This window comes from Azospirillum sp. RU38E, assembly GCF_900188385.1.
Lineage (GTDB): Bacteria > Pseudomonadota > Alphaproteobacteria > Azospirillales > Azospirillaceae > Niveispirillum.
Window position 1 is genome coordinate 336,935 of record NZ_FZOI01000003.1, and the last position, 56,247, is coordinate 393,181.

The 56,247-nt window shown below is 64.9% G+C and carries 53 protein-coding genes (1 of these 53 running past the window's edge); 26 read left to right on the forward strand and 27 right to left on the reverse strand.

Annotated features, from left to right (window positions below):
• A protein-coding gene (locus CHB97_RS08990; protein WP_200819870.1) for a protein-disulfide reductase DsbD crosses the window boundary here: on the reverse strand, window positions 1-787 show its beginning. 1,346 nt of this gene lie to the left of the window's left edge; 787 of the gene's 2,133 nt are visible here — the first part of the coding sequence; the start codon lies at window positions 785-787; its stop codon lies beyond the left edge, outside the window.
• Window positions 788-997: 210 nt separating this feature from the next.
• On the opposite strand from CHB97_RS08990, the gene trxB reads away from it, so the two are divergent.
• The 3 genes from trxB (at window position 998) to CHB97_RS09005 (ending at window position 3,729) form a co-directional block, all read left to right on the forward strand.
• Window positions 998-1,951 carry a thioredoxin-disulfide reductase gene (trxB, locus tag CHB97_RS08995; protein WP_089287623.1) on the forward strand — a complete coding sequence of 318 codons (954 nt, stop codon included), beginning with the start codon at window positions 998-1,000 and terminating at the stop codon, window positions 1,949-1,951.
• Window positions 1,952-2,242: 291 nt separating this feature from the next.
• Window positions 2,243-3,154 carry a LysR family transcriptional regulator gene (locus tag CHB97_RS09000; protein WP_089287624.1) on the forward strand — a complete coding sequence of 304 codons (912 nt, stop codon included), beginning with the start codon at window positions 2,243-2,245 and terminating at the stop codon, window positions 3,152-3,154.
• Between the two features lie 323 nt (window positions 3,155-3,477).
• Entirely contained in the window at window positions 3,478-3,729 is a 252-nt protein-coding gene (locus CHB97_RS09005) for a hypothetical protein (RefSeq protein WP_089287625.1), read from the forward strand.
• Between the two features lie 109 nt (window positions 3,730-3,838).
• Here CHB97_RS09005 and CHB97_RS09010 read toward each other — a convergent pair whose 3' ends face one another.
• Window positions 3,839-4,405 (reverse strand): LapA family protein, encoded by a 567-nt coding sequence (locus tag CHB97_RS09010; protein ID WP_089287626.1) that lies wholly within the window; start codon window positions 4,403-4,405, stop codon window positions 3,839-3,841.
• Window positions 4,402-5,028: a hypothetical protein gene (locus CHB97_RS09015; RefSeq protein WP_089287627.1), complete on the reverse strand. Its 627-nt coding sequence runs from the start codon at window positions 5,026-5,028 to the stop codon at window positions 4,402-4,404. The genes CHB97_RS09010 and CHB97_RS09015 overlap by 4 nt, the downstream gene beginning before the upstream one ends.
• Window positions 5,029-5,362: 334 nt before the next feature.
• Between CHB97_RS09015 and CHB97_RS09020 the strand changes: the two genes are divergently transcribed.
• The 7 genes from CHB97_RS09020 (at window position 5,363) to CHB97_RS09050 (ending at window position 12,532) form a co-directional block, all read left to right on the forward strand.
• Window positions 5,363-5,899 (forward strand): Dps family protein, encoded by a 537-nt coding sequence (locus CHB97_RS09020; protein ID WP_089287628.1) that lies wholly within the window; start codon window positions 5,363-5,365, stop codon window positions 5,897-5,899.
• 133 nt (window positions 5,900-6,032) lie between these two features.
• The gene (locus CHB97_RS09025; RefSeq protein WP_089287629.1) at window positions 6,033-6,455 is read left to right on the forward strand and encodes a VOC family protein; all 423 of its coding nucleotides are present in this window, start codon (window positions 6,033-6,035) and stop codon (window positions 6,453-6,455) included.
• A gap of 6 nt (window positions 6,456-6,461) precedes the next feature.
• Window positions 6,462-7,178, forward strand: coding sequence for a ligase-associated DNA damage response endonuclease PdeM (gene pdeM / locus CHB97_RS09030; RefSeq protein WP_089287630.1), 717 nt, complete (start codon window positions 6,462-6,464; stop codon window positions 7,176-7,178).
• 451 nt (window positions 7,179-7,629) lie between these two features.
• Window positions 7,630-9,114, forward strand: a complete 1,485-nt coding sequence (locus CHB97_RS09035) for a deoxyribodipyrimidine photo-lyase (RefSeq protein ID WP_089287631.1) — start codon at window positions 7,630-7,632, stop codon at window positions 9,112-9,114.
• 15 nt (window positions 9,115-9,129) lie between these two features.
• On the forward strand, window positions 9,130-10,467 hold the full coding sequence (locus tag CHB97_RS09040; RefSeq protein ID WP_089287632.1) for an NAD(P)/FAD-dependent oxidoreductase: 1,338 nt from the start codon (window positions 9,130-9,132) through the stop codon (window positions 10,465-10,467).
• Window positions 10,468-10,472: 5 nt separating this feature from the next.
• On the forward strand, window positions 10,473-11,261 hold the full coding sequence (locus CHB97_RS09045) for a DUF1365 domain-containing protein (RefSeq protein WP_089287757.1): 789 nt from the start codon (window positions 10,473-10,475) through the stop codon (window positions 11,259-11,261).
• Window positions 11,262-11,296: 35 nt separating this feature from the next.
• Window positions 11,297-12,532, forward strand: a complete 1,236-nt coding sequence (locus tag CHB97_RS09050; RefSeq protein ID WP_089287633.1) for a cyclopropane-fatty-acyl-phospholipid synthase family protein — start codon at window positions 11,297-11,299, stop codon at window positions 12,530-12,532.
• Between the two features lie 56 nt (window positions 12,533-12,588).
• Here CHB97_RS09050 and CHB97_RS09055 read toward each other — a convergent pair whose 3' ends face one another.
• The 3 genes from CHB97_RS09055 to CHB97_RS09065 form a co-directional block, all read right to left on the reverse strand.
• Entirely contained in the window at window positions 12,589-13,149 is a 561-nt protein-coding gene (locus CHB97_RS09055; protein ID WP_089287634.1) for a hypothetical protein, read from the reverse strand.
• A gap of 65 nt (window positions 13,150-13,214) precedes the next feature.
• Entirely contained in the window at window positions 13,215-13,655 is a 441-nt protein-coding gene (locus tag CHB97_RS09060) for a DUF29 domain-containing protein (RefSeq protein WP_089287635.1), read from the reverse strand.
• A 78-nt stretch (window positions 13,656-13,733) separates the two neighbouring features.
• Window positions 13,734-14,840, reverse strand: coding sequence for a cysteine desulfurase family protein (locus tag CHB97_RS09065; protein ID WP_089287636.1), 1,107 nt, complete (start codon window positions 14,838-14,840; stop codon window positions 13,734-13,736).
• A 319-nt stretch (window positions 14,841-15,159) separates the two neighbouring features.
• Between CHB97_RS09065 and CHB97_RS09070 the strand changes: the two genes are divergently transcribed.
• Window positions 15,160-15,822, forward strand: a complete 663-nt coding sequence (locus tag CHB97_RS09070) for an alpha/beta hydrolase (protein WP_089287637.1) — start codon at window positions 15,160-15,162, stop codon at window positions 15,820-15,822.
• A gap of 299 nt (window positions 15,823-16,121) precedes the next feature.
• On the opposite strand, the gene CHB97_RS09075 is transcribed toward CHB97_RS09070, so the two are convergent.
• From CHB97_RS09075 to CHB97_RS09085, 3 genes are all read right to left on the reverse strand, one after another.
• Window positions 16,122-17,921 carry a M3 family oligoendopeptidase gene (locus tag CHB97_RS09075; RefSeq protein ID WP_089287638.1) on the reverse strand — a complete coding sequence of 600 codons (1,800 nt, stop codon included), beginning with the start codon at window positions 17,919-17,921 and terminating at the stop codon, window positions 16,122-16,124.
• Window positions 17,922-17,993: 72 nt separating this feature from the next.
• Window positions 17,994-18,503, reverse strand: coding sequence for a L,D-transpeptidase (locus CHB97_RS09080; RefSeq protein ID WP_089287639.1), 510 nt, complete (start codon window positions 18,501-18,503; stop codon window positions 17,994-17,996).
• A 12-nt stretch (window positions 18,504-18,515) separates the two neighbouring features.
• Entirely contained in the window at window positions 18,516-19,865 is a 1,350-nt protein-coding gene (locus tag CHB97_RS09085; RefSeq protein WP_244559467.1) for a penicillin-binding protein activator, read from the reverse strand.
• A 31-nt stretch (window positions 19,866-19,896) separates the two neighbouring features.
• Here CHB97_RS09085 and rsmI point away from each other — a divergent pair, with 31 nt between their 5' ends.
• Both rsmI and CHB97_RS09095 read left to right on the forward strand, forming a co-directional pair.
• The gene (gene rsmI / locus CHB97_RS09090) at window positions 19,897-20,853 is read left to right on the forward strand and encodes a 16S rRNA (cytidine(1402)-2'-O)-methyltransferase (protein ID WP_089287640.1); all 957 of its coding nucleotides are present in this window, start codon (window positions 19,897-19,899) and stop codon (window positions 20,851-20,853) included.
• Window positions 20,837-21,217 carry a YraN family protein gene (locus CHB97_RS09095; RefSeq protein ID WP_089287641.1) on the forward strand — a complete coding sequence of 127 codons (381 nt, stop codon included), beginning with the start codon at window positions 20,837-20,839 and terminating at the stop codon, window positions 21,215-21,217. The genes rsmI and CHB97_RS09095 overlap by 17 nt, the downstream gene beginning before the upstream one ends.
• A 3-nt stretch (window positions 21,218-21,220) precedes the next feature.
• Here CHB97_RS09095 and CHB97_RS09100 read toward each other — a convergent pair whose 3' ends face one another.
• The 4 genes from CHB97_RS09100 to CHB97_RS09115 form a co-directional block, all read right to left on the reverse strand.
• Window positions 21,221-22,735, reverse strand: a complete 1,515-nt coding sequence (locus tag CHB97_RS09100; protein ID WP_089287642.1) for a sensor histidine kinase — start codon at window positions 22,733-22,735, stop codon at window positions 21,221-21,223.
• Window positions 22,736-22,877: 142 nt separating this feature from the next.
• The gene (locus CHB97_RS09105; protein ID WP_244559468.1) at window positions 22,878-24,392 is read right to left on the reverse strand and encodes a sensor histidine kinase; all 1,515 of its coding nucleotides are present in this window, start codon (window positions 24,390-24,392) and stop codon (window positions 22,878-22,880) included.
• A 109-nt stretch (window positions 24,393-24,501) separates the two neighbouring features.
• A complete protein-coding gene (locus CHB97_RS09110) occupies window positions 24,502-25,869 on the reverse strand; it encodes a glutamate--cysteine ligase (RefSeq protein WP_089287643.1) in 1,368 nt (455 codons plus the stop codon).
• Between the two features lie 78 nt (window positions 25,870-25,947).
• Window positions 25,948-26,808, reverse strand: a complete 861-nt coding sequence (locus CHB97_RS09115; RefSeq protein WP_371332995.1) for a 16S rRNA (uracil(1498)-N(3))-methyltransferase — start codon at window positions 26,806-26,808, stop codon at window positions 25,948-25,950.
• Between the two features lie 85 nt (window positions 26,809-26,893).
• Here CHB97_RS09115 and ubiA point away from each other — a divergent pair, with 85 nt between their 5' ends.
• From ubiA to CHB97_RS09130, 3 genes are all read left to right on the forward strand, one after another.
• The gene (gene ubiA / locus CHB97_RS09120) at window positions 26,894-27,943 is read left to right on the forward strand and encodes a 4-hydroxybenzoate octaprenyltransferase (RefSeq protein WP_200819872.1); all 1,050 of its coding nucleotides are present in this window, start codon (window positions 26,894-26,896) and stop codon (window positions 27,941-27,943) included.
• Window positions 27,930-28,586: a 50S ribosomal protein L11 methyltransferase gene (locus tag CHB97_RS09125; protein WP_089287761.1), complete on the forward strand. Its 657-nt coding sequence runs from the start codon at window positions 27,930-27,932 to the stop codon at window positions 28,584-28,586. The genes ubiA and CHB97_RS09125 overlap by 14 nt, the downstream gene beginning before the upstream one ends.
• 71 nt (window positions 28,587-28,657) lie before the next feature.
• Window positions 28,658-29,521, forward strand: a complete 864-nt coding sequence (locus tag CHB97_RS09130) for a phytanoyl-CoA dioxygenase family protein (RefSeq protein WP_089287645.1) — start codon at window positions 28,658-28,660, stop codon at window positions 29,519-29,521.
• Here CHB97_RS09130 and CHB97_RS09135 read toward each other — a convergent pair.
• From CHB97_RS09135 to CHB97_RS09150, 4 genes are all read right to left on the reverse strand, one after another.
• Complete coding sequence (locus CHB97_RS09135; RefSeq protein ID WP_244559470.1) at window positions 29,518-30,021, reverse strand: GNAT family N-acetyltransferase; 504 nt, start codon at window positions 30,019-30,021, stop codon at window positions 29,518-29,520. The genes CHB97_RS09130 and CHB97_RS09135 overlap by 4 nt on opposite strands.
• An 87-nt stretch (window positions 30,022-30,108) precedes the next feature.
• Window positions 30,109-32,412: an ATP-dependent Clp protease ATP-binding subunit ClpA gene (gene clpA / locus CHB97_RS09140; protein WP_089287646.1), complete on the reverse strand. Its 2,304-nt coding sequence runs from the start codon at window positions 32,410-32,412 to the stop codon at window positions 30,109-30,111.
• Window positions 32,413-32,418: 6 nt separating this feature from the next.
• Window positions 32,419-32,745 carry an ATP-dependent Clp protease adapter ClpS gene (gene clpS / locus CHB97_RS09145; protein ID WP_089287647.1) on the reverse strand — a complete coding sequence of 109 codons (327 nt, stop codon included), beginning with the start codon at window positions 32,743-32,745 and terminating at the stop codon, window positions 32,419-32,421.
• Between the two features lie 421 nt (window positions 32,746-33,166).
• Entirely contained in the window at window positions 33,167-34,696 is a 1,530-nt protein-coding gene (locus CHB97_RS09150; protein ID WP_244559471.1) for a DegQ family serine endoprotease, read from the reverse strand.
• Between the two features lie 246 nt (window positions 34,697-34,942).
• Here CHB97_RS09150 and modA point away from each other — a divergent pair, with 246 nt between their 5' ends.
• The 3 genes from modA (at window position 34,943) to CHB97_RS09165 (ending at window position 37,201) form a co-directional block, all read left to right on the forward strand.
• Window positions 34,943-35,716 carry a molybdate ABC transporter substrate-binding protein gene (gene modA, locus CHB97_RS09155; RefSeq protein ID WP_089287649.1) on the forward strand — a complete coding sequence of 258 codons (774 nt, stop codon included), beginning with the start codon at window positions 34,943-34,945 and terminating at the stop codon, window positions 35,714-35,716.
• A gap of 155 nt (window positions 35,717-35,871) precedes the next feature.
• Window positions 35,872-36,573, forward strand: coding sequence for a molybdate ABC transporter permease subunit (modB, locus tag CHB97_RS09160; protein WP_089287650.1), 702 nt, complete (start codon window positions 35,872-35,874; stop codon window positions 36,571-36,573).
• Window positions 36,566-37,201 (forward strand): molybdenum ABC transporter ATP-binding protein, encoded by a 636-nt coding sequence (locus tag CHB97_RS09165; protein ID WP_089287651.1) that lies wholly within the window; start codon window positions 36,566-36,568, stop codon window positions 37,199-37,201. Before modB ends, CHB97_RS09165 begins: the two co-directional genes overlap by 8 nt.
• Here the strand turns inward: CHB97_RS09165 and deoC are convergent.
• Complete coding sequence (deoC, locus tag CHB97_RS09170; RefSeq protein ID WP_089287652.1) at window positions 37,195-37,980, reverse strand: deoxyribose-phosphate aldolase; 786 nt, start codon at window positions 37,978-37,980, stop codon at window positions 37,195-37,197. The genes CHB97_RS09165 and deoC overlap by 7 nt on opposite strands.
• Before the next feature lie 4 nt (window positions 37,981-37,984).
• Entirely contained in the window at window positions 37,985-38,407 is a 423-nt protein-coding gene (gene cdd, locus CHB97_RS09175) for a cytidine deaminase (RefSeq protein WP_200819881.1), read from the reverse strand.
• 155 nt (window positions 38,408-38,562) lie between these two features.
• Between cdd and CHB97_RS09180 the strand changes: the two genes are divergently transcribed.
• Window positions 38,563-39,723, forward strand: coding sequence for an iron-containing alcohol dehydrogenase (locus tag CHB97_RS09180; RefSeq protein ID WP_089287653.1), 1,161 nt, complete (start codon window positions 38,563-38,565; stop codon window positions 39,721-39,723).
• Window positions 39,724-39,892: 169 nt separating this feature from the next.
• Here CHB97_RS09180 and CHB97_RS09185 read toward each other — a convergent pair whose 3' ends face one another.
• The 3 genes from CHB97_RS09185 to CHB97_RS09195 all read right to left on the reverse strand — a co-directional run bounded on the left by CHB97_RS09185 (window position 39,893) and on the right by CHB97_RS09195 (window position 43,474).
• Window positions 39,893-40,687 carry a MerR family transcriptional regulator gene (locus tag CHB97_RS09185; RefSeq protein ID WP_160105712.1) on the reverse strand — a complete coding sequence of 265 codons (795 nt, stop codon included), beginning with the start codon at window positions 40,685-40,687 and terminating at the stop codon, window positions 39,893-39,895.
• 134 nt (window positions 40,688-40,821) lie between these two features.
• A complete protein-coding gene (gene aspS / locus CHB97_RS09190; protein ID WP_089287655.1) occupies window positions 40,822-42,633 on the reverse strand; it encodes an aspartate--tRNA ligase in 1,812 nt (603 codons plus the stop codon).
• 124 nt (window positions 42,634-42,757) lie between these two features.
• A complete protein-coding gene (locus CHB97_RS09195; RefSeq protein WP_160105714.1) occupies window positions 42,758-43,474 on the reverse strand; it encodes an ABC transporter substrate-binding protein in 717 nt (238 codons plus the stop codon).
• Window positions 43,475-43,685: 211 nt separating this feature from the next.
• On the opposite strand from CHB97_RS09195, the gene rnd reads away from it, so the two are divergent.
• Window positions 43,686-44,840, forward strand: a complete 1,155-nt coding sequence (gene rnd / locus CHB97_RS09200; protein WP_089287657.1) for a ribonuclease D — start codon at window positions 43,686-43,688, stop codon at window positions 44,838-44,840.
• 80 nt (window positions 44,841-44,920) lie between these two features.
• Here rnd and CHB97_RS09205 read toward each other — a convergent pair whose 3' ends face one another.
• Together CHB97_RS09205 and CHB97_RS09210 are read right to left on the reverse strand one after the other, a co-directional pair.
• Complete coding sequence (locus tag CHB97_RS09205) at window positions 44,921-45,364, reverse strand: type II toxin-antitoxin system VapC family toxin (protein ID WP_089287658.1); 444 nt, start codon at window positions 45,362-45,364, stop codon at window positions 44,921-44,923.
• The gene (locus CHB97_RS09210; RefSeq protein ID WP_089287659.1) at window positions 45,351-45,596 is read right to left on the reverse strand and encodes a hypothetical protein; all 246 of its coding nucleotides are present in this window, start codon (window positions 45,594-45,596) and stop codon (window positions 45,351-45,353) included. Before CHB97_RS09210 ends, CHB97_RS09205 begins: the two co-directional genes overlap by 14 nt.
• Before the next feature lie 493 nt (window positions 45,597-46,089).
• Here CHB97_RS09210 and CHB97_RS09215 point away from each other — a divergent pair, with 493 nt between their 5' ends.
• The 4 genes from CHB97_RS09215 (at window position 46,090) to CHB97_RS09230 (ending at window position 51,494) form a co-directional block, all read left to right on the forward strand.
• Window positions 46,090-47,064 (forward strand): DMT family transporter, encoded by a 975-nt coding sequence (locus tag CHB97_RS09215; RefSeq protein ID WP_089287660.1) that lies wholly within the window; start codon window positions 46,090-46,092, stop codon window positions 47,062-47,064.
• Between the two features lie 2 nt (window positions 47,065-47,066).
• Entirely contained in the window at window positions 47,067-47,969 is a 903-nt protein-coding gene (locus CHB97_RS09220; protein WP_089287661.1) for a DMT family transporter, read from the forward strand.
• A 302-nt stretch (window positions 47,970-48,271) separates the two neighbouring features.
• Entirely contained in the window at window positions 48,272-50,479 is a 2,208-nt protein-coding gene (glgX, locus tag CHB97_RS09225) for a glycogen debranching protein GlgX (RefSeq protein ID WP_089287662.1), read from the forward strand.
• Window positions 50,472-51,494 (forward strand): two-component system response regulator, encoded by a 1,023-nt coding sequence (locus CHB97_RS09230; protein WP_089287663.1) that lies wholly within the window; start codon window positions 50,472-50,474, stop codon window positions 51,492-51,494. Before glgX ends, CHB97_RS09230 begins: the two co-directional genes overlap by 8 nt.
• Window positions 51,495-51,524: 30 nt before the next feature.
• On the opposite strand, the gene CHB97_RS09235 is transcribed toward CHB97_RS09230, so the two are convergent.
• Window positions 51,525-52,817, reverse strand: a complete 1,293-nt coding sequence (locus tag CHB97_RS09235; protein ID WP_089287664.1) for a hemolysin family protein — start codon at window positions 52,815-52,817, stop codon at window positions 51,525-51,527.
• Window positions 52,818-53,028: 211 nt separating this feature from the next.
• On the opposite strand from CHB97_RS09235, the gene CHB97_RS09240 reads away from it, so the two are divergent.
• A complete protein-coding gene (locus CHB97_RS09240; RefSeq protein WP_160105716.1) occupies window positions 53,029-53,865 on the forward strand; it encodes a hypothetical protein in 837 nt (278 codons plus the stop codon).
• A gap of 87 nt (window positions 53,866-53,952) precedes the next feature.
• Here the strand turns inward: CHB97_RS09240 and CHB97_RS09245 are convergent, their stop codons facing one another.
• Together CHB97_RS09245 and rho are read right to left on the reverse strand one after the other, a co-directional pair.
• Window positions 53,953-54,246 (reverse strand): hypothetical protein, encoded by a 294-nt coding sequence (locus CHB97_RS09245; RefSeq protein WP_089287666.1) that lies wholly within the window; start codon window positions 54,244-54,246, stop codon window positions 53,953-53,955.
• 439 nt (window positions 54,247-54,685) lie between these two features.
• Window positions 54,686-55,954: a transcription termination factor Rho gene (gene rho / locus CHB97_RS09250; RefSeq protein WP_089287667.1), complete on the reverse strand. Its 1,269-nt coding sequence runs from the start codon at window positions 55,952-55,954 to the stop codon at window positions 54,686-54,688.
• Between the last annotated feature and the right edge of the window lie 293 nt (window positions 55,955-56,247).

A 56,247-nucleotide genomic window follows, 5' to 3' on the forward strand; every position in this document is an offset into this window, starting at 1 on the left:
AGGTCAGCACGCCTTTGGCCGGACCGGCGGGCAAGGCCCCGCCGGGGGTCAGCGCCAGGGTCAGCCCCTGCCCGTCCAGCTGCATCGGCTGGGCGGCATTCGACGCGGCGGTCTTGAAATCGTCGGGGAAGAAGAAGGCGTCGCGGATCTTGCCCTGCGCCAGCTCCGGTGCCTGGATCACCAGCTTATGCTGCTTCTCCCCCGGCACCAGCCGCACCGGATAGGGGCTGGGCACCGGCAGGCTGGCCCGGGCTTCTGTAAACAAGGCCGCCGCCTCCGCCGCCGGCTTCGCAGCACCGTGCAGAACCGGCACATCCAGGGTCAGCGTGGCCGACTCGGGAATACAAATGTCCTCACAGACCAGCCAATCGACTGCCGCCGTCAGGGTGACGGGGGCGCCGGGCTTGGCATCGGCCGGCAGCGTCAGCGGCACCAGCAGATGCACCGTATCCTTGTAACCAAAATTGACCAGCGGCCCGATGGGGAAGCGTTCCGGCGCCGGCCAGTTGATATCCCCCGCCTGCCAGCCGGCCGGCAGGGTCCAGCCGATGGAGGTGGCAATGCCACTATCGCCGGGATTGAGCCAGTAGGTATGCCAGTGCGGCCGGATTTTCTGGGTCAGGGCTACCCAGACCTGCTGGCCGGGGGCGGCCCCCTCGGTCTCCAGCGTCAGGCGGCTTTCGACATTCTCCGTGGCCACGGCCGGACCGGCAACCAGGGCCGCCGGGGCGGCACTGCTGGCAAGAACAGTCAGGGCCAGGGCGGCCGGCAGGAACAGCTTGGACATGGGCGGGTGATCTCCTTCGCACCCTAGATTTAATGCTGTCCGGGGCAAACGACCACCCCCTATGCAAAGGGCAGCGGCAAGGCGCCCCTGCACAGCGGTTGAACCAAGGCAGCAAGGCGGATAGGGTCGCTTGCCCGATGGCAGCCGGATGACCATCTGCGGCAAACCATACTATCGGCTTAAAGCCTTCGCGCTCAAGGAAACGCCCCCATGACCACGCATCGTTCCAAGGTTTTGATCATTGGCGCCGGCCCGGCCGGCTATACGGCGGCGATCTATGCCGCGCGCGCCAGCCTGGAACCGGTGCTGGTCCAGGGGATGACGCCGGGCGGCCAGCTCACCATTACCAAGGATGTGGAAAACTACCCCGGCTTTGCCGACCCGGTGGAAGGCCCGCACCTGATGGAACAGATGCGGGCCCAGGCGGAACGCTATGGCACCAAGATGTTCTTCGACATCATCACCGATGTCGATTTCACCCAGCGCCCCTTCATCTGCAAGGCCGATAGCGGGGATGAGTTTGTTGCCGACGCGGTGATCATCGCCACCGGCGCCCAGGCCCGCTGGCTGGGCATTCCGGGCGAACAGCATTTCCAGGGTGCTGGTGTGTCGGCCTGCGCCACCTGCGACGGTTTCTTCTTCCGGGGCAAGGAAGTGGCCGTGGTCGGCGGTGGCAATACTGCGCTGGAAGAAGCACTCTACCTCACCCACCACGCGTCCAAGGTGACGCTGATCCACCGCCGCGACAGCTTCCGCGGCGAACGCATCCTGCAGGAGCGCGTGGCCGCCCACCCGAAGATCGAGGTGGTGTGGGACAGCGTGGTGGAGGAAATCCTGGGTGTGGGCGGCGACAGCTTCACCGACCCCAAGCGCGTCACTGGCGTACGCCTGCGCAATGTGAAGACCGATGCCGTATCGGACCGCAGCCTGGACGGCGTGTTCGTCGCCATCGGCCACGACCCAGCGACCAAGCTGTTCAAGGGCAAGCTGCGCATGGATGATGAGGGCTATCTGATCACCGCCCCCGACAGCACCCGCACGGACATTGATGGCGTCTATGCCGCCGGCGATGTGAAGGACAAGGTGTTCCGTCAGGCGGTCACCGCCGCCGGCATGGGCTGCATGGCAGCCCTGGAAGTGGAAAGGTTCCTGGCCGGCCATTGATTCGGCGGCAGATGGTTCACTGACCGAATCAGGCCGGTGCGGACGGGTATTTTCGCCGGAGGATGGCCGGTGCGACCCGTCCGCACACCCAAGTGTGACCTGAAGGTTACGTCCATCAGGTCATAAACTGTTGCAAGGACAATACGATACCTTGCGGTAATGACGGTTTTTAGCGACAAGCCCTAGCAATGGCGGAAAGCCCCGTATATCATCCATGCGTCGGCTGCATTCCCGCTGCCGATCAACAGACGGGGTGTCCACCGCAGGGCGCCACTTTCTAGGGACGGGTCCATGGATTGGGACAAGCTTCGCGTCTTTCACGCAGTGGCGGAGGCGGGCAGCTTCACACATGCGGGGGAAACCCTGAATCTCAGCCAGTCTGCCGTAAGCCGGCAGATCAGCGCGCTGGAGGAAAGCCTCCACGTGCCGCTGTTCCACCGCCATGCGCGTGGACTGATTCTGACTGAGCAGGGCGAACTACTGTATCGCACCGCACGTGAGGTCTTTGCCAAGCTCTCGATGACGGAGGCTATGCTCTCCGAGTCGAAGGAGCACCCGAAGGGCCCGCTGAAGGTCACCACCACCATCGCGTTGGGGTCCACCTGGCTGACCCCGCGGGTGAAGGATTTCCTCACACTCTACCCGGATGTGCAGCTGACGCTGCTGCTGGACGATAATGAGCTGGACCTGTCGATGCGGGAGGCGGATATCGCCATCCGTCTGTCGGCCCCGCGTCAGCCCGATCTGATCCAGCGCCATCTGATGACGGTGCGTGTGCATCTCTATGCCCACAAATCCTACATCGAAAAGCGCGGGATGCCGCAATCGGTGGCAGAGCTGGACCAGCACGACCTGATCGCCTATCCGAACGAGGCGCGGGCCCCGGTCAGCAACATCAACTGGGCGCTGCATGTCGGCGATCCGCCGGGCGGCGAACGCCACACGGCGCTGCGCGTCAACAGCCTCTACGCCATGTTCCGCGCCGCGCAGAGCGGCCTGGGCATCGCCTCGCTGCCCGATTATGTGGTGGATGGCCAGTCGGACATGGTCCGGGTGCTGCCGGAAATCAGCGGGCCGCGCATCGACGCCTATTTCGTCTATGCGGAGGAGCTGCGCCATTCCAAGCGCATCGCCGTGTTCCGCGATTTCCTGGTCAAGAAGGTTGCCGAAACCTTCCCCGCGACCCATGCACAAAACGCATAACTCACGCTTCGCATCACCCCTGGTGAAATGCGCGGGAATGCTTAAATCTTAGGCCACCTGCTGCTGCAATGCAGCGCGGGTGTTTCGCCCCGATTTACCCGGTCGGGGTTGGGTCCTTGACCCAGCGTCTCCCAGACGTGAAGCCTCCCTGTTCAACTCGGCCGGAAACCCTTGGGTTTTCCGGCCGTTTTTTTATCCAGGGCCTGAATTGACGGCTGCCCAAGGGGCGGGCAATGGCTGCCGCCTGATAAGGCAGAATCGCAACCTTCCCCCCTGCTTTCGCGCTATTGCGGATCGATAGGCATCGGCCCATGATTCGGCCCATGTCCATCAACGGCGTCACCGGCAGCTATACCGCCCCCAGCCCGCCCCCGCCGGAACCCGCACCGGGCCGGCGATCGGCGGATCCTGCGCCGGCCCCGCCCCCACCCAATCCGGCCCCGGCCGCCCGCCTGCCGGATCGCAGCCTGCCCCCGGTGCCACCGGTCCCCATCGGGCCAGTGCAGCTGACGCCGATGCCCCCACCCATGCCACCGGCCCCCATGCCGGGCAGCCTGGTCAATATCGTGGTTTAGAGCCGGGTGCGTTTAAACGGAAACGCACCCGGCTCTAAGTCCTTGTTCAGCGAGCGGATTCACGCTCCAAAGCGATCCCGCTTTTCCGCGATCCGCTCTAAAGCCGCCCTCAGGCACTTTGCCGCTTTTCCAGATTAAGGGCGGGGGGATCGGCAAGGTCGCCCTGATGCGGCTTCACCTCGACAATCATATAGCCCGCCTCCTCGGGGAAGCGAACCAGGGCCTTGCGCTTGGCCCGGGCCGCGTCGGCTGCGAAATAGAAGACGTAGCGGCCATCATCCCAGAGGGTGGTCACATTGTCTGGTTCCAGCGGCGATGCCGCGTCGCGTCGGCGGCGGACACAGATGATCCAGCCCGTCTCCGACAGGCCGCGCCGTTCATCCAGCACCAGCACGCGCCGATCCTCCGCCTCCAGTTCCATCAGGCGGCGCTGCAGCTCCCCCAGCTTGTCGCTCAGCGCCGTTGCCTCAACGTCATCCTGCCCCGCCGTCAGCCGCTGCCCCAGGCTTTCGCGTGCCAGGGAACGGACCTTCTGGCTCAAGGCATACTGGCGGCGGCGCAGTTCGCGGATGGCGCGCTTCGTTTCCCGGATCGTCTTGCGCGCCCGCCGCACGGTGGGGCGGAGGGAGAGGATCACCAGCATTGCCCCGATCAGAAAAAGGGTGGTCGGGCTCATGCCGGCTCCATCGCGGCGGGCTCCTCGGTCGCCACATCCATCTCGGCTGGTGCTGCATCGCTGCTGGGTGCGGCCACCCCGGTCAGCAACTGGGCGAAAACCGCCTTGAAGCCGGAGGCGCGGGGATAGACCCGCTCGAACTCCGCCTTGGCCTCCTCCGGCCCTGGCGCCCAGACATGCACCGGGCAGGGCTGGGCCCAGCTGCTGTCATAAAAGGCGTGCCGCTCCCCCCGCTTCACCTGATGGGCGACGGATGTATTCACCACCAGGAATTCATAAGGCTTGTTGGGGAACTGCTCCGCCCCCAGCGTGCGCACGAAGCGATAGGGAGAGTTTTCCAATTCCCGGATGCGGGTCCGCAGGGCCTTCTCATTGCGCTGGGCGCCGAACAGCTGGCTGGCGGCCCCGGCGGCGCGGGCCTTGCGATCCTCCACCCGCGCGGCCAAGCCATTGGCCAGCCGCGCATAGCGGGCCAGCCGCGCCCGCAACTGCGCCTCCCGGGCCTGGCCGCGCAGCAGCCGGGCATAGAGATGGGACATGGTGGCGACGAGCAAATTCACCCCGACGCCTGCCAGGAAGGTTACCACCGCGAACTGAACGAAGCCGATCAGATGGGTCAGCACCAGGACGCCCCAGATTACTGTGTTTCGTTATATTGCAACAAAATACCAGAAGGTGAAAGGTCAAATGATCCATGTGAAACATGGGCTTGGGTGGGGGATACCCAAGGGATGGCAAAGTTGTGCTACATACAACCAGCCGAATTACAATAGTTTGTGTCAGATGCGGCCTGGGTGTCATAAATATTCGATGGCGCTCGCATGACGCCCGGCCGGGTCCATGCGGATAGGGTCATCCGGAACCCCGACTTTTCCGGGCACAAATCCGCCCTGGGGGCGTTTCAGACAGGCAAAGCCGGCGCCTGCCGGTTCCTGCCACCCAGCGGAGCACCCGATCATGGCCAATAGCAAGCCCACCATCGTCGCCTCTGACACCGACCACACGCCCCCTTCCACCGAATTACTGCCGGTGCAGACGGGGATCGACCGCGACCAGCGCCAGGCCCTGGCGGAGGGATTGGCCGGGGTGCTGGCCGACAGCTATACGCTGTTGGGCAAGACCCATGGCTTCCATTGGAACGTCACCGGCGACCGTTTCCATTCCCTGCACGCCATGTTCCAGACCCAATATGAGGATCTGACCGAGGCGGTGGATGAGCTGGCCGAACGCATCCGGGCGCTGGGCCATTTCGCCCCCGGCAGCCTGTCGCAGTTCCTGAAACTGACCGGGATCGAGGATGAACATGGCGTGCCCGACGACCGGGCCATGCTGGAACAACTGGTGCGCGACAATGAACAGGTGACGCGCGCTTGCCGCGCCGTGGTGGAACTGGCCGATCAGGCCGGTGATACCGTGACTGAAGACCTGATGAATCAGCGCATGGCCTATCATGAAAAGGCCGCCTGGATGCTGCGCGCCTCCATCGGGAAATAATAAGCTCTCCCGTAAGGATCAGGAACGGGCCGCGCCGCCGGGTGCGGCCCTTTGCTGTCATCCCTGCGCTTGCAGATTTGTTCGCGGGATGTTCCAATGGCGAACCTTCTCGCCGCGAAAGATCCCCCCTGCGATGGAACAGCGCGTCACCCTGATCACCCTGCACGTCGCCGATCTGGCGCGGGCCCGTGCCTTTTATGAAGGGCTGGGCTGGGGCGTGACCGCAGAGGGCGCCGGGGAGGCCTGTTTTTTCCAGCTCGGCCCGTTGGGCCTGTGCCTGCTGGGGCGGGCGGCTTACCTGCGGGAAATGGCCGGGGATGCCGACCATGTGCCGCCGGGCCCGTCCATGCTGGCCCATAATGTCTTCCACAAGGCCGATGTCGACACGCTGCTATCTTTCGCCCTGACCCAGGGCGGGCGGCTGGTGCGCCCGGCGGCGGAACAGTTCTGGGGCGGCTATAGCGGCATGTTCGCCGACCCGGACGGGCATTATTGGGAAATCGCCTATAATCCTTATTGGCCGCTGGCCGATGATGGCCGCGTCACCATCGCCTGATCCGGCATGAGCGACGCGCGTATTCCCCTGAACGGCACCCTGCTGCTGCCGGATATCAGCGGGGCCCTGTTCTGGCCGGAACAGGGCTGGCTGCTGGTGGCCGATCTGCACCTGGAAAAGGGTTCCGCCTATGCCCGGTTCGGCCAGTTGCTGCCCCCCTATGACACGGCGGCCACGCTGGCCCGGCTGGAACAGGCCTGCCAACGCTGGCAGCCCCGGCGGGTGATCTGCCTGGGCGACAGCTTCCATGATGCCGACGCCGCCAGCCGCATCAGCGGCGGCGATGGGCGGCGAATCGCGGCGCTGACCAGCAGCCATGATTGGGTCTGGATCAGCGGCAACCATGATCCCGCCCCACCGCCCGGCTGGGGCGGTCTGGTGACGGACAGCATCCGCCACGGCCCCCTGCTGCTGCGCCACGCGGCAGAGGGGGTGAACCCGGCGGGGGAGATTTCTGGCCATTACCATCCCAAGGCGGTGACACAAGTGCGCGGCCGCCGCCTGTCCGCCCGCTGTTTCGTCAGCGACGGGCAACGGCTGATCCTGCCAGCCTTCGGTGCCTATACAGGCGGGCTGAACGTGCTGGACCCGGCCATCCGCACGCTGTTCGGCAGAGACATGTTGACCTGGGCGCTGGGGACGGAGCGGCTGCACCTGCTGCCCGCCGCACGGCTGACCGCCGATGCCGCCACGCGGCAGGCGTTGCGACAGGTGGGCGGATAAAAGGGGGATGCCCGATTAAATACCAATCCGCCGAGGGTTTGGCCCTTGGCGGATTGGAGGCCGGCGACTGCCGGCCCGCGGGCACATGCCCGCGTAAGCCAAGCTGCCGGAGGCAGCGCCCGGCGCGTGAGGGAACTCGAAATCTCCCTTGATCGGTCCCGATCAAGGGAGATTTAAATAATGACGGCCCGGAGCGGGGGATGCATCCGGGCCGTCGGGTGCCCGGCGGCGGAACGGGGGGGAAGTCCAGGCCGGGGGAGGGCCAGTATCCGCCATTGGTGCCGGGCACATTCAATAGATAGGGCTCGATTCCGCCGAATCAACAATCAGCGCCCATGACTTTGGTATTAATCAACGATAGACCTTAGGTCGAAACAAGCCGCTGATCCAATGTCGCACCGGCACCGTATAAGCCGTTGATGGAAAAGATTACCGGAGCCCCTGGCCGTTGATGACGACACACCCGAGCGCCCCGATCATTGTCTGGTTCCGCCAGGATTTGCGTCTGGCCGACAACCCGGCGCTGCACCATGCCGCCCAGACCGGGCGGCCGGTGCTGCCGGTCTATGTGCTGGATGATGTGACGCCCGGCCCCTGGCGGGCCGGCGGTGCCAGCCGCTGGTGGCTGCATCACAGCCTGACCGCCCTGGCCGCCGATCTGGCGACACGCGGCAGCCGCCTGTTGCTGCTACGCGGGCCGGGTGATGCGGTGATCCGCGATCTGGCCCGGCAGACGGGTGCCGCAGAGGTGGTGTGGAACCGCTGCTATGAGCCGTTCGCCGTGGAACGCGACAGCCGGCTGAAGGCGGCCCTGTCCGATGATGGCATCACCGCCCGCAGCTTCAACGGTTCCCTGCTGAAGGAACCGTGGGAGGTGATGACGGGGGCCGGCACGGCTTTCAAGGTCTTCACCCCCTATTGGCGGGCCTGTCTGGCGGCCATGAACCCGGCCCCGGCCCTGCCCGCGCCGGCGCGGCTGCCCCCGCTGGCCGCCGCACCCGCCGGCGATGCATTGGCCGATTGGGCGCTGCTGCCGACCAAGCCTGACTGGGCCGGTGGGATGCGCGCCTTCTGGCGGGCGGACGGCATCGGGGAAGCGGCGGCCATGGCCCGGCTGGAAAACTTCCTGTCCGGGCCGGCGGCGCAGTATAAGCAGGACCGCGACATGCCGGGGCTGGAGGGCACCTCGCGCCTGTCCCCGCACCTGCATTTCGGCGAAATCTCCCCCCGGCAGATCTGGCACCGGGCCAAGGCGCGCGCGGCCACGGTGCCAGAGGCGGCAGCCGCACAGATTGACGGATTCCTGCGGGAAATCGGCTGGCGGGAATTCTGCTACTCTCTGCTGTACAATTTCCCCACCCTGCCGGAACGGCCGCTGAATCCGGCCTTTGACGCTTTCCCCTGGGCCGACGATCCCGCCCTGCTGGCCGCGTGGCAGCGGGGGCGCACCGGTTATCCCATTGTCGATGCCGGGCTGCGCCAGCTCTGGACCACCGGCTGGATGCATAACCGGGTGCGGATGATCGTCGGTTCCCTGCTGGTCAAGCATCTGCTGCTGCCCTGGCAGGCGGGGCAGGATTGGTTCTGGGATACGCTGGTCGATGCCGATCTGGCCAATAATGCCGCCGGCTGGCAATGGATCGGGGGTTGCGGGGCCGATGCCGCACCCTATTTCCGCGTGTTCAACCCGGTGCTTCAGGGCCAGAAATTCGATGCCGAGGGGCATTATGTCCGGCACTGGGTACCAGAACTGAAACAATTGCCGGCCAAATATATCCACGCGCCCTGGGAGGCACCGACCATGGTGCTGCGGGACGCCGGGATCGTGTTGGGGCATCATTACCCCCGGCCGGTCATCGACCATGCGATGGGACGCCAGCGCGCCCTTGACGCCTTTCAGGCGATCAAGGGCGGTGCAGGGCCGACAGCGGATTAAGAAAGGGTTCAGCTTATGAAAATCGCTGTCATTGGTGCCGGCATTTCCGGTCTCAGTGCCGCCTGGCTGCTGCGGCGCCACGGGTACGACGTCACGGTCTATGAACAGAATGACTATCTGGGCGGCCATTCCAATACGGTGGACGCCCCCGGCGCCCATGGCCGCACCGTGCCGGTGGATACCGGCTTCATCGTCTTCAACGAGGCGACATATCCCAACCTGATCGCCCTGTTCGATCATCTGGGCGTGCCCTCCACCCCCTGCACCATGAGCTTCGCCGTCAGCCTGGATCGGGGCCGGCTGGAATATTCCGGCAGCAATCTGGCCGGCATGTTCGCGCAGAAGCGTAACCTGCTGTCGCCCACCTATCACCTGATGCTGCGCGACATCATGCGCTTCTACAAGGAAGCGCCAAAGCTGCTGCGCGACCCGCGCGCCATCGATCTGACGCTGGGCGAATATCTGGATGCCGGCCGCTATGGCCATCGCTTCATCTATGATCATCTGCTGCCGATGGGGGCGGCCATCTGGTCTTCCACCATCTCGGAGATGCTGTCCTTCCCGGCACAGAGCTTCGTGCGTTTCTTCCAAAATCACGGGCTGCTGAAGGTGAAGAACCGGCCGCAATGGTTCACCGTGAAGGGCGGCAGCCGCACCTATGTGCGGGTGCTGGCCGATACGCTGGGCGACCGCTGCCTGATCAATTGTGCCATTACCAGCCTGCACCGCACCCCCAGCGGGGTGGAAATCCAGGATGCCACCGGCCGGACCAGCCATTATGACCAGGTGGTGATCGGCGCCCATGCCGATCAGGCGCTTGCCATGCTGACCGATGCGACGCCGGACGAACAGCAGGTGCTGGGCGCCTTCCGCTATCAGTTGAACCGCGCCTGCCTGCATAGCGACCCGGCCCTGATGCCGGTGCGGCCCAAGGCCTGGTCGGCCTGGAACTATCTGGCCAATGGCACGCGCGAACGCCGGGCCAAGGTCTCCGTCACCTATTGGATGAATGAGCTGCAGGGGATTGAGGCATCCACCCCGCTATTTGTCACCCTGAACCCAATCCGGGAGCCAAGGCCGGAATATCGCATCAAGGAATTCATCTACGATCACCCGATGTTCGATGCCGCCGCCCTGCAGGCACAAAGCCGCATCGCCGATATCCAGGGCGTGCGTCGCACCTGGTTCTGTGGCGCCTATATGGGCTATGGCTTCCATGAGGATGGCCTGTCGGCCGGGCTGGCGGTGGCCGAAGCGCTGGGCGCCCGGCGGCCCTGGACTGTTACCGACGCCTCGCCCGCCGGGCGCAATGCCCGCCCGCGCGGCGGTAAGGCCCAGGTGGCGGCGGCGTGACCGGCATGGCAGCGGCGGAACCGGACCACGCGCTTTATCTCTGCCGGGTGTTCCACGCCAGGCACCGGCCGTTCCGCCATGCCTTCAGCTATCGCCTCTACACGTTGCTGCTGGATATTGACCGGCTGGACCATCTGCCCTGGCCGCTGGTCCATGAACGGCCGGGCCTGCTGTCCATCCGGGCGCGCGACCATGGCCGGCGCGACGGTTCGCCTCTACGCCCCTGGGTAGAGGAGATGCTGGCGGAAAAGGGCGTGGAGCTGGAGGGTGGGCGTATCCTGATGCTGGCCATGCCGCGGGTGCTGGGCTACGCCTTCAATCCGCTGACCGTCTATTACTGTCACGGGCCGGACGGGGGCTTGCGGGCCCTGCTGTACGAGGTGAAGAACACTTTCGGCGACCAGCATTGCTATACCGTGCCTACGCCCGGCGGCTGGGATGCACGCCAGGGGGCCAGACACGCCCATGACAAGGAATTCCACGTCTCCCCCTTTTTTGATATTGCGGGGGATTACCACTTCCGCACCGGCCAGCCGGGTGACAAGCTCGCCCTGGATATCAGGCTGTTGGATGGGGAAGGTGAATTATTGGTGGCAACCCAGACAGGGCGGCGCCGGCCCCTGACCAGCACCAGCCTGTGGCGGGCGCTGGCCCTGCATCCGCTGGTGACATTGAAGGCCATCACCGCCATCCATTGGCAGGCCTGGCACCTGTGGCGCAAGGGGGCGAAATTCCATCGCCGGCCTGATCCGCCCGTGCAGCTGAAAACACGGCTTGCCGAACGACAAAACTGAACAACTTCAATAACCGCCAAGCCTATGGTGGAGCCATGACCGAACAGACCGAATCCCGTTATCTCGGCCTTGCCGATGCCGCAGATTACCGCCCGTCCCGGCTGATGGGGGTGCTGCTGGCCATGGCCCCCAATATCCGCGTCGGTGCCCTGACCATCGTGCTGCCCAACGGCACCAGCCACCGGTTCGATGGCACGGAGCCGGGGCCGCATGGCGTGCTGTATGTGCGCAATGACCGGCTTGCCGCCCGCATGTTGAGCGGCGGCAAGCTGGGCTTCTGCGAAAGCTATCTGGAGGGGGACTGGTCCAGCCCGGACACGCTGGCGCTGTTTGAAATGGCGCTGCGCAATGAGGCGGAGCTGGACCGCGCCATGAACGGGCGCACCTGGGTGAAGCTGCTGCAATTCCTGATGCACGCCGCCCGGCCCAACAGCAAGCGCGGCAGCAGGCGCAACATCGCCTATCATTATGATCTGGGGAATAATTTTTATGAAGGCTGGTTGGACCCCAGCATGACCTATTCCGCCGCACTCTATGCCGACCTGGAAAAGCCGGAGTCGCTGACGGCGGCGCAGACCCGCAAATATGCCGCCATTGCCCAGCGCATGGATCTGGCCCCCGGCCAGCATGTGCTGGAGGTGGGCTGCGGCTGGGGCGGCTTTGCCGAATATGCCGCCAAGCATGTCGGCGCCCGCGTCACCGGCATCACCATCAGCCAGGCGCAATATGATTATGCCTGCGCCCGCATCCAGCGCGAAGGGCTGGGGGAGAAGGTGGAAATCCGCTTGCAGGATTACCGCGACACCCAGGGGCAGTTTGACCGTATCGCCAGCATCGAAATGTTCGAGGCGGTGGGCGAACGGTATTGGCCCACCTTCTTCTCCTCCCTGCATGACCGGCTGAAGCCGGGTGGGCGCGGTGCTTTACAGATCATCACCATCGGGGAAGAGCATTTCGAGGGCTACCGCCGGGGTGCTGATTATATTCAGCGCTATATTTTCCCCGGCGGCATGTTGCCCAGCCCCACCCGCCTGCGGGCGGAAATCGAGGCGGCGGGGCTGGTCTGGCGCGGGGGGGAGGGCTATGGCCTGCACTACGCCCGTACCCTGCTGGAATGGCAGGAACGTTTCCAGGCCGCCTGGCCCGATCTGGCCCGCCAGGGCTTTGACGAGCGGTTCAAGCGCATGTGGGAACAATATCTCTGGTACTGCGCCGCCGGCTTCCGCGTCGGCACCATCGATGTAATGCATGTCGGTATCGGCCGGGATTGATGGACGGGGGGAGTGGGTGAGGTCTGGTTGACCACATCCCTCCCCTTTGTCCCTCGTCAGACGACAAACGCCATCTGTTCAATCCGCACCAGCCGCCGGCCGGCCAGTTCCAGGTCACCCAGGCGGAAGGCATCCAGCAGCAGGCGCAGTTCCGCCTGCATCTCCGTTCTGATCTCCCCCTTCAACCGCTCTCGCGCGGCTTGGGTAGCGGCCACCGCCAGCCGCAATTCCCAATCCCCGCCATGGGCAGGCGGCGGCGGGACGGCATCGGCAATCGTCAGCAGCGCCCTCGCCCGGCGGGCCGGGTCGCGCAATTGCGCCAGCGCATCGCCCAGGGCGCGGCGCTGGCGTTCGGCCACTTCAGCCACCGCCTCCCCCTTCCCGGCAAAGCGGGCGGGGGCCAGGATGCGGGCAAAACCGGCCTGCTGCCGGTCCAGCACGTCGGTGGCGATCTCAAACGACGGGGCCAGCCCCAGCCGGGTGAAGGGATCAACATCGCCGGGCGGCTGGATAGTGCCGCAGCCATGGCAGAACAGGGCCCGCGCGGCCACACCGGCCCCACAATGCCAGCAGGGCTGCGGCTCGGGCTGGCCATCGCGGGGTGTCGTCATATCCATTCCAAAGGTTCCTTGTGGCCTTGCCCCCCATCCGGTGTGATGGCGCCGGTGGGGTGGGCTGCCGCTTAATGCTGATCCGGCCAGAAGGCCCCATCCATGATCTGCTCAAAAGACCAGGGGCATTCTGCCGGAAAGGTTTCTTCCGCTATCGATGTTTCGCGTGCGGCAGCGATGATGGCGACGGCATAGGCGTCCGCTATAGCCTCAGGAAGATAAGACTTCAGGCTGGGATTGTCGGCGAGATGCCGGGCAGCCTCCCGCCGCTTTTCCTTGATCGTCAATTGCCAGGAAACACAGCGACCGGCAGGCTGAAACTGCCATTGCAGCAGATGCATCAGCAGAACCTTCAAGCGGCTGATCAGTTCCCGCTTTTCGGTCTTGCCCATGCTCTCGATCTCCTCGGCGATATTGTCGATATCCGCCGCCGACAGCTTGCCGGCGCGCAGCAAGGCCGCCTGTTCCATGGCCCAGGCATAGAAATCCGTCTCATAGAGATTTCCGCTCATCCAGCGCCTCCACCCATCGAAACCCGGCGGATCATAGCACATTCCATGATCAACACGGTTCGCCGTGGGGATCATATATTAACGCGGTACGCGGGCGGCAATGCGGGACCAGCTTTCCAGGAAACGATCGACTTCCTCGCCCGTGCTGTCCCAGCCCAGCGACACCCGAATGGCGCAGCCGGCCAGATCCTCCCCCAGCCCCATGGCCATCAGGACGTGGGAGGATTTCACCTTGCCGCTGGAACAGGCGGACCCCGCCGACACGGCCACCCGCGCCAGATCGAACGCCATCAACTGGCCATTGGCCGGTGCGCCGGGCAGCACGATGCAGCTGGTATTGGCCACGCGCGGCGCGCCGGCACCGGGGATCAGCACCGGCGGGTGCCGTTCGCGTACCGCCGTTTCCAGCCGGTCACGCAGCCGGGTTAAACCGGCATATTCATCCAGCCCTGCCAGCGCCGCCGCTGCCGCCGCGCCAAAACCGGCAATGCCGGCGACATTTTCCGTGCCCGCCCGCATCCGCCGTTCCTGCCCGCCGCCCTTCAGCAGCGGGGCCAGCGGGATGCCGGGATGGGCCACCAGCGCCCCCACCCCCTGCGGCCCGCCGATCTTGTGGGCCGACAGCGTCAGCAGATCGGCCCCCCAATCGCCCATATCCACCGGCAGCCGCCCCACCGCCTGCACCGCATCGCTGTGCAGCCAGCCGCCCTGGTCATGTACCAGAGTGGCCAGCTCCACCATGGGCTGCACCACCCCGGTTTCGCTGTTCACCGCCTGGATGCTGACCAGGGCCGGCGTGGGATCGGCGGCCAAAAGCCGCACCAGCGCCGCGCGGTCGATCAGCCCATCGCCATCCACCGGCACCCGCACGGCACCGGGTGCCGCCTCCAGCACGGAGGCATGTTCGGTCGCCCCCACCAGGATGCGGCGGCCATGGGCGGCGGCCAGTGCCAGGGCCTGGTTATTGGCCTCTGTTCCGCCGCCTGTGAAGGTGATATCGGCAGGGTTCACCCCGACCAGCTCCGCCACCTGTTCGCGCGCATCTTCCACAAAACGGCGGGCGCGGCGGCCAAAGGCGTGGATGGAGGATGGGTTGCCCACATGGTCCATGGCTGCCAGCATGGCGACGCGCGCCTGGGGGCGCAGCGGGGCGGTGGCGTTCCAATCCAGATAAAAGCCCGTCATCCGGCTCTCCGGCCCCTGTTCGTCCAGTAGTAAAGAGATGTTTTACGAAGAGGCTTGAACACGAATATGTCCGCTGTGGTATAGTCCGCGCCCGTTCCGTTGCCGATATGGCACCGGCACAGCCCCCAGGGACGGCGGGGCGTGGTTTTGGCCCGTTGCCGGCATCCGGCAACGACGGCAAAACCGGCGCACCGACGGACCTTCCGCCCAAGGGCAGTCCTATAGAATGCACCAAAGCCGGTCAAGCTGGCGGCGGGGGCGTTCGCTGGGGCGGCCCACCTTGCTGTCGTGCCTCATGCCTGACCGGGACCGGTGAAGAATGCCTGATGTGATCATGAACGGCCCCGCAGGCCGTCTGGAAGGCCGCTATTCGCATAGCAAGGTACCCAATGCGCCGGTGGCGCTGCTGTTGCACCCGCATCCGCAGCATGGCGGGACGATGAATAATCGCATCGTCTATACGATGTTCCACGCCTTCACCAAGCGCGGCTTCTCTGCCCTGCGTTTCAATTTCCGCGGCGTGGGCCGCAGCCAGGGCACCTATGACCGGGGTGAGGGCGAATTGGCCGATGCCGCCAGCGCGCTGGACTGGCTGCAGACCTATAACCCCAATGCCAGTTCCTGCTGGATCGGCGGGTTCAGCTTCGGTGCCTGGATCGGGATGCAGCTGCTGATGCGCCGGCCGGAGCTGGATGGGTTCCTGTCCGTGGCCCCGCCGGCCAACATGTTCGATTTCAGCTTCCTGGCCCCCTGCCCCGCCTCTGGCCTGATCGTGCATGGCGACCGGGACGAGCTGGTGCCGGAGGCGTCGGTGACGCGGCTGGTGAACAAGCTGTCCTCCCAGAAGGACATCAAGATCGATTACCGCCGGGTTGAAGGCGCCAACCATTTCTTCACCGAGAAATCGGAAGATCTGGGCCGGATCGTGGACGATTACCTGGACGTGGCGCTGGCCAAGCCGATGGGGGCCGCGGCGGGGTAAGGGGGGCTTTTCGTGCCTTTTACTCTACCGTCACCCCTGTATCTTTACCCTGACGCTGGCACAGGTCCATAGGCGCTAAGTGAGGGGTTCTCACCTCCCTGCCTTCCCCGCGAAAGCGGGGATCCAGGGGCCAACGGTACACAAGCGTTGGTTCTTGTGGCCCCTAGATCCCCGCTTTCGCGGGGAAGGCACGTTATTTCAAGGGGCCAAGTTAGCGCCTATCGGCCGCAGCATGGGTGACGGTTAGTTGGCAACGTATCCCCCCGGACCGGCCGCCGCCGATCCGGGGGTTTTTCACATCAGAGCCGTTCCAGCTCGTCGATGAAGCTTTCCAGCAGGCCCAGGCCCTTGTTCCAGAAAGACGGGTCTTTCAGGTCCAGGCCGAACGGGGCCAGCAGGTCGCCATGGTGCAGGGTGCCGGCGGCGGAGAGCATCTTGATATATTTCTGCGCAAAATCCGCCCCCTGCCCCTGGGCCGCGGCTTCCTGGTACGCCGCATAAAGGCTGTTCACCAGGCAATCGCCAAAAGCATAGGCGTAGACATAGAAGGGCGAATGCACGAAATGCCCGATATAGGTCCAGTAGGGGCGATAGCTGTCTTCCCAGCGGAAGGCCGGGCCTAAGCTTTCGGTCTGCACCTCCATCCAGATATCGGCGATCCGCTCGGCGGACAATTCGCCTTCCCGGCGTTCAGTGTGCAGCTTGCGCTCGAACTGATAAAAGGCGATCTGGCGGACCACCGTGTTGATCATATCCTCCACCTTGCCGGCCAGCAGGCGCTTGCGGGCGGCGGGGTCGCTGGTGCTGTCCAGCAGGGAGCGGAAGGTCAGCATCTCCCCGAAGACCGAGGCAGTTTCGGCCAGCGTCAGCGGCGTGGAGGCCTGCAAATGCCCCTGGGCGCGGCAGAGATACTGATGCACGCCATGGCCCAATTCATGCGCCAGCGTCATCACATCGCGCGTGCGGCCCATATAGTTCAGCAGCAGGTAAGGATGGGCGGACGGCACCACCGGGTGGGCAAAGGCACCGGGATTCTTGCCGGGACGCGGCGGCACGTCGATCCAGGGATTATCGAAGAATTTCTGCCCGATTTCCGCCATTTCCGGGGAGAAGCGGCCATAGGCCTTGGCGACGATGTTCTTCGCCTCTTCCCAGCTGATCTTGGCATCATCATCGCCCGGCAGGGGCGCGTTGCGGTCCCAATAATCCAGCTTGTCCTGGCCGAACCATTTGGCCTTCAGCGCATAATAACGGTGGGAGAGACGGGGATATGCCTCACGCACCGACGAGAGCAGCGCATCCACCACCACGTCTTCCACATGGTTGCCCATGTTGCGCGCCGACCAGGGCTGGGCGTAGGAGCGCCAGCGATCCTCGATCTCCTTATCCTTGATCAGCGTGTTGGTGATATGGGCGAAGATACGCTGGTTCTTCCCCAGTACCTCGCCCAGCGCCTGCGCCGCCTCCCGCCGCAAGGCCGGATCGGTGGAGGAGAGCAGGTTGAGCGCTTCGGCCGAGGTCAGTTCCTTGTCCCGCACGGGGAAGCGCAGATCGGCCAGATGTTCATCGAACAGCCGCGTCCAGGCCGCCCGGCCCGCCACATGCTTTTCATGTAGCAGCTTTTCCACCTCATCGGAAAGCTGATGCGGGCGGAAAACGCGGGTATCGCGCAGGAAGGGGCCGTAGGCGGCGAGATTCTTGTCGCGCAGCTTGGCCTGAATTTCATGCTCTTCCAGCCGGTTGATCTCCAGCGTGAAGAACAGCAGGTGGACGGAAATGGCCGTCACCCGCTCGCTCATGCCCTGGTAGAAGCGACCGATGGCCGGGTCGGCCATGTTGCCGGCATAGAGCAGGCCGGCATAGGACATGATCTTGGACAGCACCTCGTCCAGCCGCTCATAGGCAGCGATGGCCTTGGCCAGATCGGCGCCGGACAGCTTGGCCAGCTTGCCTTCATACTGTTTGGCAAAGGCAATACCGTCCTTCTCCGCCTGATCCAGATCGGCCTTCAGGGCCGGGCTGTCGGGCCCGGCATAAAGATCGGACAAGTCCCAGGCCGGCATCGGGCCCAGATCGGCGGCATTCAGGCTGTCGGGCATCGCCCCCTCCGGTTGTGCAATGGTTGCCCCCCGATATGGCACGCCACAGCCCCGGTTTCAAAGGGGGGTTGGTTACCCGATCACCACCAGCCGATCCCCCGGCCGGGCCAGCCGCAGCAGCGACAGCATGTCGGGCAGGGTCACCGCCACACAGCCGGCCGTGCCCTCATAGCCGGGCCGGGCCAGATGCAGGAAGACGGCACTGCCCAGGCCCGGCACCGGCGGATCGTCATTGTGCCCCAGCACCACCACGATGTCGTAGACATGGTCCGCAAGCCACATTTCCTCATGCGAGGCGGCGAAGGGCAGCGTCACCGGGCGGTTATAATCCGGGTGGGCGGGATCATCGCACCAGCCATCCTCCGGCCGGATGGCGGCGATGGGCAGGCCCGTCTGTGGCCGGGGCAGCCGGTCGGCGCGGTAGAAGACCTGACGCAGGGCAAAGGCCCCGACCGGCGTGGCCCCATCCCCTTCCCGCTTGTCGGCGCGGATGCCATTGCGCCCCACGGCACAGCGCGCCCGGCCACCCGGCCAGAATAGCTGATAGCTGCCGTCAGGCGCCTGATCGACCAGCAGGTCCATGGTTGCCCCCGATCAGGAAGACGGCGTGGGCTGGAAGCTGGTGGGGGCGGGATCGACCAGAGTGGACCCGGTGCGCGTCACCTCCATCACCGCCAGCCCACGTTCGGAAACGCCGGCCGGCAGCAGGCGGAAAATCCCTTCCACCCCGGCAAAGCCGTTGGGATTGGTCAGGGCCGCCTGATCAAAGCCATCCCGCCCGCCGGCCTTGGCCAGCACGGCCGCCAGGGCCGTGGCATCATAGGCCAGCGTGGCCAGACGGTGCGGCTTATAGCCGTAAAGCTGCTGGAAGCGCTGTTCGAAGGCCTGGCGACCTTCCGATGGCGGGGCGGCATACCAGCCGCCGATCAAGGCCGGCTCCCGGCCCAGCCCGCCTTCATCCCACAGGCCAGTGCCCAGCAGGCGGCCCGGGGCCGGATCAATGTCGAAGAACGGGAACAGGGAGGCGATTTCCCGCAGCTTGGTGCCGCCCTCGGCAATCAGCACGGCATCGAAGGGCATTTCCCCGAACGTGTCGGCATTGGAAAGCCGGCGCAGGGCCGTCTGCGACTCCGCATCGCCGGACCCGTGCAGGCGCGACCGTTCGGAAGCCAGCGCCGCCTTGCGCCCATCATAATTGGACAGGCGGCGCACCACGCTGGTCATGTCCGGGGTGCCGGGGGCATAGCGTTCCACCCGCGTCACCTGCCCGCCCACGGCGGCGGTGGCCTCCGTCAGCGCCTTCAGCGTGGCATCGCCATAGGGGGTGGAGGGGGCCAGCAAGCCGAAGCGCAGCGCCCCCCGACCGGCCGCCATGTTGACGACGCGGCGCACCTGTTCCTGTGGCTGGAAACCCAGTACCCAGAGGCCGCCACCGGCGACATTCCAGTCAGAGGAGAAGCTGACCACCGGCACCGGCCGGCCGGCCTGAGCCGCCACCGGCTTCACCGCACTGGCCTGGGGTGCGAACAGCGGCCCCAGAATCAGGCTGGCCCCTTCATCAATGGCGCCCTTGGCAGCGGCAGCGGCGGCGGCCGGCTCCCCCTTGCTGTCGCGCGGCATCAGCACGAACTTGTCATCGCCCAGATCGAACAGGGCCATCTGGGCCGCATCCAACATGCTCTGCCCGATGGCAGCGCTGGCGCCGGACAGCGGCAGCAGCAGCGCCACCCGCACCTTGTCATCCTGGGGCATGGGGGCCGCGGTGGCCACCGGCGCGGGCGGGGGCGCCACCACCACGGGGGGCGGGGCTGCGACGACCGGGGCTTGCGGTGGCGGGGGTGGGGCCGTTACCGTGCTTGGACTGGCGCATCCCGCCAGTATGCCGGCGGTCAGGGCCAGCGCCGCCAGCGTCTTTGCCATGCGGTGCCGTTTCTGCGCTGCCATCCCGAACCCCTTCCTGCTTGAAAACCACGCCATGGACGATGTCCCCGATACCGAACCGAACGACCTTGACGATACCGACGGGGAGGAATTCCCCGTGCCGGGCGAAGGTAGCGGGACCGGCCCGATCCGTAAACCGGCACCGGGCCTTTACATCGTCGCCACCCCTATCGGCAATGCCGGCGACATAACGCTGCGTGCGCTGGCACTGTTGCGCGGCGTCGATGCCATCGCCTGCGAAGATACCCGCGTCACCGGAAAGCTGATGCGCCGATATGGCATTGCCACCCGGCTTGTTCCTTATCACGACCATAATGCGGCAAAGATGCGGCCGCAGTTGCTGGCACGCGTGGCCGAGGGGCAGGCCATCGCCCTGGTGTCGGATGCCGGCACGCCCCTGGTCAGTGATCCGGGCTTCAAGCTGGTGCGCGATGCCCGTGACCAGGGGCTGCCCGTCACCCATCTGCCCGGCGCCAATGCCGCCCTGACGGCGCTGGTGCTGTCGGGCCTGCCCAGCGACCGTTTCCTGTTCGCCGGGTTCCCGCCGCCCAAATCCGCCGCCCGGCGGACCATGCTGGAAGAGTTCCGCACCCTGCAGGCGACGCTGATCTTCTACGAATCGGCGCAGCGTCTGGCGGAGATGCTGGGCGATGTCGCCGCCACCCTGGGCAGCCGCGAGGTTGCCGTGGCGCGGGAACTGACCAAGATGTTTGAGGAGGTGCGGCGCGGCCCGGTGGCCGAGCTGGCCGCCCATTACACCGAAAACGGCCCGCCCAAGGGGGAGGTTGTCGTCGTTGTCGGCCCGCCCGCCGCCGATGCCGCCGCCACCGATGCCGCCGACCTGGACAGCCTGCTGACCCAGGCCCTGTCCGGCGGGATGAGCGTGCGGGACGCCGCCGCCCATGTCGCCACCATCACCGGCCAGGCGAAAAAATCCGTCTATGCGCGCGCGCTCGAACTGGGGACGGGAGGCCGTGGGAAAAACCCGTAACCGCATCGACCGCCGCCGGGCGGAACGGCTGGGCCGGCTGGCCGAACTGGCCTGCCGGCTGGTGCTGTGGCTGAAAGGCTATCGCATCCTGGCCACCCGCCTGCGCCTGCCGGTGGGGGAGATCGATATCATCGCCGCCAAGGGCCGCGTGTTGGCGGTGGTGGAAGTGAAGGCTAGGGCCAGCCTGCCCCAGGCGCTGGCGGCCCTGCCGCAGACAAGTTGGCGCCGCCGCCATGCCGCCATCAGCCATTTCGTGGCACGGCGGCCGCATCTGGGCCATCACGCCATCCGTTTTGACCTGATGGTGGTGCTGCCCCGCCGCCTGCCCCGCCATATCAAGGATGTCTGGCGGCTGGAAAATTGACCTTTACCCGGCCATGCGCGCCGGTTCCGCCGCACGTCGGGGAAAGGTCAGGATGAAGCGCGTGCCCTGCCCCGGCTGGGATTGCAGCCGGATGCTGCCGCGCAGGGACTGGGTCACCAGATTATAGACGATATGCAGCCCCAGCCCGCTGCCACCATGGGCGCGGTTGGTGGTGAAGAACGGGTCGAACAGGCGGTCCTGATGTTCGGGCGGCACCCCCCTTCCATCATCGGCAAAGACCAGCTCCACCAGATCATCGCCCGCCATGCGGACATGGATACTGATATTGCCGGCCCTCCCGTCGGGGAAGGCATGGATCAGGGCATTGATCAGCAGATTGGTAAGGATTTGTGACAGCGCACCGGGATAGCTGTCCATCATCAGGCCCGGCGGGCAGCCCACGCTGATCTGGTGCGGCTCCTGGCGCAGGCGCGGCGCCAGGCTCAACAAAAGTTCCTCGATATAGGCACCCAGCTCGAACGGCCGGCGTTCGGCACTGGCCTGATCCACCGCCACCTGCTTGAAGCTCTGCACCAGCCCGGCCGCGCGGGCGACATTGGACAGAATCAGGGTTGCCGTTTCCCGCAGGGTCTGCTGGTACTCGGCCAGCTGGCTGCGGGTCAGCCGATTGCCCGCCACCGCCTGATCCAGCCCATCCACACAATCGCGCAGATGGGTGCTGGCGGTGACGGCAATGCCCATCGGCGTGTTCAGCTCATGCGCCACGCCGGCCACCAGCCCGCCCAGGCTGGCCATCTTTTCCGCCTGCACCAGACTGTCCTTGGTTTCGATCAGCTGGCGCTGCGCCTCCTCCAGCTCCTCCACCTTGCGGGCCAGCTGGTCGCGCTGCAGGGCGATGATGGTTTCCCGGTGCAGCAGCTCAATATTGGCTTCCTCCAGCCGCCGCCGCTCCACCTCCTGCTCCCGGCGGCGGTGGAATTCCGACCGGCGCAGCGTAGCCAGCTGATAGGCGGTGACAGCCCCGAAAATATTGGCCAAGGTCTGCATCACCATGGCCGTCTTGATCTGCGAGGTGGTGGCCCCGCTATATGGCATGACCAGCCAGAGATAGATGGCACTGGCCGCCACCCCCCAGCCCACCATCCACAGCCAGCGCGTGGGCAGGAACAGGTAATTCATCAGCACCACGATCATGACAAAGAAGCTGACCGTGAAGCCGACATCCTGCCGTTCCACCCAGAGTGCGACCATCGCGGTCATCCCCCAGATATAGGAGAGCAGGAACAGGGTAGCAGCATGGCGCAGGCCATAGGTGGCATTGCGCACCGGGATCAGCATCACCGCCAGGATCGTGACATAGACCCCCAGCCGGAGCGGCAGGAACAGGTTGAAAATGGTTTCCCGCGGCAGATAGACGAAATCCAGCGCCAGCGGCATCAGATAGAAGAACATCAGGGCCAGCAGGTTCATGCGCAGGGTGCGCACCTCCTGCCCCATGATCGACTGGCGGAAATCACGCTCCAGGGCGTGGTCCGCGAATGTGCCCCATTTCTGCATCGCGCCCGGAACCTCGCCTCGGATGAGGGCCAGTTGTTCCCGGCCCTTTGCCCGGCCGCCGCGCGGCCCTTCCCAATTTAAACGCAGCGGCTGGCGGCGGCAATAGAAGGCGCAACCTCTGCCAGCAGCAGAAGCGGGTCTATCAACCTGTTACATCTTCAACCGGGGTTGTTGAATCACCCGCCACGGCACGCGGCAATGTCAGGGCGAAGCAGGTGCCCTCCCCCAGGGTGGAGCGAACACGGATGCTGCCCCCCAGCGTCTGAGTCACCAGATTATAGACAATGTGCAGCCCCAGCCCGCTGCCGCCCTGGGCGCGATTGGTGGTAAAGAACGGGTCAAACAACCGGTCCAGATGCTGGGGCGGCACCCCTTTGCCATTATCGGCAAAGATCAGTTCCAGCTGATTGCCCGGCAGCGGCCGGGCCTGGATGCTGATCAACCCGACCCGCCCCCCCGGAAAGGCGTGGACCAGCGCATTCAGCAGCAGGTTCGTCAGCACCTGTGACAGGGCACCGGGATAGCTGTCCATCACCAGCCCCGGATCGCAATCCACCAGCAGCTCATGCGGTTCCTTGCGCAGGCGCGGGGCGAGACTGTGCAGAACCTCATCAATATAGGGGCCGAGCGGGAACAGGCGGCGTTCGGCACTGGCCTGATCCACCGCCACCTGTTTGAAGCTCTGCACCAGCCCGGCGGCCCGGCTGACATTGGACAGGATCAGGTCGGTACTGTCGCGCAAGGTCTCCTGATATTCGCTCAGCCGGCTGCGGGTCAGCCTTCCTTCCGCCACCGCCTGATCCAGCCCCTGCAGGCTGTCGCGCAGATGGGTACCGGCGGTCAGGGCGATGCCCATCGGCGTGTTCAGCTCATGCGCCACACCGGCCACCAGACCGCCCAGGCTGGCCATCTTTTCCGCCTGCACCAGACTGTCCTTGGTTTCGATCAGCTGGCGATGCGCGTCCCCCAGCTCTTCCACCTGGGCCGCCAGCTGGTCGCGCTGGTCGGCGATGATGGCTTCCCGCCGGCGCAGCTCCTCATTCGCCTCCTCCAGCTGGCGATGGCGCAGAAACTCCGCCCGGCGGACAGTCGCCAGTTCGTGGGCGGTAAAGGCACCGAAAATATTGGCCAGCATATGCATGACCACGGCAATCTGGATCTGGAACGCTGTCGCCCCGGAAAAGGGCATGATCACAACGACATAGAGGATGCTGGCCGTGATCCCCCAGGCCAGCATCCAGGTCCAGCGCGTGGGCAGGAACAGATAGTTCATCAGCACCACGACAGAGATGAAGAAGGCGACGGTGACGCCCACCCCCATCACATCCACCCATAAGGGCGGCGTGGCCGTCAGCAGCCACATATAGGACAGCACCACCATGATGCAGCCATGCCGCAGATTATAGGTGGAGGGCCGCACCGGCAGCAGCAGGATGAAGATGAGAAAGGGGAAGAGGGCCAGCCGCAGCGGCAGATAGACGCCCAGCACCATGCCCTGGGGCATGTAATAAAAATCCAGCGTCATCGGCAGCAGGCGCAGCACCATCAGCGCAATCAGATTGATGCGCAGGCCCCGCACCTCGCGGGCCATAACGGAGAGGCGGAAATCCCGTTCCATCGCGGGGTCGACAAAGCGCCCCCATCTCTGCGTCGACACCGGCGCCCACCTCCCAGACCTAAGCTGCCTTTATTCTATGCAAAGATGGCGGGCACGGCAATGGCATCACAACCATTGACGGTGCCCGCCATCATTACAACAACCAGGGTCAATAGGCGTAGGCGTCGTACAACGGATCGACGGAATGCGCCCACTCCGTCTCGTACCGTTCCAGCAGCTCCGCTGCCAGGGTGCGGCCGGTTTCAGCGATGGCGACCAGCGGTTCGATGAAATGGCTTTCATCATCGCCCATGCCGGCGGTGCGGGCGCGGTTGCGCAAGCCCTCCCGCGCGATCTCCACCACCTGGCGGGCCACGGGCCGCAGCGTGCCGCCCTGGAAGGGGGTATCCAGGCCCAGACGCGGCACATCACGCCGCAGGCCCGCACGATCTTCGTGACTCCACCCCTTCACCAGATCCCAGGCGGCATCCAGCGCGGTACTGTCATACAGCAAGCCCACCCACAGCGCCGGCAGGGCACAGAGCCGGCCCCAGGGGCCGGCATCGGCCCCGCGCATTTCCAGATATTTCTTCAGCCGCACTTCCGGGAACATGGTGGTCATATGGTCCGACCAGTCCGTCATCAGCGGCAATTCGCCCGGCAGGATGGACAGGCGGCCATCCAGGAAATCGCGGAAGGACAGGCCGGACGCATCTAGATACTGCCCATCGCGGTAGGCAAAATACATCGGCACATCCAACGCATAATCCACATAGCGCTCGAACCCGAATCCATCCTCGAACACGAAAGGCAGGTCGCCGGTGCGGTCGGGGTCGGTGTCGGTCCAGATATGCGAACGGAAGGACTGGAAGCCGTTGGGCTTGCCCTCCGTAAAGGGGCTGGCGGCGAACAGGGCCGTGGCGATGGGCTGCAAGGCCAGCGACACGCGGAACTTCTTCACCATGTCCGCTTCGGAGGCGAAATCCAGGTTCACCTGCACCGTGCAGGTGCGGGTCATCATGTCCAGGCCCAAGCCGCCGCGCTTGGGCATATATTCGCGCATGATCTTGTAGCGGCCCTTGGGCATCCAGGGGATGTCAGCCCGCTTCCATTTCGGGTTGAAGCCCAGCCCCAGCATCCCGAAACCCAGGTCGCGCCCGATGGCGCGCACCTCGGCCAGATGCTGGCCCACCTCCGCACAGGTTTCATGGATGGTGTGCAGCGGCGCGCCCGACAGCTCGAACTGTCCGCCCGGTTCCAGGCTGATATTGGCCATGCCCTTGGTCAGCGCGATGGTGTTTTCCCCCTCGCGCACCGGTTCCCAGCCGAATCGGCGCTCAAACTCGCCCAGAATGGCGCCGATGCCGCCCGCCCCCGCATAAGGGACTGGGGACTTGTCATCCAGCCGGAAGACAAATTTCTCATGCTCCGTCCCGATGCGCCAATCGACAGCGGGTTTGCAGCCGCTTTCCAGATATTCGACCAGTTGCCGGCGGTCGGTGATGGGCGCGCCGCGTGAAGACGGGGGTGCGGACATGAATGAATATCCTTAAGGGCAAAGACGAAGACCAGAAACAACGCCACGAACAGGGGCTGGGAAGCCCCTGCAGAAAACTCAAGCCCGGTTGGGCGGGCGGGCATCCTGTCCGCCCTGCTGCCAGTCACCGGCCACCGCCTGCCAGGCGGAAAGCACGGCAAAGGCCGCCGTATCGGCGCGCAGAATACGCGGACCCAGGCCAATCGGCACCACAAAAGCCATGCGGTGCAGCAGCGCCAGTTCCGTCGGATCGAAGCCCCCCTCCGGTCCCACCAGGAATGCGGCGGGCAGGGTGGCCTGCGCTGTGATGGCGGTCACCAGCGGTTGCGCCGCCCCGCTTTCCGCCGCCAGATAGAGGCGGCGGCCTTCGTCCCAGCCGGACAGCAGCTTTGCCAGTTCCACCGGCTCCGCCACATCGGGCACGGTCAGCCGTTCGCATTGTTCGGCAGCTTCCACCGCGTTGGCGCGCAGCCGCTCCAGATTGACACGGCCGACATCGCCCCGGCGGGTGAAGACGGGGATCAGCCGGGAAACGCCCAGTTCCACCGCCTTTTCCACCACATATTCCGTGCGACCGCCCTTCAGCGGCGCAAAGGCCAGCCAGGGGCCGCCGGCAGGGTCAGACGGGGCCGGCCTTGTCTGGCGTTCCACCGTCAGCGTACCGGCGGATTTGCCCAGCGTCTCAATCCGGGCCAGAAATTCGCCATCCCGCCCGTTGAAGGCCAACACCCCATCCCCCGGCCCCTGGCGCAGCACCGCGCGCAGATAATGCGCCCGCCCCCCATCCAGCGGGGCCGACGCACCCGCCGACAGCGGCGCATCGATGAACAGGCGGGTACGGGGCAGCGGCTGGTCCTGGGTCATGGGCACCGGGCAGGTGGGGAAATCCGGCTGACAGAGATAGACCGCCCGCCCCCACCACACCAGCCCCGGCGACAAATGCCACCAATTCGGTTAACGCCGGTTCCGGCAAACGGTTGCACCTTTGCCTCTGCGGCGCATCGGGGGTAGGATGCGCGCCATCATGACCGATATTCCGCGCCAGACTGGCGGCCATACCGATATTCGCAGGGGGGACTGGATCGACCGGCTGTTGCCGGCGACCTTGCGCCCCTATGCCCGGCTGGCCCGGCTGGACCGGCCCATCGGCACCTGGCTGCTGCTGCTGCCCTGCTGGTGGTCCATCGCCCTGGCCGCCCCCGCCGGTTCCTGGCCGGATTTCTGGCTGATGGCCCTGTTCGGGATCGGTGCCGTGGTGATGCGCGGGGCCGGCTGCACCATCAATGATATCATCGACCATAAGCTGGATGCCCAGGTGGAGCGCACCCGCGTGCGCCCCATCCCCAGCGGTCAGGTCAGCCTGTTGCAGGCCTTCCTGTTCTTGGGCGCGCAATGCCTGGTCGGGCTGCTGATCCTGGTGCAACTGAACCTGTTCTCCATCCTGCTGGGGGCGGCCTCGCTGATCCTGGTCGGCCTCTACCCGTTGATGAAGCGGGTGACATGGTGGCCGCAGGCGTTTCTGGGCCTGACCTTCAACTGGGGCGCCCTGCTGGGCTGGGCCGCCGTGCGGGGCAGCATCGATTGGCCGGCCCTGTTGCTTTATGCTGGTGGCATCCTCTGGACGCTGGGCTATGACACGGTTTATGCCCACCAGGACCGGCGGGATGATGAACAGGTCGGCATCAAATCCACCGCCCGCCTGTTCGCCGCCGATTCGCGGCGCTGGGTGGGGGGCTTCTATGCCGGGGCCTTTTGCCTGTGGGTGCTGGCGCTGACGCCGTTGACCATGGGCTGGACCGTGCTGGTGCCGCTGGCCGCCACGGCCGGGCTGATGCTGGTGCAGGTGCGTGGGTGGGAGATGGATGACCCGGCGGACAGCCTGTCCACCTTCCGCGCCGCCCGTTTCACCGGCTGGACCCTGCTGATCGCCATCATGGCCGGTATCGCCGCCATGCCGCCCGGCAGCCATGGCGGTGGCGGCAGTGGCGGGATACAGTTCAACAGCCTGCCCAAGCCCCAGATGCAGCACCAGATGCTGAGATTGGCCGATTTTGCGCCCGATAACCGCCGCTGAGCGTACTGATTTCATCCGTTCCCATACGGCCCTGGCCCCTGTCGGCCCCCTGCTCCCCGATATCAGCCTGTATCAGGCAACCGAAATCACCCCCATCTGGCAGGCCACGGAAGATTGGCTGGAACGCCAGGGCGTGCCCCCGCCCTTCTGGGCCTTTCCCTGGGCCGGGGGGCAGGCCGTGGCGCGGTTGATCCTGGACCAGCCCGATCTGGTGGCCGGTCGCCATGTGCTGGATTTCGCCGCCGGCAGCGGCCTGATCGCCATCGCCGCCCTGCAGGCGGGTGCCGCCGCCGTCCGCGCGGTGGAGATCGACCCGTTCGCCGTGGAGGCGACATATCTGAATGCAGCGGCCAATGGCGTGACGGTGACGGCGGATGTCGCCAACATTATCGGCCAGGATTTGCCCGGCATCGATATCGTGCTGGCCGGCGATATCTGTTACGAGCGCCCTTTTGCCGAAGCAGCACTTGGCTGGCTGCGCCGGCTGGCCGCCGGCGGCACCCTGGTGCTGCTGGGCGATCCGGGCCGCGCCTATCTGCCCGCCCAGGGGCTGGAAAAGATGGCCAGCTACGCCGTGCCGACGACGCGGGAGTTGGAGGACCGGGAGGTCCGTGTCACCGATGTCTGGCGGGTGCCGGGCTGACAGGGATTGCGGCAGGCAAGGCCGGGGCGGTAAAAGCCAGAGAGCACCACCCCCAAACGGACCTGCCGCCGATGTCCTTCCTGACCCAAGCCCAGATCGATGCCTATCACCGCGATGGTTTCCTGCTGCTGGAAGGTTTTGCCGATCCGGCGGACTGCCGGGCGCTGATGGATCAGGCGGGGCGGCTGGTGGCGGGGTTCGACGCGGCAGCCCATGCCTCGGTCTTCTCCACCGTCAACCAGCAGAAGACCAGCGACGATTATTTCCTGTCGTCCGGTGATCAAATCCGCTTCTTCTTTGAGGAGGAGGCGTTTGACGCGGCCGGGCATCTGCGCCAGGAAAAATCCCTGTCGATCAACAAGATCGGCCATGCCCTGCATGACCGCGACCCGGTGTTCAGCCAGTTTTCCCGCGACCCGCGTCTGGCTTCCATTACGGCCGATATCGGCATGGCCCGGCCGCTGCTGATGCAGTCCATGTATATTTTCAAGCAGCCCCATATCGGTGGGGAGGTGGTGTGCCACCAGGACAGCACCTTCCTTTATACCGAACCGATGAGCGTGGTGGGCCTGTGGTTCGCGGTGCAGGATGCCACGCTGGAAAATGGCTGCATGTGGGCGCTGCCCGGCGGGCACCGGGACGGGCTGAAAAAGCGTTTCTCCCGCGATGGCCAGGGTGGCGTGCGCATGGATGTGCTGGATGCCAGCCCCTGGCCCGACTGTACGGCGGACAATGGCTATGTGCCGCTGCCGGCCAAACAGGGCACACTGATCCTGCTGCATGGCTTGCTGCCGCACCTGTCCGGCCCCAACCGCTCCCCGCATTCCCGCCATGCCTATACGATCCATGTCGTGGATGGCGCCTGCGACTACCCGGCCAGCAACTGGCTGCAGCGGTCGGCGGATGATCCGGCGCGGGGCTTTGCCATCTCCTAAGCGTCGGTCAGCGGCTGGAACATCACCAGCGCATCAACATAGCCCAGGCGGGGATGCTGGAAGACCAGCGGCAGACGCCCGACAATGGTAAAGCCCAGCGCCTGCCACAGGGCGACCGCGCGGGTGTTGCTGCTGACCACAAAATTGAACTGCATCCCGCGATAACCGCGCTGTCTGGCATGGTCCAGGGAATGCAGACACATGGCCCTGGCCACCCCGCGCCCGGTGGCCGCCGCAGCGGTCATGTAGCCGCAATTGCAGATATGGCGCCCGCCGCCGGCCTGGTTGGGACGGATGAAATAGGTGCCCACCACCTGCCCATCCGGCGCCACGGCAACAAACGTTTCCTTATCCGGCCCCAGCCAATAGGCCAGCGCGTCGCCCTCCCCCATCTCCGGGTCCAGCGCATAGGTCTCCCCGGCCCGTATGGTCGGGCCGATAATGTGCCAGATGGCAGGGGCGTCGGCGGTGGTGGCGGGGCGGATGGTCAGGTCGGTCATCAATTTCCGTTCCCATATGGCTAAAAGAAAAGCCCGCCGGGTTCCCCCGGCGGGCTTCTATGCATCAGGTTGGAAACCGCTGGATCATCAATCCACCAGTTCTTCCACCTTGTCCTCCTGCTTGCCGCCCTTAGGCTCGGCATAGTCGAAGGACAGGCCCTTGCCTTCTTTGTTCAGCACCACCCGCACGGCCCCGCCCTTGGACAGGCGGCCGAACAACAGTTCCTCCGCCAGCGGCTTCTTCACATGCTCCTGGATGGTGCGGGCCAGCGGACGGGCCCCCATCACCGGATCATAGCCTTCCTTGGCCAGCCATTCGCGGGCATCGTCCGACAGGTCGATGGTCACGCCACGGTCGGAAAGCTGGGCCTCCAGCTCCATGATGAACTTGTCCACCACCCGGGTCACCGTCTCCGGCCCCAGATTGCTGAAGGGGATGATCGCATCCAGGCGGTTGCGGAATTCCGGCGAGAACGCCTTGTTGATCGCTTCCTTATCCTCACCCACCCGCGCTTCCCGGCCGAAACCGATGGCGGGTTTGGCCATGTCGGCAGCGCCGGCATTGGTGGTCATGATCAGGATGACGTTGCGGAAATCGACAATCTTGCCGTTATGGTCCGTCAGCTTGCCATGATCCATGACCTGCAGAAGGATATTATACAGGTCAGGATGCGCCTTCTCGATCTCATCCAGCAGCAGCACGCAATGCGGATGCTGGTCGATGGCGTCGGTCAGCAGGCCGCCCTGATCGAAACCGACATAGCCCGGCGGGGCACCGATCAGCCGGCTGATCGTGTGGCGCTCCATATATTCGGACATGTCGAAGCGGACCAGCTCAATCCCCAGCGTGCGGGAAAGCTGCTTGGCCACCTCCGTCTTGCCGACGCCGGTGGGGCCGGAGAACAGGTAATTGCCAATCGGCTTTTCCGCATCGCGCAGGCCGGCCCGGGCCAGCTTGATGGCCGAGACCAGCGCCTCGATGGCCGGGTTCTGCCCGAAAACCATGGTCTTCAGGTCACGTTCCAGGTTCAGCAGCGTCTCCTTATCGTCGCGGCTGATGGATTTGGGCGGGATGCGGGCGATCTTGGCCACCACCGCTTCCACATCCTTCTGGGTGATGGTCTTCTTGCGCCGGCTTTCCGGGATCAGCGCCTGGGCGGCCCCCACCTCATCGATCACATCGATGGCTTTGTCGGGCAGCTTGCGATCACCGATATATTTGGCCGACAGCTCCACCGCCGAGCGGATGGCATCCTTGGTGTAGCGGATCTTGTGGTACGACTCGTAATAGGTCTTGATCCCTTCCAGGATCTTGATCGCATCCTCGATCGACGGCTCATTGACGTCGATCTTCTGGAAGCGCCGCACCAGCGCGCGGTCCTTCTCAAAATAGGAGCGATATTCCTTGTAGGTGGTGCTGCCGATACAGCGCAGCGCGCCCGACGCCAAAGCCGGCTTCAGCAGGTTGCTGGCATCCATCGCCCCGCCGCTGGTGGCGCCGGCGCCGATGACGGTGTGGATTTCATCGATGAACAGGATGGAACCTTCCAACGCCTCCAGCTCCGAGACGACGGCCTTCAACCGTTCCTCGAAATCACCGCGATAGCGGGTGCCGGCCAGCAGGGAGCCCATGTCCAGCCCGAAGATGACGGCATTTTTCAGCACGTCGGGCACTTCGCCATGGACGATGCGGCGGGCCAGCCCTTCGGCGATGGCCGTCTTGCCGACGCCGGGATCGCCGACATAGAGCGGGTTGTTCTTGGAGCGGCGGCAGAGGATCTGGATCGTCCGCTCCACCTCCTGCTCCCGGCCGATCAGCGGGTCGATCTTGCCACCGGCGGCTTTCTTGTTGAGGTTGACGCAATAGGCTTCAAGCGCTTCAGTGCCTTTCTTCACGACCTTCTCCGCCTGGGCGTCATCGTCGGCGCCGGAAACGCGCTTGGTCTCTGCGCGTCCAGGGGCTTTGGCGATGCCGTGAGAGATGTAATTGACCGCGTCGAAGCGCGTCATTTCCTGCTCCTGCAGGAAATAGACGGCATGGCTCTCGCGCTCGGAGAACAGGGCGACCAGCACATTGGCGCCCGTCACTTCCTCCCGGCCGGAGCTTTGTACATGAATGGCAGCGCGTTGCAGCACGCGCTGGAAGCCGGCGGTGGGTTTGGCATCCTCCGACCGGCTGGTGACAAGGTTCGATAGCTCGCTGTCGAGATATTCGATCAGTTCGGCGCGCAGCTTGGCGATTTCCACGCCGCAGGCCCGAAGGACGGCCAATGCGTCCTGATCCTCGGTCAGCGCCAGAAGAAGATGCTCCAGGGTTGCGTACTCGTGACGCCGCTGGTTGGCGTTGCCGAGAGCCCGGTGCAGCGTCTGTTCGAGATTACGCGACAGCATGAGGCGCTAATCCTTCTCCAGTGTACATTGCAGAGGATGCTGGTGCTGGCGGGCGAAATCCATGACCTGCGTCACTTTGGTTTCCGCCACCTCATAGGTGAACACACCACAGACGCCGACGCCACGGCGATGAACCTGCAACATGATCCGCGTCGCCTCGTCCCGGTTCTTGTTGAAGAACCGTTCCAGCACGTCGACCACAAACTCCATGGGAGTGTAGTCGTCGTTCAGCATCAACACCTTGTACATCGAGGGTTTTTTCGTCTTGGGCTTGGCCTTTACGACCACGCCCGTCACGGTCCCCTCATTCCCGTGCTTGTCATGATCAGCCATGATGCTCAACAATCACTTAAAATCCCCGGGTATCCTGAAGGATCATATGAAATGAACCGGCCCGGTTGGAAGGGCTGAATCGCAGCTCTGACACTCCTTTCGCCGATTCTTTTTCCCCTTGAAATGCTCCGGCGCGACACCAGTGCCGGATAAACACCCGGCAACCCCATTTGGCCGCTGGCATTAAGGCAAAAAAACGGCCCGGCGACGGGGGTGTCGCCGGGCCTGTCCCAGAATGCGGGAAGAACTATCCCGCAATTATACCAATCTCCCTTGATCGTGACTGATTCAGGGAGATCTTGTGTCCCCTCATGCGCCGGGCGGCGGCATCCGCCGCCTTGGCTTACGCGGGCACGAGCCCGCAGGCCGGCGGTCGCCGGCCTCCAACCCGCCGAAAGGTCAACCTTTCGGCGGGTTGGTATTATTTTTCCGCTTCCAGCGGCAAAGCCAGGAACTGCTGTTCGCCCTTGCGGTCCAGCAGCAGCAGCACGGCCTTCTGGCCGGCCTTGCGGGCGGCATCCACCTTGGCCTGCACATCGGCCGGCGTTGCCACCGCCTGCTGGCTGACCTCCAGCACCAGATCGCCCGGCCGCAACTGGCGGGCCTGGGAGGCGCTGCCGGGGGCAACCTTGGTGATGACCACGCCCTTGGCATCCTCCGCCAGTTCATACTGACGGCGCAGGGCCGGCGTCACCGGCGACAGGGTCAGGCCCAGCGCTTCCACCTGGGTCTGCTGGGCCTTGGCGTCGGGCTTGGCCTGTTCCTCTTCCTCTGCCGCCTCCGGGTCCACGACGCTGGCCGGCAGTTCGGCCAGGGTGACGGTGACATTCTGCTTCACCCCCTTGCGGGAGATGGCGACCGTCACCTTCTTGCCCACGGGGGTTTCGGCCACCATGCGCGGCAGGGCGCGGTTATTGGCCACATCCTTGCCATCGAAGCTGAGGATCACGTCGCCCGGCTTCAGGCCGGCGGCAGCGGCGGGGCTGCCATCGCTGACGGTGCCGACCAGGGCGCCCTTGTCATTGGGCAGGCCCATGCTTTCGGCGATGGCGGGCGTCACGCTCTGGATCTGCACGCCCAGCCAGCCGCGCCGCACCTTGCCGCCCTTGCGCAGTTCCTCGATCACGGTGCGGGCCATGTTGGCGGGGATAGCAAAGCCGATGCCCACACTGTCGCCGGTGCGGCTGAAAATGGCGGTATTGATGCCGACAATCTCACCCTGCACATTCACCAGCGGGCCACCGGAATTGCCCTGGTTGATGGCGGCGTCGGTCTGCAGAAAATCATCGAAGCGGCCGGCGCCGATATCACGGGCGCGGGCGGAAATGATGCCGGCGGTGACCGTGCCGCCCAGGCCGAACGGGTTGCCGATGGCCACCACCCAGTCGCCCACCTTCAATTCATCGCTGTTGCCCCATTTCAGGGCGGTCAGCTTCTGCTTGGATTCGACCTTCAGCAGGGCCAGATCGGTCTCCTTGTCGGTGCCGATCAGCTTGGCCTTCAACTCCGTATGGTCGGCATCCTGAAAGACGACGGTGATCTCGTCGGCACCCTCAATCACATGGTTGTTGGTGACGATATAGCCGCTGGCGTCAATGATGAAGCCGGAGCCCAGCGACTGGGCACGGCGCGGCTTGCCCTGGTTCTGCTGCTGGCGTTCATAGAAATCCTTGAAGAATTCCTCGAACGGGGAACCGGGCGGGAATTCCGGCATCGGGATGGGGGAGCGCCCGCCCGGCTTGGCCTGGATCGTCTGCGAGGTGGAGATGTTCACCACCGCCGGCAGACTTTTTTCCGCCAGCGGCGCAAAGCTTTCCGGCGCGCCGCGTTGGGCCAGCGCCACGGAGACATCACCAAAAATCAGGGCCGCCGCCATGAAGGGCAGGGCCACAGCCCGCCGGAACGACAGGCGGCCGAGGGACGGGGAAAAATGCGTCACGTCAATCTCCATGGGCATGTATCCAGCGCCCCGGCCGGTGGAATAACCGGCCCTGTCAGGGACACCCCGGCAGCCCCGCCCTGACAACCGGGCCACCGATGCGCAGGAATATAGGCTGCAAAGGCCCAACAGGCGAAGAAATCCTTGTGAGGTAGGCGAACTGACCCCAAGGCCGTGTTCCAGGGTGGCGCCCCCGGCCCTTTCACGCTATATCCTGATAGACATAACGACCCCCCCATCGCCAGGATGCTGCCTGCCATGTCGCTTCTCCGCCGCCCCGTGATTACCGGCCTGCTGGCCGGATTGCTGCTGCTGCTGTCGCCCGCCCCCGGCCTGGCGCAGGAACGGCCGGTCACCGTCTTTGCCGCCGCCAGCCTGAAGACGGCGCTGGACAATGCCCTGACCGATTACAAGGCCAAGGGCGGGCCGGCGGCCAGCGTCTCCTATGCCGCCTCCTCTGCCCTGGCCAAGCAGATTGCGGCGGGGGCACCGGCGGATATGTTCATTTCCGCCGATCAGGACTGGATGGACCATCTGGCCAAGCAGAACCTGATCCGCCCGGAAAGCCGGGTGACGCTGCTGGGCAATCAGTTGGTGCTGGTGGCCAGGGCCGGGGCCAAGCCCGGCACCATTGCCGACCTGCCCGCCCTGCTGGGTGCCGATGGCAAGCTGGCCATGGCCGATACCGCCGGCGTACCCGCCGGCAAATATGGCAAGGCGGCGCTGACCAAGCTGGGCCTGTGGGACAAGGTGCAGGGCCGCATCGCCCAGGCGGAGAATGTCCGCGCCGCCCTGGCCCTGGTGGCGCGGGGGGAGGCACCGGCCGGCATCGTTTATCTCAGCGATGCGCGGGCCGAACCGGGGGTTTCCATCGTCGCCACCTTCCCGGCCGGCAGCCACGCCCCCATCGAATATCCGGCCGCCCTGCTGGCCAGCAGCCGGGGCGGGGCAGCCAAGCTGCTGGAATTCCTTTCCAGCCCCGCCGCGCGACGGCATTTTGAGGAACAGGGATTCACGGTTCTGGTGAAATAAGGCCAAGGGGCATGTCTCATGCCCCTTGGAGGCCAGCGACCGCTGGCCCGGCGCCCATGCGCCGCAAGCCAAGCCCGCGGATGCGGGCGCCCGGCGATTGAGGGAACACGAAATCTCCCTTGATCGGTCACGATCAAGGGAGATTAGGATAAGCCTTGGCGGACTGGTTCACAGCAGAGGAATGGACGGCGATTGCGCTGTCGCTGAAGGTGGCCGCCTGGGCCACCCTGGTCAGCCTGCCGCCCGGTGTGGCGGTGGCCTGGCTGCTGGCACGACGGCCCTTTCCGGGGCGTATCCTGCTGGATGGGTTGGTGCACCTGCCGCTGGTGCTGCCGCCGGTCGTCACCGGCTATATCCTGTTGATCCTGTTCGGGCGGCAGGGGCCTTTGGGCAAGCTGTTGGCGGAAATTGGCATCGTGCTGGCCTTTAACTGGACCGGGGCGGTGCTGGCCTGTGCCGTCATGGCCTTTCCCCTGCTGGTACGGGCCATCCGCCTGTCGCTGGAGGCGGTGGATACAAGGCTGGAACAGGCCGCCGGCACCCTGGGGGCCCCGCCCTGGGCCGTGTTCGCCACCGTCACCCTGCCGCTGGCCCTGCCCGGCGTGGTGGCCGGCGCCATCCTGTGCTTTGCCAAGGCGTTGGGGGAATTCGGGGCCACCATCACCTTTGTGTCCAACATTCCCGGCGTCACCCAGACGCTGCCATCGGCCATTTACAGCCATTTGCAGGTGCCGGGTGGCGATGGGCCGGCGCTGCGGCTGACGCTGGTATCGGCGGCGATTGCCATCATCGCGCTGGTGGCCAGTGAGCTGCTGGCCCGCCGGGTACGCCGGCGGGTGGAGGGGACGGATGCTTGATCTGGACCTCACATATCGGCGCGGGGACTTCACCCTCACCGCCCGTTTTGCCGCCGGGCCGGGCCTGACCGCCATCACCGGCCCGTCCGGGGCCGGCAAGACGACGCTGTTGAACCTGATCGCCGGGCTGCTGCGCCCGGCAACCGGGCATATCCGGCTGGACGGGGTGGCGTTAACGGATCTGCCGCCGCATCGCCGCCGCATCGGCTATGTGTTTCAGGAAGCGCGGCTGTTCCCGCATCTCAGCGTGCGGCAGAACCTGCGCTATGGAAGGCTGTTCGCCCGCCACCCGGCCCCGGCCACGCTGGCCGACATTACCGACCTGCTGGATATCGGCCCGCTGCTGGACCGGCGCCCGCGTGACCTGTCGGGCGGGGAAAAGCAGCGGGTCGCCATCGGCCGCGCCCTGCTGGCCGCCCCGCGCCTGATCTTGCTGGATGAACCGCTGGCCGCCTTGGACGCGGCACGCAAGGCCGAACTGCTGCCCTATCTGGCCCGGCTGCACGATCAAATGCGCCTGCCCATGCTTTATGTCACCCACCATCCGGCAGAGTTACGCGGGCTGGCTGGCGGCTGGTTGCGGGTGGCAGGCGGCATGGCCGCCCCCGCACCCGCCCCGGATCAGTAACCGGCACTGCCCACGTGCGGGCCGGGGGCCACGCCCAACGCGCCCAGAATGGCATCCAGCAGGCCGGAGGCACCAAAGCGGAACGTGTCCGGCCCCACCCAGCCGGGCCCGCAAATCTGGTCCGCCAGGGCCAGATATTCGGCCGCCGTTTCCAGATCGCGGATACCGCCCGACGCCTTGAAGCCGACGCGGCGGTCCGCCCCCTTGGCCGCTTCCAGCATGATGCGGGCGGCACTGGGCGTGGCCCCCGCCGGCACCTTGCCGGTGGAGGTCTTCAGGAAATCCGCCCCCGCCGCCACGGCAATGGCGGCGGCCCGTTCAATGAAAACCGGCTTGGCCAGTGACCCGCTTTCCAGGATCACCTTCATCGTCGTCTCACCACAGGCCACCCGGCAGGCGGCGAGATGCTCGGCCGCGCGGCGGCCGTCGCCCATCATCACATCGGCATAGTTCATCACCACATCGATCTCATCGGCCCCGTCGGCCAGGGCACCGGCGATCTGGGCCGCCACCTTTTCGGCACCGAAACTGCCGCCGGGGAAATTCACCACGGTCGCCACCTTCACGCCTGTGCCAGCCAGAATCTGTTTTGCCTGCGAAACAAAGCTTGGCCAGAGGCAGACAGCGGCGACATTGCCCACAGGATTCACCGCCTTGGCGCAGAGAACCACCGTACTGGCGGCATCATCCGTGTCGTTCAGGCTGGTCAGGTCCAGCAGCGGCAGGCAACGGCGGGCAATGGCGGCGGAATCTATTCCGCTATCGAAATTATGTGTCATTTGCTTAGAAACCCAGATTGTCGGGGCCGAAGCTGAAGGGCAGCAACTGCCCCAGCGTGAAGCTCTGGCGGAAAGCGCCGGCATCAAAGACATGGATGGGCGTATCGGGGCCGGCGGCAAATTCGCGGATGCGCTGGCGGCAGCCGCCGCAGGGCGTGCACATCACGCCCGATCCGGCCTCCCCGCCCACCACCACCAGTTCGATGATCGTGCGGTCGCCCGAGGCAATCATCAGGCCGATGGCCGTCGCCTCTGCGCATTGGCCCTGCGGATAGGCCGCGTTCTCCACATTGCAGCCGGCATGGATGCGCCCGCTTTCAGAGCGGATGGCCGCCCCGACCTTGAACCCGGAATAGGGGGCATGGGCATTCAGGCGGGCGGCCCTGGCGGCCTGGAACAGATCATCGGCGATGGCGATCATGGGCATGTCGGATGGCTGGTGGATGGATTTTTGCCCAGCATAGGGCCAAGCCCCTGGCATCACCATCTTTAATCCCAAAGTCGGGGCTGGCGGGCAGCACCGGCTTGGCCCACACTGGCAAAAAAATCCCTGAGAGAGTGCCACGGCACTTGGGAGGAACCATGATTGCCACCATCCTGACGCCCGCCATCATGGAACTGGGCGGGGGTGCCATTGCGCGGGCGGCGTCCGTGCTGCACCGTCTGGGCGTGCGCCGGCCGCTGGTCGTCACCGATCCCTGGATGCGGGACAGCGGCACGGTGGAAAGGCTGCTGGCCCCGCTGCGCGATGCCGGATTTGCCCCCGGCCTGTTCGCCGACACGGTACCTGACCCCACCGTTACGGTGGTGGAACAAGGGGCCGCCCTTCTGCGCGAGGGCGGTTATGACGGGATGCTGGCGCTGGGCGGCGGATCGCCCATTGATACGGCCAAGGCCATGGGCGTGTTGGCCGTCAATGGCGGGGCGATGCGCGATTACAAGGTGCCCAACCCGATCCCGCTGGCCGGCCCGCCACTGGTGGCCATCCCCACCACCGCCGGCACCGGATCGGAGGTGACGCGCTTCACCGTCATCACCGATGCCGCCACCGATGAAAAGATGCTGATTGCCAGCCCCCTGCTGGTGCCCAGTGCCGCCATCATCGATTACGAACTGACACTGAGCTGCCCGCCGCGCCTGACCGCCGATACCGGGATCGATGCGCTGACCCATGCCATTGAGGCCTATGTCAGCGCCAAGGCCAACCCGTTTTCCGACAGCATGGCCCTGGCCGCCATGGGGCGCATCGCCCCGCATATCCGCACCGCCGTGGCCGAGCCCGGCAACCGCGTGGCGCGGGAAGCCATGATGCTGGGCGCCACGCTGGCCGGCATGGCCTTTTCCAACGCATCGGTTGCCCTGGTGCATGGGATGAGCCGGCCCATCGGCGCCTTTTTCCATGTGCCGCATGGGCTGTCCAACGCCATGCTGCTGCCCGCCGTCACCGCCTGGTCGCTGCCGGGGGCCCCCGCCCGCTATGCCGATTGCGCCCGCGCCATCGGGGCCGCCGACGCGGCGGACAGTGACAATGTGGCGGGGGAAAAGCTGGTGGCGGCGCTGCGGGCACTGAACACCGACCTGAAGGTACCCAGCCCGAAACAGTATGGCATCGATCCCACCCGCTGGAATGGGTTGCTGGAAACCATGGCCGCACAGGCCCTAGCCTCCGGCAGCCCCGCCAATAATCCCCGCGTGCCGGATGTGGCGACGATGGTGGCGCTCTATCGGGAAAGCTGGGGGTGAGGGGACGTTGACTTCCAAGGCTTGTGCCTCCCCCGCGAAAGCGGGGGTCCAGGGGCCATAGGCACCATAGCGTTGTCTCTGCGCCTCCTGGACCCCCGCTTTCGCGGGGGAGGCACATAAGAGTGAATGTTAAGGTAGCGTGAGGAAGCCAAGCGGGGATACTCCCCTCTCAACCCTGCCGTGGCGGGATCAGGCCCTTGGCGCGGGCGGCGTTGGCGGCCTGCACCGCGAAGCCATAGACGGCGGCACTGAACGGGGCCTGGACCTGCGGTGTCTGCCACTGGTCCATTTCCTGATACATGCGGCTGGCCTTGTTCCAGACCTCCACGCCGACCTTTTCCACCAGCGGCTTTTGCAGCTCGTACCAGCGCACGGCCAGCCGCTGGGCGTGGTCATCCTCCGGTGAGACCTTGCAGGCGATGGCCGCCTCGATCTCCGCCACCAGATCGGCCCATTGGCGGGCATAATCGGCCTCCCCATCCGGGCCGAAGGCCGCCTTGGCCTGCCGCCATTTCTCTTGGTCTTCCGGCGTGTAATAGCGGTCCAACACCGGCTTCCAAACTTCCTCGCTCATGCTCTGTTCTCCCAGCTTGATCAGGTCGCACAGGGCATCGACGGACAGGCATTCCCCCTCGGAAAGCTGGCGGCGCGCGGCACGCAACAGGCCCAGGCTCTGGGCCAGGTTGCGTTCGGTCTGTTCCAGCGCCGCAATCTGCGCATCGATCAGCCGCGCCGGGTCAAAGGGCCGCCGGTCCAGCAACTGGCTGATCTGGCCCAGCGTGCAGCCGGCCTTTTTCAGCAGCAATATCTGCTGCAACCGCGCCACATCGCCCGCCTGATAAACCCGCCGCCCGGCCTGGGTCCGCACCGGCTTGATCAGCCCCTCGGCCTCATACAGCCGGAGGGCCCGCACCGAAATGCCGGACCGTTCCGCCAGCTCGCCTATGGATAATGCCTTGTCCATCGTCATGCTCCTTGCCCGCCTTTTGTCGGACCTGACGCAGCGTCAGGAGCAAGCGGGAAAATGCAGGGGCCGGAAAAGAAAAAGCCCGCCGCTGGCTTACCAGGGGCGGGCTCTGTTTCTCGCATCGGGCCGGATTAATCCGCCGTGACGATCTTCGGCTTCGGCAGGTCCAGCTTGATATGCAGTTCCTTCAGCCGGTCCGGGGTGGTGGCGTTGGGGGCCTGCATCAACAGGTCTTCGGCGCGCTGGTTCAGCGGGAACACGATAACCTCGCGGATGTTCGGCTCATCGGCTAGCAGCATGACCATGCGGTCGATACCGGGGGCCGAACCACCGTGCGGCGGGGCGCCCAGCTTGAAGGCCGACAACATGCCGCCGAACTTGGCTTCCAGCACCTCCGGCGGGTAACCGGCGATCTCGAACGCCTTGTACATGATTTCCGGCTTGTGGTTACGGATGGCGCCGGACGACAGCTCCACCCCGTTACACACAATATCGTACTGATAGGCGTTGATGGTCAGCGGATCCTGGTTCAGCAACGCGTCCAGCCCGCCCTGCGGCATGGAGAACGGGTTGTGGCTGAAGTCGATCTTCTTCCGCTCTTCGTCATATTCGAACATCGGGAAATCGACGATCCAGCAGAACTTGTAGGTGTCCTTCTCGATCAGCTCCAGGGTCTCACCAATCTTGGTGCGGGCCAGACCGGCCAGCTTGGCGGCGGGGCCCGGCTGATCGCAGACGAAGAAGACGGCATCGCCATCCTGCAGACCCACCACCTCGCGCAGGGCCGCCTGGGCGGCTTCCGGCACAAACTTGGCGATGGGGCCCTTGCCACCGGCCGCTTCAAACAGGATATAGCCCAGGCCGGGAGCGCCCAAACCCTTGGCCCAATCGTTCAGCTTGTCGAAGAAGCTGCGCGGCTGGTCAGCAACGGCGGGGGCGCGGATGGCGCGGACAACGCCGCCATTGGCGATCACGCCCTTGAAGGCCTTGAACTCCACATCATCGCGCTTGAAAACGTCGGTGACGTCGGTGATCACCAGCGGGTTGCGCAGGTCCGGCTTGTCATTGCCATATTTCAGCATCGATTCGGCGTAGGGGATACGCACGAATGGGTACGGCGAGACGGTGCGCTTGGTGCCCGTGAAACCGCTGAACTCCTCAAAAATCCCATGGATGACGGGTTCGATGGCGGCGAACACATCTTCCTGGGTGACGAAGCTCATCTCAAAATCGAGCTGGTAGAATTCGCCCGGCGAGCGGTCGGCGCGGCTGTCCTCATCGCGGAAGCAGGGGGCGATCTGGAAATAGCGGTCGAAGCCCGACACCATCAGCAACTGCTTGAACTGCTGCGGCGCCTGCGGCAGGGCGTAGAACTTGCCGGGATGGTTACGGCTCGGCACCAGGAAGTCGCGGGCACCTTCCGGGCTGCTGGCCGTCAGGATCGGGGTCTGGAATTCCACGAAACCCTGTTCGATCATGCGGCGGCGGGCCGACGCGATGACGTTGGAGCGCAGCAGAATGTTCTTCTGCATCTTCTCCCGGCGCAGGTCCAGGAAGCGATAGCGCAGGCGCAGTTCTTCACCGGCATCCTGTTCGCTGTTCACCTGCAACGGCAGCGGGTCGGCGGCGGACTGCACATCCAGGTCGCGAACCTTCACTTCGATATGGCCGGTGGGCAGCTTGTCATTGACGGTGTCGTCAGTGCGCACCACCACCTCGCCGGTGATGGTCACCACCGATTCCAGGCGCAGACCGTCCAGCACCTTGAAGTGCGGGGAAGAGGTGTCGACCACGCACTGGGTGATGCCGAAATGGTCGCGCAGATCGATGAACAGCAGCTGCCCATGGTCGCGCTTGCGGTTGATCCAGCCGGACAGGCGGACATTCTGGCCGGCATGGTCCGGGCGGAGTTGGCCACAATTATGCGAGCGATAGGCGTGCATGGTGGATCGACCTTGGGTGCGGATGGGCAATAGAAAGGGTGGCCGTCCGGCGCGGGGCCGGCACGGTTTGCGCCACACCACACCGGACGGGGCGTGCTTGTCAAGCATCGCCAGCGCGGCACAGCTACCCTGTCACCCGCCAGCGCGCGATGATGGCATCCAGCCCGCCATCACGGATCAGGGATTGCCGCGCCGCCTCCAGACGCGCCGCCTTTTCACCGCGATCCCGTGGCAGGGCCATATAATGGGACGATACCAGCAATGGTTTGGGCAGAAAGCGTATCTTGTCGCTGATGCCTTCCTGTTTCGCCTTCCAGGCCAGGGCCAGCCGGTTCCCCACCACCAGATCAACGCGGCCCGCCAGCAGTTTGAGCAGGGAAAGCTGGTCATTGCGGGCGGGATCGCGGGTGAATTGGGTGGCATTGTCGAAGGCCTCCCCATAATGGTTGCGCTGGGTGGTGCCCACGGTCAGGCCCGCCAGATCATCCAGGGTCTGGAAGGTGATGTTACTGTCCGCCCGCACGGCAAAGGCAATCTCCCCTTCGCGGAACGGTCCGACCATCAGAAAATCGCGGAACCGCTGTTCGGAGGGCACCAGCCCGAACAGAATGTCGCAGCGCCCCTGTTCCAGCCCCGCCATGGCGCGACCCCAGGCCATCTGCTGAATATCATGGGGGGCATTCGCCCGCTCCAGCATGGCGCTGACCAGTTCCACATCCAGCCCCGCCGGCCCCTTGCCCGGCATGTTCCAGCAAAAGGGCGGAAAATCATCGGCACAGAAGATGATCCAGGGCGCCTCATCCGCCCGGACCGGGCCACCGCCCACCAATGCCAAACCCATCGCCGCGATCAACAGATCGCGCCGCCGTAAACGCCGCCTTCCCGCGGCGGATGGTGGCTCTGGCCCTGCGTTCGGCATTGATCATCGCCTTTCACGCGCACCGTCCCCGCCATCCTATACGCATGTCCGGCAGCCCGATACCTATACGCATGACCGCTTGCTGAATATCGCCATTCGACAGCGGCAAAGGGCTGTTGTATCAATGGCCCCCATGACTCTGATCACGACCACCGACGACCTTTCCGCCTTTATCGACCGTATCCGTGACGCCGAATACGTCACCGTTGATACGGAGTTCATGCGGGAAAAAACCTATTATCCCCAACTCTGCCTGGTGCAGGTGGCTGGCCCCGATGATGCCGCCGCCATCGACCCGCTGGCGCCGGGGATCGACCTGTCGCCGCTGTTCGCGCTGATGGATGATCCCAAGGTGTTGAAGGTGTTCCATGCCGCCCGGCAGGATCTGGAAATCTTCTATCACCTGACCGGCAAGATCCCGACACCGCTGTTTGACACGCAGGTGGCGGCCATGGTCTGCGGCTTTGGCGACAGCGTCGGGTACGAGACGTTGATCACCAAGCTGACCCCGGCGCGCATCGACAAATCCAGCCGCTTCACCGACTGGTCGCAGCGCCCGCTGACCGACCGGCAGCTGACCTATGCCCTGTCGGACGTGACGCATCTGCGCCCGGCTTACGAGAAAATCCGCGCCAAGCTGGCCCGTACCGGGCGGGCGGAATGGCTGACGGATGAAATGGCCATCCTGACGGAACCGGCGACATACCGCACCGAACCGGAAGACGCATGGAAGCGCCTGAAGGTGCGGACGGAAAAGCCGCGCTTCCTGGCCATTCTGAAGGAAGTGGCGGCCTGGCGGGAGCGGGAGGCGCAGCGCAAGGATTTGCCGCGCAACCGCGTGCTGCGGGATGAGGCGCTGGTGGAAATCGCCGCCCATGCCCCCACCAATGCCGACGATCTGGGCCGCACGCGCGGGCTGGGCAGCGGCATGGCGCAGGGCCGCTATGGCACGGAAATCCTGGCCGCCGTACAGACGGCGCTCGCCATCCCCGACGCCAAACTGCCCCGCTCGGAACCGCGCGTGGAACCCCCGCCCGGCATCGCCCCGATTGTGGAGCTGTTGCGGGTGCTGTTGAAAATGGTCTGCGACGATAATGAAGTGGCCAGCCGTCTGGTCGCCAATTCCGCCGACCTGGAAGCCATCGCCGGCAATGATGATGCCGATGTCATGGCCCTGAAAGGCTGGCGCCGCGACCTGTTCGGGGAGGCGGCATTGAAGCTGAAACGCGGAAAACTGGCGCTGGCGATCACCGGGAAAAAGGTGAAACTGGTGGAGTTGGAGAAGTGAGAAAAAGGGGCCGGGTGAGACCGGCCCCTTTTTTGTTGGGGAAAGGCAACTTTCCCCAAAGATACAGGCTCCGCATCGGATCAGTGGAACCCGTTCAGTAACAATACGCGTCCCGCCAGGGTAGGATGTGCCGCCGTGATGGCGGCAAATCGTCGATCCGCTGTCACAACCGGGCAGCCAACGGCGAGTGCGACCGCCAGATAGGCGCAGTCATAAACGGTGTGCTGTAAATCCTGCGCCAGGGTAAGCGCTGGTAACACCGTGTCAGGGGCCATGTTTACGAGTTCCAACGGAGCATTGGCCAAGTCGCGCCAAGCATCAGCGACGGCAGCGCGGGTCATTTCACGCCGCTTGGCCTTCATTGCCAGCACATTTGCCGTTTCCACCCAGAACAGGCCGGGCACGATCAGCCGTCGTCCCGCAATTAAAGCGACAGCATCATCGGAGTCGGATTCATCCACAACCCATTTCACCCCGATGCTGGCATCCACCACCAGGGTCGGCGGGAGATCAGCAACGGCCATCACGCGCCTCACGCACAAGATCGGCGCTGTCTGTTTGTGGGATGTCTCCGGTGCGCGCTTTGGCCCGGCTTCTCAGGCCAGTTGCCCAGTCGATCGGCCGCATCGGCAAGCAAGCCTCTGCAATGATGGCCCGCGCTTCCGCTTCGATGCTCCGCCCGCTTTGCGCAGCCCGGCGGCGGAGTGCCTCATGCACCTCATCCTCGATACCCCGCAATGCAAGCGCCTTCACCATGTCACCACCCGTTTCGATATCAATGATATCAACTTAGGGATACCGACCCGTCTTTTCAAGCTAGCCTTGAAATTGTTGTCCGCCCCATCGAGACCATGCGTCCCCCCACCCCCAAGTAAGGAAAGCCCCCTACCCGCCCCGCCCCTTTCCCGATTCCTCACCCCCGTCACCACCACCCCCGATAGGGCTGCGGAGAACGTTCCGGAATCATCTGCGGAACGAAGCTGAATCAACGCGGGCTCCCCCGCCGGGGCACGTTCCCGCCGCCACCCCACCTATCCTTACTTGGGCCCCACAGCATCACCGGAAAAAATGGCCCCGGTGGTGACACCAGGGCCAGGTCATTCTCGATCATGCCCTGAACATTGGCCTCGTCCATGGAGACGGTACGGTCCTGAAGCCAGCCCCATGGTCACCGCAGGGGCGACATGCGGCGGTGTGGCTGTCCGCCAGGGCGGTAGCGGCGTATTTTTAGGCAGAGGCGCTGGCAAGCATGGCCAACGCCGACCCTTGCCGTCTGGTCTGCCTCCCCATGTCCGCCGCCCCCTCCACCGCATCCGCCGGGTTCTCCCAGGAGGAGAATTTTCCGTTGGGTATCCTGTTGGCCTTCCTGGCCTTTGCCGGCTACAGCATCATGGATGTGACGGTGAAGATGCTGGTGAAGCATTACGCCGTGCCGCAGGTCATCGTCTTCAACAGCCTGTTCGCCTTCATCCCCATCATTCTCTATGCCCTGAAAACCGGCGGGCTGTGGCGCAACCTGCGTACCCGCCGGCCGCAATTCCATGCTGCCCGCGCGTTCTGCGGCATCTGTTCGGGTTTTCTGGGCTTCTATGCCTATTCCCAGATGCCGATTGCCGATGTCTATGCGCTGGCCTTCACCGCACCCCTATTCATCACCGCCCTGGCCGTGCCGGTGCTGAAGGAACAGGTGGGCTGGCGGCGCTGGACCGCCGTGGGCATCGGCTTTCTGGGGGTGATGGTGATGCTACGGCCCGGCAGCGGGCTGTTGAATCCGGCGGCCTTTGCCGCACTGGGCGGGGCGTTTTTCTATTCCATCGGCATGTTGATTTCCCGGCTGATGCGCGGCACGGAAAGCAGCGTCTCCTTCGCCTTTTATTCCACGCTGGCCAGCACCCTGGTCTATGGCAGCATGATGCCCTGGTTGGGCAAGATGCCGACATGGCCGCATCTGGGCCTGTCGGCCCTGGGCGGCACCTTTTGCGGCATTGCCTTTGTCTGTCTGCTGACGGCGTTTCGCAAGGTGCCGGCCGCCGTGGCTGCCCCGTTCCAATATACCCAGATCATCTGGGGCGTACTGTATGGCTATGCCTTCTTCGGGGATATGCCGGATCACACCCTGTTCATCGGCGTGGCGATCGTGATTTCGTCGGGCCTTTACATCCTGTACCGAGAAACGCGGCTGGGCCGGCAGGTGGCCGCCCAGCCGGTGGCTGAGGGGGCCTGAGCATGGGCGGCAAATCACTGATCGGCATTGCCTGGTTCCAGGTGGCGATTCTCTGCTTTGCGGTGATGGATGCCGCCATCAAGTATCTGACGGCCGATTTCGGCACCTGGCAGATCATGTTCTTCCGGGGTTTCTTCTCCCTGATCCCCATTGCCATGTTGACGGCGCGGTCGGGCGGGCTGGGCACGCTGCGCACCAGCCACCTTTTATCGCATGTCGGTCGGGCCCTGATCGGCATCGCGGCCGCCTTCTGCTTCTTCTATGCCTATTCCATCATGCCGCTGGCCGATGCCTATGCCATCGCCTTTGCCGGACCGTTGTTCATGACGGCCCTGTCAGTGCCGGTGCTGAAGGAAAAGGTGGGCTGGCGGCGCTGGCTGGCCGTGCTGGTGGGGTTTGCCGGCGTCATCGTCATGCTGCGGCCGGGACAGGGCATGTTGACGCTGACGGCCCTGGTGCCGCTGGCCGCTGCCGCCTTCTATGCGCTGACCATGCTTTATGTCCGGGTGCTGGCGCGGACGGAAAGCAATGCCGCCATCACCTTCTATTTCGTCACCACCATGTCGATCATGGCGACCATCGCCATGATCCCGGAATGGCGCACGCCACAGGGCTGGCAATGGCTGCTGCTGATCATGGTGGGGGTGATCGGCGGCGTGGCGCAGATCGCCTTCACCCAGGCCTTCCGGCTGACCAGCCCGTCGCTGCTGGCCCCGTTCGAATATACGGCGATGATCTGGGCGGTGCTGTTCGGTTATCTCCTGTTCGGTGATATTCCGGATAAGGCCATCTGGATCGGCGGCGCCATCGTGGTGGCGGCCGGGCTGTACATCATCCACCGCGAAACCGTGCTGCACCGGCAGGTCGCCAGCCACAGCCGCGCCGCCGGGGAAACGGGAAGGTAATACGCTGTTGCCATGATCAGACCCTATCGGTTCTGCTCATGGCCCTCAAACGCCGGCGCCAGCCTCCGCTGGCTTGGCTTCACGCGGCACGTGCCGCGCGGCGGCGGTCGCCGCCGGACCAAGTTGCGATGAGGTGCACTCATCGCAACTTGGTATACCCCTTCCCCCTGGGTTGAAGCCGGGTTATGCGGCACTTGCATAAGCAGGGCTTGGCGCAGCCCCCGGCTGTTGGCATTGTGCATTGCATGGAAACACCGGCATCAAGGTCGGTGGTGGGGCGTCATGAAGGGGCAGGGTCGGGGATGCGAACAACAGGGGCTGCGCGTAGCACCGTCTGGCCGGGTCGTCCCCATCCGCTGGGGGCCACCTGGGACGGTTTCGGGGTGAATTTCGCCCTGTTTTCCGCCCATGCCGAAAAGGTGGAGCTCTGCCTGTTCGCCAGCGATGGCGTGCGGGAGATTGAGCGGATCACCCTGCCGGAATGCACCGATGATGTCTGGCACGCCTATCTGCCTGATGCGCGGCCCGGCCAGCTTTATGGCTATCGCGTGCATGGGCCCTATGACCCGTCACGCGGGCACCGGTTCAACCCCAACAAGCTGTTGCTGGACCCCTATGCCAAGGCGCTGGAAGGGCCGATGCGCTGGTCGGATGCGCATTTCGGCTATCGCGTCGGGGCGGCCAAGGAAGATCTCTCGCTGGACCGGCGCGACAATGCGCGCGGGATGCCGAAATGCCGGGTGATCGACCCCGCCTTCACCTGGGGCAGCGAACGCCGCCCCAGCATCCCCTGGACCGACACCATCATTTATGAGGCGCATGTCCGGGGCCAGACGCTGAACCATCCCGACGTGCCGCCCGGAATGCGCGGCACCTTCAATGGTCTGGCCAGCCAGGCCATGATCGACCATCTGAAGGGGTTGGGCGTGACGGCGGTGGAGCTGCTGCCCGTCCATGCCTTCACCGATGACCGGCATCTGGTGGAACGGTCGCTGCATAATTACTGGGGCTATGCCAGCATCGGCTTTTTCGCGCCCGAGCCGCGCTATATGACCGGCCGGTCAACGCGCGAATTCAAAAGCATGGTGGCCCGCCTGCATGATGCCGGGATCGAGGTGATTCTGGATGTGGTCTATAACCACACGGGCGAGGGCAACCATCTGGGCCCCACCCTGTCCTTCCGCGGCATCGACAATGCCAGCTATTACCTGCTGCAACCGCAGGATAAGCGCTTCTATCAGGATCATACGGGCACGGGGAACACGTTGAACCTTGCCCACCCCCGCGTGTTGCAGATGGTGATGGACAGTCTGCGCTATTGGGTGGGGGAAATGCATGTCGATGGTTTCCGCTTCGATCTGGCGACATCACTGGCGCGCGAGGCGCATGGTTATGACCCCGGCAGCGGCTTTCTGGATGCCGTGCGGCAAGACCCTTTGCTGGCCGGCGTGAAGATGATTGCGGAACCGTGGGATATCGGCCCCGGCGGCTATCGCGTCGGGCAATATCCCTCGGGCTGGAGTGAGTGGAACGACCGGTTCCGCGACACCACCCGCCGATTCTGGCGCGGCGATGAAGGGATGCTGCCGGAACTGGCGGCGCGCCTGACCGGATCAGCCGACCTGTTCGACCATGGGCACCGCCGCCCCTGGTCCAGCATCAATTTCGTCACCTCACATGATGGCTTCACCCTGGCCGACCTCAACGCCTATGAGGTGAAGCATAATGAGGCCAATCAGGAAGCCAACCGCGACGGGCACGACGGCAATTTCTCCGCCAATTATGGGGTGGAGGGGCCGACGGATGACCCCGCCATCCTGGCCCTGCGCCACCGGCAGGCCCGCAACCTGTTGGCTACGCTGCTGTTTTCCCAGGGCACACCGATGATCCTGGGCGGGGATGAGCTGTTGCGCAGCCAGCAGGGCAATAACAACGCCTATTGCCAGGACAACCCGGTGAGCTGGACCGATTGGGAGGGGACGGGCATCACCGGGCGGGCGATGACCCGCTTCGTCGCCCGCCTGACCGCCTTGCGCCGCCAGCACCCGGTGCTGCGGCGCGGGCGTTTCCTGCATGGGCGGGAGGTCTCAGCCAACGGCGTCAAGGATGTCACCTGGATCAACCCGCAGGGTACCGAAAAGGCGCCCGAACAATGGCGCGACGGTCAGGCCCGGTGCCTGGGCCTGTTGCTGAACGGGCGGGCGGGTGTGCATCCGGGCCATGATGGTGCGCCGCTGCTGGACGAGGTGCTGCTGCTGATCGTCAATGCCACGCCAGAGCCGGTTTCCTTCACCTTGCCTGCAGTGCCAGGGGGCAATGGCTGGCACTGCCTGCTGGATACCGGTTCCGCCACGGGGGAACCGACGGCCAGCCCCGGCCCGCTGCTGCCGGTGACCGGTCAGCCCGTCAGCCTGCCCGGCCGCAGCTGCTGGCTTTATCAATTGGTGGATAATATCGCGGACCCGGCCATTGCTGCCGATCTCGGTCCGGAAGGGTCGGCCCATGCCTGATATCGATTTCCGTCCCGTGCAGGTGATGATCGTCGACAAGGACAGCAATACGCGCCGCCTGCTGCGGGGCATTCTGTCCCGGCTGGGCATCGACAAGATCACCGATTTCCCCAATACCAATGATGTGCCGGCAGCCCTGCTGGCCAGCCCGCCGGACCTGCTGTTCATTGATGCCGACGCGGCGGAGCCGGAGGGGCTGCGCTTTGTGCAGAATCTGCGTCATGCGCAGCAGCCGCATAATCCCTTCCTCTGCATCATCGCCATGACCTGGCAGCCCACCCAGCCGCTGATGATGCGTTTCACCGCATCAGGCGCCGATGATCTGATGGTAAAGCCGTTCAGCGCCAAGCAGGTGCAGGACCGGCTGACCAACCTGATCGACGGGCGCAAGGGCTTTGTCGTCACCGCCGATTATATCGGCCCGGATCGGCGGCGGCAGCCGCGGGAGGGGCTGCAGATCCCCCTGTTCAACGTGCCCAACAGCCTGCGCCTGAAGGTAACCGGCCTGTTCGACAAGGCCCGCATCAACGATGCCGTGGCCGACGCGCTGGAGGCCATCAATGTTCAGAAAGTCGTGCGCGGCGGTTTCCAGCTGGCCTTTCTGGCCGATTTTGCTGCGCCGGGCGCCAGTGCCGGCGGCGACAAGATGGCGGCCGACCATCTGCTGCGCATCGGCCCGGTGCTGGATGATCTGATGCGACGGCTGCGGCCGGATTCGGACCTGCGGCCGACGCTGGAAACCTACGCCACCACTATCCGCGCCACGCTGGAGGCCTTCAAGGCGGCGCCGGACAAGCCGGCCGGCGGGATGCCGGCCCTGCTGGCCGCCGCCATCGGCATCGCCGCCGCCACCTCCCGCCGGTCCAACATTGCCGTGGTGGAACAGGAGGTGCGGGGGGCGGTGACCAGCTATCGTAACCGTCTGGCGGAAATCGCCCAGGCCAAGGCCGCCCCGGCCGCAGCGGCGGCACCAGCCGGGGCACCGGCAGAAAAAGAGGTTGAGGCACGGGGGTAACCCCCCGTCATCCTGTCCTTTATGAGGTCACTATGCCGCCCCGATGGGGGCCACCAGCACCTTGTCGATGCGGCGGCCATCCATATCCACCACTTCGAACCGGTAGCCATCATGCTCCACCAGTTCGCCGGCGGTGGGGATATGGCCGAACTTGAACAGCAGGAAACCGGCCAGCGTGTGATAGCCGCTTTCCTCGTCCCGCAGGCTCTTCAGCCCCAGATGGGCCTCCACCTCTTCCACGGCCATCATGCCGTCGATCAGCAGGGAACCATCGGCGCGGCGGACGATATCGGCATCTTCATCACCAATATCCGGCAGTTCGCCGGCAATGCCTTCCAGCACGTCGGTCAGGGTGGCAATCCCTTCCACCGAGCCATATTCATCCACCACAATGGCCATCTGCTCGCCCGACTGCTTGAACAGTTCCATCAGGCGCATCACTTCCGTGCCGTCATGTACCACCAGCGCATCGCGCACGGCGGGGCGCAGATCGAGCGGTTCGCCTTCCAGCATCCGGTGCAGCAGATCCTTGGTGTGGACAATGCCCAGCACATCATCCAGGTCACTGCGGCAGACCGGCAGGCGGGAATGCCCGCTCTCCCGGATATCGCGTTTGATATTGTCCAGCTGATCGTCAATATCCAGCCACATCACCTCCGGCCGGGGCGTCATGATGGACCGCACGGTGCGATCGGCCAGACGCATGACGCCTTCGATCATGCGCTTTTCATCCGGATCGAAGACACCGCTGGCCGTGCCCTCGGCAATCAGGCTCTTCACCTCTTCTTCGGTCACCGTCTGCTCGGCCTTTTCCGGCACCCGCAGCAGCCTCAGCATGGTTTCCGTGGAAGCGCCCAGCAGCCAGACGAACGGCGCCGTGGCCTTGGAGAGAGAGCGCATGATGGGGGCGGCGAAGGTGGCAATGCCTTCCGCATTGTTGAGTGCCACGCGCTTGGGCACCAGTTCGCCGACGATCAGCGACAGATAGGTGATGGCGATAACCACCAGGGCCAGGGCCGCTTCCTGACCATAGCCTGCCATGCCCGGTAGTTCATCAATCCACGGCCCCAGCCGGGCGGCCAGAGTAGCGCCACCAACGGCGCCATTGATGACACCGATCAGCGTGATGCCGATCTGCACCGTGGAAAGGAAGCGCGAAGGATCTTCCTGCAGGGCGAGGGCAACGGTGGCGCCGCGCCGCCCCTCCTCCGCCATCTGCTGCAAGCGGATCTTGCGGGCCGAGACGACCGCCAGTTCCGACATGGCAAAGAAACCGTTGAGGAGAATGAGGAACAGGACCGCGGCGAGTTCGAGCGAAACCATCTTCTGCGTTATGTGACGCGAGCCAGGAGGCGGCCCGCATCTGCCATCCTAACGCATTGCGGCAGAAATGCGAGGGCGGTTGCAGCCTGAAAGCAAAATTGCCCGTCGGTTGATGCAACCAACGGGCGGGCAGCCCCGTTTCCTTCCCGCCATGCTCCCCGCCCATGGCTCCAGGCGGGGGAAATTATCCGCAAAGCCCAAGGGCACGCCCATGCCACACAGCAGCCAGCCATCCCCCACCGACATCCCGCTCAACAGCCCGGTCCGGCTGGGTTCCCTACGATTACCCAGCCGGGTGGTGATGGGGCCGGGGCTGCAGGGTCAGGCCGGTGCTGGTCATGTGCCATCGCTGGCAATGCTGGAACAGTACGCAGCCCTTGCCCCCAGGGCTGGTCTGCTGCTGACGGAGCCGGCCCATGTCGTACCGGACCCGACCCTGCATCCGGGCACCCCTGGCCTGTACAGCCCCGAACAGGCCGTCGCCTGGCGTGGCATCAGCGACACGGTGCATCAGGCCGATGGCCGCCTCGCGGCCCGCCTCTACCATGCCGATTGCTGGCGGATCGCCCAGGATGGTGAGAAACTCGCCGATCTGTTCGGTATCGCCGCCAACCGCGCCCGACAGGCCGGTTTCGATGCGGTGGAGATCGACGCGCTGGGGCTGACGGCAGGGCCGCATGGGCTGGCCGGGCGGCTGGGGCTGATCGTCGATGCGGTGGCAGAGGTGATGGGGTCGGCCCGCACCGGCGTGCGCCTGGGCCTGGGCGGGGCCTGTGCCCGCGGGCGGCCCGCCATGGCGGAGGTCCGTCTGGCCGAGGCGCTGGACCTGCTGGAGAAGGCTGGGATCGGCTTTCTGCATCTCCAGGTCGGCTGGGCACCGGACGAGGCTGTCGCGCTGGCCCGTGCCCTTTACCGTGGCAAGCTGATCGTCAATGCTGGCGCTGCCGGCTGCAGTCTGGTGGCCGAGGGGCTGGCGGACGCAGTGCTGCTGGCCAGCGGTCTCGCATCGTCCACCCCGGCCCCCTTGCCTGCCAGCGCAGCGGCGTAAAGGCTCCATATGAAAAACCCCCGTCCCGGGCAGGCCAGGACGGGGATTTTCAGGTGGCGATTATTCTTGATCGAAACAGCAGCCGCTTCAGGCCACGGCAAGCCCGCCGGGCTTGCCACAATCATTGCAGGCCATGCGGCTGGCGACGGTACGGACGATATCCAGCACCTCTTCGCGCTTCACGCCGTCGCGGGCCAGCAACAGATGCATGATCGGATCGTCCAGCAATTCGCCCAGGCTGGCCTCGCGGCGGTCGGCCTTGGCCAATTCGGGCAGGCTGATGCCCAGCATATGCTCGGCCACGGGTTTGGCATCGACAAACTGGCCCTCACGGCCGTGGGCGGTGCGGGTCTGCGCGGGATCGTTGATCATGATCGTCATCGCGGCTTCTCCCTCTGGTGTCTTTCGGCGGCGTTCCATGTTGGCTGCAACAACGCCTTCATCATGCGCCGGTTCCATGACAATCCAATGTCCAAAATGCCCCGTCGGGCGGCTATTTGGCCCAACCTATACTTCTGCGCCGGAACCATGCCGCTGGGCATAGACCGACCCTAGGCCGGGTCGGGGACGGGTGCCGTGATCCACATCACGCACCCGGTGACAAAAAGGAAAAAGCCGTCGCCGGCTGGAACCGACAACGGCTTTTTCCTGTCACCTCAAGAGTCATGGTTCATGGCTCTTGAGGTTTTTTATGTTCCCTCAGGCGCCAGGCGGCGGCATCCGCCGCCTTGGCTTGCGCGCCCATGGGGGCGCGGGCCAGCATTCGCCGGTCTCCAAGGGGCATGGAACACACCCCTTGGGATCGCAGAGCAGCCGAACCTTACTGGTTCATGCTGTCGAAGAAATCGTTGTTGGTCTTGGACTGTTTCAGTTTGTCGACCAGGAATTCCACGGCATCCTGCGGGCCCATCGGGTTGAGGATGCGGCGCAGAATCCACATCTTGGCCATGGTGCCGCGTTCGACCAGCAGGTCTTCCTTGCGGGTACCGGACTTTTGGATATCCAGCGCCGGGAAGATACGCTTGTCGGACAGCTTGCGGTCCAGCACGATTTCGCTGTTACCGGTGCCCTTGAACTCTTCGAAGATCACCTCGTCCATACGGCTGCCGGTATCGATCAGCGCGGTGGCGATGATGGTCAGCGAGCCGCCCTCTTCGATATTGCGGGCGGCACCGAAGAAGCGCTTGGGGCGCTGCAGGGCGTTGGCATCCACACCACCGGTCAGCACCTTGCCCGACGAGGGAACGACGGTGTTATAGGCGCGGCCCAGGCGGGTAATGCTGTCCAGCAGGATCACCACGTCGCGCTTGTGCTCCACCAGGCGCTTGGCCTTTTCCAGCACCATTTCCGTCACCTGCACGTGGCGGGTCGCCGGCTCGTCGAAGGTGGAGGAGACCACCTCGCCGCGCACGGAACGGGCCATGTCGGTCACTTCTTCCGGGCGTTCATCGATCAGCAGAACGATCAGATAGACTTCCGGGTGATTGGTGGCGATGGAATGGGCAATGTTCTGCAACATCACCGTCTTACCGGTGCGCGGCGGCGCCACGATCAGGGCGCGCTGGCCCTTACCCAGCGGGGCCACCAGATCGATGACCCGCGTGGTCATGTCCTTGCGGCCCTTGCCGTTATTATCGACCTCAATCTCCAGCTTCAGCCGTTCATCGGGATAAAGCGGGGTCAGATTGTCGAAATTGATGCGGTGGCGAACCTTGTCCGGATGGTCAAAATTGATGGTATTGACCTTCAGCAGCGCGAAATAGCGCTCCCCATCCTTGGGCGACCGGATCTGGCCTTCCACCGTGTCGCCGGTGCGCAGGCCGAACCGCTTCACCTGGCTGGGCGAAATATAGATATCGTCCGGACCGGGCAGGTAATTCGCCTCCGGGCTGCGCAGGAAGCCGAACCCGTCGGGCAGCACCTCCAGCACCCCCTCGCCATAGATCGGCACGTCATTTTCCGCCAACTGCTTGAGAATGGCGAACATCATGTCCTGCTTGCGCAGGGTGCCGGCATTCTCGATCTGCAGCTCTTCAGCGAAGGCGAGCAGTTCGGCGGGGGTTTTGGCCTTGAGTTCCTGGAGATTCATCGCGGGCTTATGGTGGCGGTCCCTGGGACCGGTTGCGGGAGGGCGGAAGATCGTCCTGATGGAAGGGGAGATAATCTGGAGCGCGCTGGCGATACCCGCCCCACCGTCAGTCGCCCCAGGGGCGGCAGCAGGGACCGGTCATGCCGGATCAATGATCCCGATAACGGATGGCAGACCGCCTTTGTTGCGGTCGGCCGGCAGCGGGCGGCATATCTGGGTGGAGTCGGATCGTGCAGCGTGTCACAGGGGGCAAGATCGGCCGGGATATCTGCGGAGGGGAAAGCACCACCGGC

Excerpts from the sequence above, each read along its gene's own strand:
- trxB (WP_089287623.1), top strand. The coding sequence starts at position 998 with ATGACCACGCATCGTTCCAAGGTTTTGATCATTGGCGCCGGCCCGGCC.
- CHB97_RS09000 (WP_089287624.1), top strand. The coding sequence starts at position 2,243 with ATGGATTGGGACAAGCTTCGCGTCTTTCACGCAGTGGCGGAGGCGGGC.
- CHB97_RS09005 (WP_089287625.1), top strand. The coding sequence starts at position 3,478 with ATGTCCATCAACGGCGTCACCGGCAGCTATACCGCCCCCAGCCCGCCC.
- CHB97_RS09010 (WP_089287626.1), bottom strand. The coding sequence starts at position 4,405 with ATGAGCCCGACCACCCTTTTTCTGATCGGGGCAATGCTGGTGATCCTC.
- CHB97_RS09020 (WP_089287628.1), top strand. The coding sequence starts at position 5,363 with ATGGCCAATAGCAAGCCCACCATCGTCGCCTCTGACACCGACCACACG.
- CHB97_RS09025 (WP_089287629.1), top strand. The coding sequence starts at position 6,033 with ATGGAACAGCGCGTCACCCTGATCACCCTGCACGTCGCCGATCTGGCG.
- pdeM (WP_089287630.1), top strand. The coding sequence starts at position 6,462 with ATGAGCGACGCGCGTATTCCCCTGAACGGCACCCTGCTGCTGCCGGAT.
- CHB97_RS09035 (WP_089287631.1), top strand. The coding sequence starts at position 7,630 with ATGACGACACACCCGAGCGCCCCGATCATTGTCTGGTTCCGCCAGGAT.
- CHB97_RS09040 (WP_089287632.1), top strand. The coding sequence starts at position 9,130 with ATGAAAATCGCTGTCATTGGTGCCGGCATTTCCGGTCTCAGTGCCGCC.
- CHB97_RS09045 (WP_089287757.1), top strand. The coding sequence starts at position 10,473 with ATGGCAGCGGCGGAACCGGACCACGCGCTTTATCTCTGCCGGGTGTTC.
- CHB97_RS09050 (WP_089287633.1), top strand. The coding sequence starts at position 11,297 with ATGACCGAACAGACCGAATCCCGTTATCTCGGCCTTGCCGATGCCGCA.
- CHB97_RS09055 (WP_089287634.1), bottom strand. The coding sequence starts at position 13,149 with ATGGATATGACGACACCCCGCGATGGCCAGCCCGAGCCGCAGCCCTGC.
- CHB97_RS09060 (WP_089287635.1), bottom strand. The coding sequence starts at position 13,655 with ATGAGCGGAAATCTCTATGAGACGGATTTCTATGCCTGGGCCATGGAA.
- CHB97_RS09065 (WP_089287636.1), bottom strand. The coding sequence starts at position 14,840 with ATGACGGGCTTTTATCTGGATTGGAACGCCACCGCCCCGCTGCGCCCC.
- CHB97_RS09070 (WP_089287637.1), top strand. The coding sequence starts at position 15,160 with ATGCCTGATGTGATCATGAACGGCCCCGCAGGCCGTCTGGAAGGCCGC.
- CHB97_RS09075 (WP_089287638.1), bottom strand. The coding sequence starts at position 17,921 with ATGCCCGACAGCCTGAATGCCGCCGATCTGGGCCCGATGCCGGCCTGG.
- CHB97_RS09080 (WP_089287639.1), bottom strand. The coding sequence starts at position 18,503 with ATGGACCTGCTGGTCGATCAGGCGCCTGACGGCAGCTATCAGCTATTC.
- CHB97_RS09085 (WP_244559467.1), bottom strand. The coding sequence starts at position 19,865 with ATGGCAGCGCAGAAACGGCACCGCATGGCAAAGACGCTGGCGGCGCTG.
- rsmI (WP_089287640.1), top strand. The coding sequence starts at position 19,897 with ATGGACGATGTCCCCGATACCGAACCGAACGACCTTGACGATACCGAC.
- CHB97_RS09100 (WP_089287642.1), bottom strand. The coding sequence starts at position 22,735 with ATGCAGAAATGGGGCACATTCGCGGACCACGCCCTGGAGCGTGATTTC.
- CHB97_RS09110 (WP_089287643.1), bottom strand. The coding sequence starts at position 25,869 with ATGTCCGCACCCCCGTCTTCACGCGGCGCGCCCATCACCGACCGCCGG.
- ubiA (WP_200819872.1), top strand. The coding sequence starts at position 26,894 with ATGACCGATATTCCGCGCCAGACTGGCGGCCATACCGATATTCGCAGG.
- CHB97_RS09130 (WP_089287645.1), top strand. The coding sequence starts at position 28,658 with ATGTCCTTCCTGACCCAAGCCCAGATCGATGCCTATCACCGCGATGGT.
- CHB97_RS09135 (WP_244559470.1), bottom strand. The coding sequence starts at position 30,021 with ATGACCGACCTGACCATCCGCCCCGCCACCACCGCCGACGCCCCTGCC.
- clpA (WP_089287646.1), bottom strand. The coding sequence starts at position 32,412 with ATGCTGTCGCGTAATCTCGAACAGACGCTGCACCGGGCTCTCGGCAAC.
- clpS (WP_089287647.1), bottom strand. The coding sequence starts at position 32,745 with ATGGCTGATCATGACAAGCACGGGAATGAGGGGACCGTGACGGGCGTG.
- CHB97_RS09150 (WP_244559471.1), bottom strand. The coding sequence starts at position 34,696 with ATGGAGATTGACGTGACGCATTTTTCCCCGTCCCTCGGCCGCCTGTCG.
- modA (WP_089287649.1), top strand. The coding sequence starts at position 34,943 with ATGTCGCTTCTCCGCCGCCCCGTGATTACCGGCCTGCTGGCCGGATTG.
- CHB97_RS09165 (WP_089287651.1), top strand. The coding sequence starts at position 36,566 with ATGCTTGATCTGGACCTCACATATCGGCGCGGGGACTTCACCCTCACC.
- deoC (WP_089287652.1), bottom strand. The coding sequence starts at position 37,980 with ATGACACATAATTTCGATAGCGGAATAGATTCCGCCGCCATTGCCCGC.
- cdd (WP_200819881.1), bottom strand. The coding sequence starts at position 38,407 with ATGCCCATGATCGCCATCGCCGATGATCTGTTCCAGGCCGCCAGGGCC.
- CHB97_RS09180 (WP_089287653.1), top strand. The coding sequence starts at position 38,563 with ATGATTGCCACCATCCTGACGCCCGCCATCATGGAACTGGGCGGGGGT.
- CHB97_RS09185 (WP_160105712.1), bottom strand. The coding sequence starts at position 40,687 with ATGGACAAGGCATTATCCATAGGCGAGCTGGCGGAACGGTCCGGCATT.
- aspS (WP_089287655.1), bottom strand. The coding sequence starts at position 42,633 with ATGCACGCCTATCGCTCGCATAATTGTGGCCAACTCCGCCCGGACCAT.
- CHB97_RS09195 (WP_160105714.1), bottom strand. The coding sequence starts at position 43,474 with ATGGGTTTGGCATTGGTGGGCGGTGGCCCGGTCCGGGCGGATGAGGCG.
- rnd (WP_089287657.1), top strand. The coding sequence starts at position 43,686 with ATGACTCTGATCACGACCACCGACGACCTTTCCGCCTTTATCGACCGT.
- CHB97_RS09205 (WP_089287658.1), bottom strand. The coding sequence starts at position 45,364 with ATGGCCGTTGCTGATCTCCCGCCGACCCTGGTGGTGGATGCCAGCATC.
- CHB97_RS09210 (WP_089287659.1), bottom strand. The coding sequence starts at position 45,596 with ATGGTGAAGGCGCTTGCATTGCGGGGTATCGAGGATGAGGTGCATGAG.
- CHB97_RS09215 (WP_089287660.1), top strand. The coding sequence starts at position 46,090 with ATGGCCAACGCCGACCCTTGCCGTCTGGTCTGCCTCCCCATGTCCGCC.
- CHB97_RS09220 (WP_089287661.1), top strand. The coding sequence starts at position 47,067 with ATGGGCGGCAAATCACTGATCGGCATTGCCTGGTTCCAGGTGGCGATT.
- glgX (WP_089287662.1), top strand. The coding sequence starts at position 48,272 with ATGCGAACAACAGGGGCTGCGCGTAGCACCGTCTGGCCGGGTCGTCCC.
- CHB97_RS09230 (WP_089287663.1), top strand. The coding sequence starts at position 50,472 with ATGCCTGATATCGATTTCCGTCCCGTGCAGGTGATGATCGTCGACAAG.
- CHB97_RS09235 (WP_089287664.1), bottom strand. The coding sequence starts at position 52,817 with ATGGTTTCGCTCGAACTCGCCGCGGTCCTGTTCCTCATTCTCCTCAAC.
- CHB97_RS09240 (WP_160105716.1), top strand. The coding sequence starts at position 53,029 with ATGCCACACAGCAGCCAGCCATCCCCCACCGACATCCCGCTCAACAGC.
- CHB97_RS09245 (WP_089287666.1), bottom strand. The coding sequence starts at position 54,246 with ATGACGATCATGATCAACGATCCCGCGCAGACCCGCACCGCCCACGGC.
- rho (WP_089287667.1), bottom strand. The coding sequence starts at position 55,954 with ATGAATCTCCAGGAACTCAAGGCCAAAACCCCCGCCGAACTGCTCGCC.